Annotated in this window: 62 protein-coding genes, 1 tRNA gene and 2 pseudogenes (2 of these 65 running past the window's edge); 34 read left to right on the top strand and 31 right to left on the bottom strand. The window is 63.9% G+C overall.

What is annotated here, in order from left to right; all coding sequences use genetic code 11:
* From BB934_RS20880 to cysE, 3 genes are all read right to left on the bottom strand, one after another.
* Window positions 1-241, bottom strand: the beginning of a protein-coding gene (locus tag BB934_RS20880; RefSeq protein WP_099511347.1) for a gamma carbonic anhydrase family protein. Its footprint begins 290 nt before the window's first position; the window shows 241 of its 531 coding nt (coding positions 1-241); it begins with the start codon at window positions 239-241; its stop codon lies off the left edge, out of view.
* Between the two features lie 59 nt (window positions 242-300).
* Window positions 301-498: a DUF3126 family protein gene (locus BB934_RS20875; protein ID WP_418294711.1), complete on the bottom strand. Its 198-nt coding sequence runs from the start codon at window positions 496-498 to the stop codon at window positions 301-303.
* Between the two features lie 106 nt (window positions 499-604).
* Window positions 605-1441, bottom strand: coding sequence for a serine O-acetyltransferase (cysE, locus tag BB934_RS20870; protein WP_099511345.1), 837 nt, complete (start codon window positions 1439-1441; stop codon window positions 605-607).
* Between the two features lie 78 nt (window positions 1442-1519).
* On the opposite strand from cysE, the gene BB934_RS50600 reads away from it, so the two are divergent.
* Together BB934_RS50600 and BB934_RS50595 are read left to right on the top strand one after the other, a co-directional pair.
* A complete protein-coding gene (locus BB934_RS50600; protein ID WP_335645580.1) occupies window positions 1520-1843 on the top strand; it encodes an enoyl-CoA hydratase-related protein in 324 nt (107 codons plus the stop codon).
* Complete coding sequence (locus BB934_RS50595; protein WP_335645579.1) at window positions 1840-2319, top strand: enoyl-CoA hydratase-related protein; 480 nt, start codon at window positions 1840-1842, stop codon at window positions 2317-2319. Before BB934_RS50600 ends, BB934_RS50595 begins: the two co-directional genes overlap by 4 nt.
* Before the next feature lie 3 nt (window positions 2320-2322).
* Here the strand turns inward: BB934_RS50595 and BB934_RS20860 are convergent, their stop codons facing one another.
* On the bottom strand, window positions 2323-2814 hold the full coding sequence (locus tag BB934_RS20860) for a class I SAM-dependent methyltransferase (RefSeq protein ID WP_099511344.1): 492 nt from the start codon (window positions 2812-2814) through the stop codon (window positions 2323-2325).
* A gap of 55 nt (window positions 2815-2869) precedes the next feature.
* On the bottom strand, window positions 2870-3634 hold the full coding sequence (locus BB934_RS20855) for an alpha/beta fold hydrolase (RefSeq protein ID WP_099513097.1): 765 nt from the start codon (window positions 3632-3634) through the stop codon (window positions 2870-2872).
* A 149-nt stretch (window positions 3635-3783) separates the two neighbouring features.
* Between BB934_RS20855 and BB934_RS20850 the strand changes: the two genes are divergently transcribed.
* The 6 genes and pseudogenes from BB934_RS20850 (at window position 3784) to BB934_RS47185 (ending at window position 8447) form a co-directional block, all read left to right on the top strand.
* Window positions 3784-4044 carry a zinc-finger domain-containing protein gene (locus BB934_RS20850; protein WP_099511343.1) on the top strand — a complete coding sequence of 87 codons (261 nt, stop codon included), beginning with the start codon at window positions 3784-3786 and terminating at the stop codon, window positions 4042-4044.
* Entirely contained in the window at window positions 4045-5232 is a 1188-nt protein-coding gene (locus tag BB934_RS20845; RefSeq protein WP_099511342.1) for an FAD-dependent oxidoreductase, read from the top strand. It abuts the gene before it with no gap.
* An 81-nt stretch (window positions 5233-5313) separates the two neighbouring features.
* A tRNA-Leu gene (locus BB934_RS20840) sits at window positions 5314-5399 on the top strand.
* Between the two features lie 106 nt (window positions 5400-5505).
* Window positions 5506-5697: pseudogene (locus BB934_RS50960) on the top strand (helix-turn-helix domain-containing protein); the annotation flags it as partial.
* A gap of 134 nt (window positions 5698-5831) precedes the next feature.
* Complete coding sequence (locus tag BB934_RS20830) at window positions 5832-6575, top strand: IS630 family transposase (RefSeq protein ID WP_237050034.1); 744 nt, start codon at window positions 5832-5834, stop codon at window positions 6573-6575.
* Window positions 6576-8309: 1734 nt separating this feature from the next.
* Window positions 8310-8447: a hypothetical protein gene (locus tag BB934_RS47185; protein ID WP_157934245.1), complete on the top strand. Its 138-nt coding sequence runs from the start codon at window positions 8310-8312 to the stop codon at window positions 8445-8447.
* Window positions 8448-8466: 19 nt separating this feature from the next.
* Here the strand turns inward: BB934_RS47185 and BB934_RS20820 are convergent, their stop codons facing one another.
* Both BB934_RS20820 and BB934_RS20815 read right to left on the bottom strand, forming a co-directional pair.
* Window positions 8467-8721 carry a DUF6894 family protein gene (locus tag BB934_RS20820; protein ID WP_099511340.1) on the bottom strand — a complete coding sequence of 85 codons (255 nt, stop codon included), beginning with the start codon at window positions 8719-8721 and terminating at the stop codon, window positions 8467-8469.
* An 89-nt stretch (window positions 8722-8810) separates the two neighbouring features.
* On the bottom strand, window positions 8811-9041 hold the full coding sequence (locus BB934_RS20815) for a hypothetical protein (protein WP_099511339.1): 231 nt from the start codon (window positions 9039-9041) through the stop codon (window positions 8811-8813).
* A 794-nt stretch (window positions 9042-9835) separates the two neighbouring features.
* Here BB934_RS20815 and BB934_RS50955 point away from each other — a divergent pair.
* From BB934_RS50955 to BB934_RS20805, 3 genes and pseudogenes are all read left to right on the top strand, one after another.
* Window positions 9836-9982 (top strand): annotated as a pseudogene (locus tag BB934_RS50955) (calcium-binding protein); the annotation flags it as partial.
* Window positions 9983-10036: 54 nt separating this feature from the next.
* The gene (locus tag BB934_RS49190; RefSeq protein ID WP_237050392.1) at window positions 10037-10336 is read left to right on the top strand and encodes a hypothetical protein; all 300 of its coding nucleotides are present in this window, start codon (window positions 10037-10039) and stop codon (window positions 10334-10336) included.
* 108 nt (window positions 10337-10444) lie between these two features.
* Window positions 10445-10762, top strand: coding sequence for a hypothetical protein (locus BB934_RS20805; protein WP_237050033.1), 318 nt, complete (start codon window positions 10445-10447; stop codon window positions 10760-10762).
* A 21-nt stretch (window positions 10763-10783) separates the two neighbouring features.
* Here the strand turns inward: BB934_RS20805 and BB934_RS20800 are convergent, their stop codons facing one another.
* Together BB934_RS20800 and BB934_RS47180 are read right to left on the bottom strand one after the other, a co-directional pair.
* Complete coding sequence (locus BB934_RS20800) at window positions 10784-11161, bottom strand: hypothetical protein (RefSeq protein WP_099511337.1); 378 nt, start codon at window positions 11159-11161, stop codon at window positions 10784-10786.
* 76 nt (window positions 11162-11237) lie between these two features.
* Window positions 11238-11405, bottom strand: coding sequence for a hypothetical protein (locus tag BB934_RS47180; protein WP_157934244.1), 168 nt, complete (start codon window positions 11403-11405; stop codon window positions 11238-11240).
* Between the two features lie 242 nt (window positions 11406-11647).
* On the opposite strand from BB934_RS47180, the gene BB934_RS20795 reads away from it, so the two are divergent.
* Window positions 11648-11875, top strand: coding sequence for a NepR family anti-sigma factor (locus BB934_RS20795; protein WP_099511336.1), 228 nt, complete (start codon window positions 11648-11650; stop codon window positions 11873-11875).
* Between the two features lie 22 nt (window positions 11876-11897).
* Here the strand turns inward: BB934_RS20795 and BB934_RS20790 are convergent, their stop codons facing one another.
* Both BB934_RS20790 and BB934_RS20785 read right to left on the bottom strand, forming a co-directional pair.
* Window positions 11898-12266, bottom strand: coding sequence for a hypothetical protein (locus tag BB934_RS20790; RefSeq protein WP_099511335.1), 369 nt, complete (start codon window positions 12264-12266; stop codon window positions 11898-11900).
* A 101-nt stretch (window positions 12267-12367) separates the two neighbouring features.
* Window positions 12368-12763 carry a response regulator gene (locus BB934_RS20785; RefSeq protein ID WP_099511334.1) on the bottom strand — a complete coding sequence of 132 codons (396 nt, stop codon included), beginning with the start codon at window positions 12761-12763 and terminating at the stop codon, window positions 12368-12370.
* A 347-nt stretch (window positions 12764-13110) separates the two neighbouring features.
* Here BB934_RS20785 and BB934_RS20780 point away from each other — a divergent pair, with 347 nt between their 5' ends.
* Window positions 13111-13350, top strand: coding sequence for a hypothetical protein (locus tag BB934_RS20780; protein ID WP_099511333.1), 240 nt, complete (start codon window positions 13111-13113; stop codon window positions 13348-13350).
* 125 nt (window positions 13351-13475) lie between these two features.
* Window positions 13476-13622, top strand: coding sequence for a hypothetical protein (locus tag BB934_RS47175; protein WP_157934243.1), 147 nt, complete (start codon window positions 13476-13478; stop codon window positions 13620-13622).
* A 242-nt stretch (window positions 13623-13864) separates the two neighbouring features.
* On the opposite strand, the gene BB934_RS20775 is transcribed toward BB934_RS47175, so the two are convergent.
* The 6 genes from BB934_RS20775 to BB934_RS20750 all read right to left on the bottom strand — a co-directional run bounded on the left by BB934_RS20775 (window position 13865) and on the right by BB934_RS20750 (window position 19060).
* Window positions 13865-14125, bottom strand: coding sequence for a hypothetical protein (locus BB934_RS20775; protein WP_099511332.1), 261 nt, complete (start codon window positions 14123-14125; stop codon window positions 13865-13867).
* Between the two features lie 126 nt (window positions 14126-14251).
* Window positions 14252-15472 carry a porin gene (locus BB934_RS20770; protein WP_099511331.1) on the bottom strand — a complete coding sequence of 407 codons (1221 nt, stop codon included), beginning with the start codon at window positions 15470-15472 and terminating at the stop codon, window positions 14252-14254.
* Between the two features lie 288 nt (window positions 15473-15760).
* Window positions 15761-16054, bottom strand: a complete 294-nt coding sequence (locus BB934_RS20765) for a hypothetical protein (protein WP_099511330.1) — start codon at window positions 16052-16054, stop codon at window positions 15761-15763.
* 137 nt (window positions 16055-16191) lie between these two features.
* Complete coding sequence (locus BB934_RS20760) at window positions 16192-17748, bottom strand: AMP-binding protein (RefSeq protein ID WP_099511329.1); 1557 nt, start codon at window positions 17746-17748, stop codon at window positions 16192-16194.
* Between the two features lie 18 nt (window positions 17749-17766).
* A complete protein-coding gene (gene gpt, locus BB934_RS20755; RefSeq protein WP_099511328.1) occupies window positions 17767-18273 on the bottom strand; it encodes a xanthine phosphoribosyltransferase in 507 nt (168 codons plus the stop codon).
* 40 nt (window positions 18274-18313) lie between these two features.
* Window positions 18314-19060: a competence/damage-inducible protein A gene (locus BB934_RS20750; protein ID WP_099511327.1), complete on the bottom strand. Its 747-nt coding sequence runs from the start codon at window positions 19058-19060 to the stop codon at window positions 18314-18316.
* A 246-nt stretch (window positions 19061-19306) separates the two neighbouring features.
* On the opposite strand from BB934_RS20750, the gene sfsA reads away from it, so the two are divergent.
* Window positions 19307-20026 (top strand): DNA/RNA nuclease SfsA, encoded by a 720-nt coding sequence (gene sfsA, locus BB934_RS20745; protein WP_099511326.1) that lies wholly within the window; start codon window positions 19307-19309, stop codon window positions 20024-20026.
* Window positions 20027-20033: 7 nt separating this feature from the next.
* Here sfsA and BB934_RS20740 read toward each other — a convergent pair whose 3' ends face one another.
* The gene (locus BB934_RS20740) at window positions 20034-20864 is read right to left on the bottom strand and encodes an FkbM family methyltransferase (protein WP_099511325.1); all 831 of its coding nucleotides are present in this window, start codon (window positions 20862-20864) and stop codon (window positions 20034-20036) included.
* Window positions 20865-21007: 143 nt separating this feature from the next.
* On the opposite strand from BB934_RS20740, the gene map reads away from it, so the two are divergent.
* The 3 genes from map to BB934_RS20725 all read left to right on the top strand — a co-directional run bounded on the left by map (window position 21008) and on the right by BB934_RS20725 (window position 23146).
* Complete coding sequence (gene map / locus BB934_RS20735) at window positions 21008-21829, top strand: type I methionyl aminopeptidase (RefSeq protein ID WP_099511324.1); 822 nt, start codon at window positions 21008-21010, stop codon at window positions 21827-21829.
* A gap of 95 nt (window positions 21830-21924) precedes the next feature.
* Entirely contained in the window at window positions 21925-22608 is a 684-nt protein-coding gene (radC, locus tag BB934_RS20730; RefSeq protein WP_099511323.1) for a RadC family protein, read from the top strand.
* Between the two features lie 67 nt (window positions 22609-22675).
* A complete protein-coding gene (locus BB934_RS20725) occupies window positions 22676-23146 on the top strand; it encodes a PRC-barrel domain-containing protein (RefSeq protein WP_099511322.1) in 471 nt (156 codons plus the stop codon).
* A gap of 74 nt (window positions 23147-23220) precedes the next feature.
* Here BB934_RS20725 and BB934_RS20720 read toward each other — a convergent pair whose 3' ends face one another.
* Together BB934_RS20720 and BB934_RS20715 are read right to left on the bottom strand one after the other, a co-directional pair.
* On the bottom strand, window positions 23221-23817 hold the full coding sequence (locus BB934_RS20720) for an exopolysaccharide biosynthesis protein (protein ID WP_099511321.1): 597 nt from the start codon (window positions 23815-23817) through the stop codon (window positions 23221-23223).
* An 84-nt stretch (window positions 23818-23901) separates the two neighbouring features.
* On the bottom strand, window positions 23902-24171 hold the full coding sequence (locus BB934_RS20715) for an usg protein (protein ID WP_099511320.1): 270 nt from the start codon (window positions 24169-24171) through the stop codon (window positions 23902-23904).
* A 365-nt stretch (window positions 24172-24536) separates the two neighbouring features.
* Here BB934_RS20715 and BB934_RS20710 point away from each other — a divergent pair, with 365 nt between their 5' ends.
* Window positions 24537-25385 carry a methionyl-tRNA formyltransferase gene (locus BB934_RS20710; protein WP_099511319.1) on the top strand — a complete coding sequence of 283 codons (849 nt, stop codon included), beginning with the start codon at window positions 24537-24539 and terminating at the stop codon, window positions 25383-25385.
* Between the two features lie 20 nt (window positions 25386-25405).
* Here the strand turns inward: BB934_RS20710 and BB934_RS20705 are convergent, their stop codons facing one another.
* Together BB934_RS20705 and BB934_RS20700 are read right to left on the bottom strand one after the other, a co-directional pair.
* Window positions 25406-27292, bottom strand: a complete 1887-nt coding sequence (locus BB934_RS20705) for a sensor histidine kinase (protein ID WP_157934242.1) — start codon at window positions 27290-27292, stop codon at window positions 25406-25408.
* Window positions 27293-27705: 413 nt separating this feature from the next.
* A complete protein-coding gene (locus BB934_RS20700) occupies window positions 27706-28233 on the bottom strand; it encodes a flavin reductase family protein (protein ID WP_099511317.1) in 528 nt (175 codons plus the stop codon).
* A gap of 302 nt (window positions 28234-28535) precedes the next feature.
* Between BB934_RS20700 and BB934_RS20695 the strand changes: the two genes are divergently transcribed.
* The 7 genes from BB934_RS20695 to BB934_RS20665 all read left to right on the top strand — a co-directional run bounded on the left by BB934_RS20695 (window position 28536) and on the right by BB934_RS20665 (window position 34583).
* Window positions 28536-29456, top strand: coding sequence for a branched-chain amino acid ABC transporter permease (locus tag BB934_RS20695; RefSeq protein ID WP_099511316.1), 921 nt, complete (start codon window positions 28536-28538; stop codon window positions 29454-29456).
* Between the two features lie 12 nt (window positions 29457-29468).
* Entirely contained in the window at window positions 29469-30881 is a 1413-nt protein-coding gene (gene livM, locus BB934_RS20690) for a high-affinity branched-chain amino acid ABC transporter permease LivM (protein WP_099511315.1), read from the top strand.
* Window positions 30881-31723 carry an ABC transporter ATP-binding protein gene (locus BB934_RS20685; RefSeq protein WP_099511314.1) on the top strand — a complete coding sequence of 281 codons (843 nt, stop codon included), beginning with the start codon at window positions 30881-30883 and terminating at the stop codon, window positions 31721-31723. Before livM ends, BB934_RS20685 begins: the two co-directional genes overlap by 1 nt.
* Window positions 31720-32496: an ABC transporter ATP-binding protein gene (locus BB934_RS20680; RefSeq protein ID WP_099511313.1), complete on the top strand. Its 777-nt coding sequence runs from the start codon at window positions 31720-31722 to the stop codon at window positions 32494-32496. Before BB934_RS20685 ends, BB934_RS20680 begins: the two co-directional genes overlap by 4 nt.
* Window positions 32496-32858, top strand: a complete 363-nt coding sequence (locus tag BB934_RS20675; RefSeq protein ID WP_099511312.1) for a DUF6867 family protein — start codon at window positions 32496-32498, stop codon at window positions 32856-32858. Before BB934_RS20680 ends, BB934_RS20675 begins: the two co-directional genes overlap by 1 nt.
* Window positions 32859-32986: 128 nt before the next feature.
* Window positions 32987-34114 (top strand): branched-chain amino acid ABC transporter substrate-binding protein, encoded by a 1128-nt coding sequence (locus BB934_RS20670; protein WP_173909481.1) that lies wholly within the window; start codon window positions 32987-32989, stop codon window positions 34112-34114.
* Window positions 34115-34202: 88 nt separating this feature from the next.
* Window positions 34203-34583: an ACT domain-containing protein gene (locus BB934_RS20665; RefSeq protein WP_157934241.1), complete on the top strand. Its 381-nt coding sequence runs from the start codon at window positions 34203-34205 to the stop codon at window positions 34581-34583.
* A gap of 33 nt (window positions 34584-34616) precedes the next feature.
* On the opposite strand, the gene BB934_RS20660 is transcribed toward BB934_RS20665, so the two are convergent.
* Entirely contained in the window at window positions 34617-35345 is a 729-nt protein-coding gene (locus BB934_RS20660; RefSeq protein ID WP_099511309.1) for a cytochrome c biogenesis CcdA family protein, read from the bottom strand.
* A gap of 96 nt (window positions 35346-35441) precedes the next feature.
* Here BB934_RS20660 and BB934_RS20655 point away from each other — a divergent pair, with 96 nt between their 5' ends.
* Window positions 35442-36443, top strand: a complete 1002-nt coding sequence (locus BB934_RS20655; RefSeq protein WP_099513093.1) for a P1 family peptidase — start codon at window positions 35442-35444, stop codon at window positions 36441-36443.
* Window positions 36444-36449: 6 nt separating this feature from the next.
* On the opposite strand, the gene BB934_RS20650 is transcribed toward BB934_RS20655, so the two are convergent.
* Both BB934_RS20650 and BB934_RS20645 read right to left on the bottom strand, forming a co-directional pair.
* A complete protein-coding gene (locus BB934_RS20650) occupies window positions 36450-37574 on the bottom strand; it encodes a hypothetical protein (protein WP_099511308.1) in 1125 nt (374 codons plus the stop codon).
* A 124-nt stretch (window positions 37575-37698) separates the two neighbouring features.
* Complete coding sequence (locus BB934_RS20645; RefSeq protein ID WP_099513092.1) at window positions 37699-38940, bottom strand: NAD(P)/FAD-dependent oxidoreductase; 1242 nt, start codon at window positions 38938-38940, stop codon at window positions 37699-37701.
* A 209-nt stretch (window positions 38941-39149) separates the two neighbouring features.
* Between BB934_RS20645 and rpe the strand changes: the two genes are divergently transcribed.
* From rpe to BB934_RS20625, 4 genes are all read left to right on the top strand, one after another.
* On the top strand, window positions 39150-39821 hold the full coding sequence (gene rpe / locus BB934_RS20640) for a ribulose-phosphate 3-epimerase (RefSeq protein WP_099511307.1): 672 nt from the start codon (window positions 39150-39152) through the stop codon (window positions 39819-39821).
* Between the two features lie 58 nt (window positions 39822-39879).
* Complete coding sequence (purB, locus tag BB934_RS20635; protein ID WP_099511306.1) at window positions 39880-41193, top strand: adenylosuccinate lyase; 1314 nt, start codon at window positions 39880-39882, stop codon at window positions 41191-41193.
* Between the two features lie 205 nt (window positions 41194-41398).
* Window positions 41399-42652 carry an SAM-dependent methyltransferase gene (locus tag BB934_RS20630; protein ID WP_099511305.1) on the top strand — a complete coding sequence of 418 codons (1254 nt, stop codon included), beginning with the start codon at window positions 41399-41401 and terminating at the stop codon, window positions 42650-42652.
* Between the two features lie 31 nt (window positions 42653-42683).
* Window positions 42684-43235: an RBBP9/YdeN family alpha/beta hydrolase gene (locus BB934_RS20625; RefSeq protein WP_099511304.1), complete on the top strand. Its 552-nt coding sequence runs from the start codon at window positions 42684-42686 to the stop codon at window positions 43233-43235.
* Window positions 43236-43247: 12 nt separating this feature from the next.
* Here BB934_RS20625 and BB934_RS20620 read toward each other — a convergent pair whose 3' ends face one another.
* Window positions 43248-45542, bottom strand: a complete 2295-nt coding sequence (locus tag BB934_RS20620; protein ID WP_099511303.1) for a DUF2235 domain-containing protein — start codon at window positions 45540-45542, stop codon at window positions 43248-43250.
* Window positions 45543-45756: 214 nt separating this feature from the next.
* Between BB934_RS20620 and BB934_RS20615 the strand changes: the two genes are divergently transcribed.
* Entirely contained in the window at window positions 45757-46338 is a 582-nt protein-coding gene (locus tag BB934_RS20615; protein WP_099511302.1) for a Spy/CpxP family protein refolding chaperone, read from the top strand.
* 66 nt (window positions 46339-46404) lie between these two features.
* On the opposite strand, the gene rpsD is transcribed toward BB934_RS20615, so the two are convergent.
* The 4 genes from rpsD to BB934_RS20595 form a co-directional block, all read right to left on the bottom strand.
* Window positions 46405-47022 (bottom strand): 30S ribosomal protein S4, encoded by a 618-nt coding sequence (rpsD, locus tag BB934_RS20610; protein WP_099511301.1) that lies wholly within the window; start codon window positions 47020-47022, stop codon window positions 46405-46407.
* A gap of 177 nt (window positions 47023-47199) precedes the next feature.
* Window positions 47200-48072 carry a glutamate racemase gene (gene murI / locus BB934_RS20605; protein WP_099511300.1) on the bottom strand — a complete coding sequence of 291 codons (873 nt, stop codon included), beginning with the start codon at window positions 48070-48072 and terminating at the stop codon, window positions 47200-47202.
* A 9-nt stretch (window positions 48073-48081) separates the two neighbouring features.
* Window positions 48082-49284: a dienelactone hydrolase family protein gene (locus BB934_RS20600; protein WP_099511299.1), complete on the bottom strand. Its 1203-nt coding sequence runs from the start codon at window positions 49282-49284 to the stop codon at window positions 48082-48084.
* Window positions 49285-49349: 65 nt separating this feature from the next.
* Window positions 49350-50084 (bottom strand): RNA methyltransferase, encoded by a 735-nt coding sequence (locus tag BB934_RS20595; RefSeq protein WP_099511298.1) that lies wholly within the window; start codon window positions 50082-50084, stop codon window positions 49350-49352.
* Between the two features lie 305 nt (window positions 50085-50389).
* Here BB934_RS20595 and BB934_RS20590 point away from each other — a divergent pair, with 305 nt between their 5' ends.
* Together BB934_RS20590 and BB934_RS20585 are read left to right on the top strand one after the other, a co-directional pair.
* Window positions 50390-51379 (top strand): ABC transporter substrate-binding protein, encoded by a 990-nt coding sequence (locus BB934_RS20590; RefSeq protein ID WP_157934240.1) that lies wholly within the window; start codon window positions 50390-50392, stop codon window positions 51377-51379.
* A gap of 370 nt (window positions 51380-51749) precedes the next feature.
* On the top strand, window positions 51750-52964 hold the full coding sequence (locus BB934_RS20585; RefSeq protein WP_099511296.1) for an NADP-dependent isocitrate dehydrogenase: 1215 nt from the start codon (window positions 51750-51752) through the stop codon (window positions 52962-52964).
* 67 nt (window positions 52965-53031) lie between these two features.
* Here BB934_RS20585 and BB934_RS20580 read toward each other — a convergent pair whose 3' ends face one another.
* A protein-coding gene (locus BB934_RS20580) for a diacylglycerol/lipid kinase family protein (protein WP_157934239.1) crosses the window boundary here: on the bottom strand, window positions 53032-53133 show its 3' portion. 921 nt of this gene lie beyond the right edge of the window; 102 of the gene's 1023 nt are visible here — the last part of the coding sequence; its start codon lies off the right edge, out of view; its stop codon occupies window positions 53032-53034.

Genomic DNA, 53133 nt, shown 5'->3' with positions numbered 1-53133 from the left:
TGCAGCCGGCCCCGATGCTCAAGGGCGCTCCCATATCCGTGTGGAGCAGAGCCTCCTCCTGGATATTGGTCGCCTCGCCGATATCGATCAGTTCGTTGTCGCCGCGCAGCACCGCGCCGAACCAGATCCCCACATCCCGGCCGAGCCGCACCCGGCCGATGACATGGGCATCCGGAGCGATCCAGAAGCGGTCCGGCTCGGGCAGGATGGGGGAAATATCGTCGAGGCTATAGATCGGCATCGCGAGCCCGGAATGGAAAAGCAGCAGAGCCTGGGAAAGGCTCTGCTGCGGAAAGCCGCCTAATCCTCGAGATCCGTATCGAGGATGGCCATGGTGAAGTTGAAGGAGCGGTCTCCATCCTCATCGTCGAGGAACAGCACGCCGACGAATTCCTCACCGATGTAAACTTCGGCCGAGTCGGTCTTCTTGGGCCGACCGACCACGCGGATCGAGTGGTTCGCGAAGGTCTGGCGCAGGTAGCGCTCGACTTTAGCCATCTCGGGTTTGTCCACTACAGGTCCTTTCTTGAAATCACGGATGCTGCACTTGCCACGCCCGGCAAACGCGAGCAAGCGGCGTTGGGTCCCCGGAGGGGAACTCCCCCTAGATTCCGTCCATCTCCGAGAAGCAGTGATCCATGGACCGCGCCGGCTCCTCGCATCCTGCCGTTCCGACGACCTTGGCGGGAACGCCGGCCACCGTGGCGTTATGGGGCACGGGCTTGAGAACGACAGAGCCGGCGGCGATTCTCGCGCAATGGCCGACCTCGATATTGCCGAGGATCTTGGCGCCGGCGCCGATCAGCACGCCGTGGCGGATCTTGGGGTGACGGTCCCCACGCTCCTTGCCGGTGCCGCCGAGCGTCACGTCCTGGAGCATGGACACATTGTCCTCGATGACGGCGGTTGCGCCCACCACGAGGCCTGTGGCGTGATCGAGGAAGATTCCGCGCCCGATCCGGGCCGCCGGGTGGATGTCGGTCTGGAACGTGTCGGAGGAGCGGCTCTGGAGATAGAGCGCGACGTCCTGCCGTCCCCGCGTCCAGAGCCAATGCGCCAGACGGTGCGTCTGGATCGCATGGAAGCCCTTGAAATAGAGCACCGGCTCGAGGGCCCGGGTCACGACGGGATCGCGGTCCATGACGGCGCTGATATCGGCCCGGAAGGCCGCGCCGATGGATTTGTCGCTCTCGACCGCCTCGAGGAAGATCTGCTCGATGATGTCGGCCGGAACGGCGGCGTGGCCGAGGCGCGAGGCGACCCGGTGAATGACTGCGGCCTCGAGGCTCGGCTGATGCAGGATGGCGCTGAGCACGAAGCCTGCAATGGCCGGCTCCGCCTGAACGATGGCTTCGGCCTCAGAGCGCAGGCGGTCCCAGATCGGGTCGACCTTGCCGGCGACGGGGCTCAGGGCTCCCGGCTTCAGGCGCGTTTGTGTCATGGTAGTCTCCCTGCCCGCTCGGCTATCGCATAAGCATAGATAAGAAGCTCTCGCCCCTTACCATAGATCCAGCAGGCCATGACTTATTCTTTTTCACCCTCCACGTCCAAGCTTGTCGTTTCGGTTTCCGACGGTCTTGCGACGCTCGCCATCGACAATCCGTCCAAGCACAACGCCGTGGATCTGGAGATGTGGAAGGCGCTTCCCGAGATCGTAGCGGCCCTCGACCGGGACCCTGCGGTGCGCGTCGTAATCCTGCGGGGAGCGGGCCGGGAATCCTTCGCCTCGGGCGCCGATATCGGCGAATTCGCGACCGTCCGCGCCGATGCGGAAGGGGGCGGCTCTATGAGGCCTCCAACGAGGCGGCGTTCTGGGCCGTCGCCCATTGCTCGAAGCCGGTGATCGCCATGATCCGCCGCTTCTGCCTCGGCGGCGGCTTCGGCCTTGCCCTCTCCTGCGACCTGCGCGTGGCCTCGGAGAATGCAATCTTCGGCATCCCGGCCGCCCGGCTCGGAATCGGCTATCCGCCGGGCGCCATGAAGCTCGTGACCGCCGCGGTCGGAGCGCCGGCGGCCAAGGACCTGTTCTTCACCGCGAGGCGGATCGATGCCCATGAGGCGTCACGCCTGGGGGTCGTGCAGCGGGTGGTACCCGACGAGAGCCTGGAGACAACCGTCCTCGAGCTGGCTGGGGTGATCGCGGCAAATGCGCCGCTCACGATCCAGGCCGCCAAGTCCGCGATCGACGAATCCGTCGGCAACGCTCATCCCGCCGTCGATCCGGTCGCTCTTGCCGACCGGTGCTTCGACAGCGCCGATGCTGTCGAGGGGCGTACGGCCTTCCTGGAGAAGCGCCAGCCGGTCTTTACCGGCCGATAGCTCTCAGGCCTCCTTGCGATAGACGAAATAGCGCCCCTCCGGCACGTTCGTCTCGGCGGAGATGTCCCGGCACGACGGCATGTCGAAGGCGCGGTCTCCCAGCAGCAGCCCGCCCGGCTGGAGCAGGGCTTCGAGAAAGGGCGACAGGCGCCCGGCGAGGCTGCGGTTGGCGTCCTCGTCGCCGGAGCCGATATCGATATGGATGAGGGCAGCCGACCCCTGTCCGTGCCGTTCGATGAAGGGGCCCAGGGTATCGAAGAGGTCGCCGACGATCAGGTAGCCTTCCGGCGGATAGCAATCGGGATGGGCGGCGGGAGAGCGCTCGAAGACATAGATCTCGCGGCCGGGCAGCCGGTCCCGCAGATGATCGTAGGTGCGCCCGTTGCCGAGCCCGATCTCCAGCACCAGCCCCTCGGGGCCGGCCTCCCGAGAACCCCAATCGAGCAATTCGCGCTGTGCAGCCAAGCGTCGGATGGCGCTGTCGAGCCGGGTCATGTGCTCCTCCCCCTCAACAGTTGGGATCAGTAACGCCAAGTCAAGCTGCCAAGCTTCAGGGGCGGCGGGCGAGGAAGTCGAGAACCCCCTGCTTGTGAACCTTGTCGCCCACGGCAAGGTTGTGGTCGCGGCCGGGAATGTCGAGCGCCGTCGCGTTGGGCATCAGCCCGGCGAGTTCCGGACCCGAGCCCGAGACGTCGTCGTTGGTGCCGACGGAGACGAGCGTCGGCAGCGTGATGGAAGCGACCTCCTGCTTCGTCAGAACCTGCCGCGAACCGCGGATGCAGGCGGCGAGCGCCTTGAGGTCGCTCCCGTTCTGCTCGGCGAAAGCGCGGAACATGCGCTGCATAGGATCGGTCAGATCGTCGAGGGAGCGCGCCTCCATCGCGTCGGCGATGCCGAGGGGCAGCCCGACGCCTTCGACAAGGTGAATGCCGAGGCCGCCGAGAAGAACCGAACGCATCCGCTCGGGCGAGGCGAGCGCCATATGGGCGGTGATGCGCGCGCCCATGGAATAGCCCATCACATCGGCCTTCTCGATCCCGAGATGATCGAGCAGCCGGCGCCCGTCCTCCGCCATCTTGTAGGAATCGTAGGCCACGGGATCGTAGAGCTTCTCGCTCTGGCCGTGACCGCGATTGTCGAAGGCAATCGCCCGGTAACCCGCCCGCGTCAGGGTCTTCACCCAGAGCGTATTCACCCAGTTCACCGTATGGCTCGAGGCGAAGCCGTGGATCAGGAGGATGGGGTCGCCCTCACCCTCATGCGGCGGGACATCGATATAGGCAATGTTCACGCCGTCGGAATTGAAATAGCGCATGGCACCGGAGGTGATGGAAATCGGAAGAACGGGCGCAAACCTACGCACCCCTGCCGCCGGACGCAATTCATACCCGAAAAAATACGCTAGGCGCATGCGGCTTCGGCCATTATGGTGCGCGCAAATTTCATCGCTTCAGAGCAACGGTCATGGCTGACAAAGGCACTCCGCACTTTCACAACGATCCGGGCGTTCCCGTCATTCACGTGGGCGCGAAGGAGTTCATGTGCATCGGCGCGACGCCTCCCTTCGACCATCCCCATATCTTCATCGACATGGGCTCCGACACCGAGACCGTCTGCTCCTACTGCTCGACCCTGTTCAAGTACGATCCTTCCCTGAAGGCCTATGAGGCTCGCCCGGCCGAGTGCGTGTGGGAGCCCGATGACGCCGCGGTCGCCGCGCGCTAAGTGTCCCGCCTGTCGATTGCAATCGTCGGCGCCGGAATCGGCGGCCTGACGGCTGCCCTGGCCCTTGCCCGCCAGGGCCACGAGATCACCCTCGTCGAGCGCCGTACCGGCTTCAGCGAAGTCGGAGCCGGCCTCCAGCTTTCCCCCAATGCCAGCCGCATCCTGATCGGGCTCGGGCTCGGCCCTGCCCTGCGGCGGGTCGCAACGGAGCCGCAGCGCGTCCTCGTTCGCTCGCTCCGCTCCGGCAAATCCATCGGACAGGTCGCGCTGGGCGCTTTCATGCGCCAGCTTTTCGAAGCGCCCTATTGGGTCGTGCACCGGGCGGATCTCCAGACGATCCTGCTCGACGCCGTGCGTTCCGAGCCGTCGATCCGGCTCGTCATGGGCCGCACGGTGGAAGCGGTCGAGGATGGGCCGGAGGAAGCCGCCCTCACCTGGATATCGGCCGGCGGCGCGCGCGAGACCTTCAGGGCGGACCTGATACTCGGCGCCGACGGCATCCGGTCCCGGGTCAGGCAGGCCCTCGGCGACGGCACGCCTCCGACCTATCGCGGCTACATCGCCTGGCGCGCGACCTTCGACCGGAATTCCGCTCCGGCGGAACTGGCCGGCGACGAAACCGGCCTGTGGCTCGGTCCACACGGCCATGTGGTGCATTATCCCATCGCCGGCGGGCGGCTCATCAACCTGGTGGCCATCGAGAAAAGCCCGACGCCCGTCGAGGGCTGGGCCGCGCCGGGCCATCGCGACGAGCTGCTCGCCCGTTACGGCTCCGCCGCTCCTGCCCTGCGCCGGCTGCTCGCGCAGCCGCAGGAATGGCTGCGCTGGTCGCTGTTCGATCATCCCGCCGAGCGCTTCGCCAAGGGGCGCATCGCTCTCCTCGGAGACGCCGCCCATCCCGTCCTGCCCTTCCTGGCCCAGGGAGCGGCCCTCGCCATCGAGGACGCCGCCACCCTCGCCTGCCTGTTGCGTGAGAACAAGCCGGACGTCCCGCAAACCCTTCTGACCTATGAGAAGCAGCGCCTCGACCGGGCGCGCAGGGTCCAGGACGAGGCGCGGAAGAACGGGCGCATCTACCACGCGGGCTCGCTGATCGCCTTCGGACGCGACCGGGTGATGCGCCATCTCGGGCCCGAGGGCATGACGAAGCGCTACGAATGGCTCTACGGCTTCCGCATCCCCGAATGACGGCCGGTCGGTCCGGCCTCTTGGATACGGCCTCTTGGACTTGCGCTCCGGCTCGCAGCCCGATAACCCTTCAAACCTGACGCGGACGTGGCGAAACTGGTAGACGCAAGGGACTTAAAATCCCTCGGGCTTTGCCCGTGCGGGTTCGATCCCCGCCGTCCGCACCAAGACAAGCAGCCCATCCCCTGCCCAAACTGTGGTGAGCCCTAAGCAGGTTTCAGCGGGGTGGCCAACGGATGCTGTCTGTGATTCCATCTCATAGTTTGGTTCGGGATGCGGATCATGGCGGGCAAATCCCCTGTTGTCGCAAGCGCCGCGCAGCGGCGTGAGCTCATGGCTCTCAGCCACTCGCGCGATCGGGGCGAGGCGGATCGGGCGCGGGCGCTCCTGCTGACCCTGGCGGGCTGGACGAGCCCGCGGATCGCCGAGGCCTTCGGCGTGCGCGAGGATACCGTGCGGCTCTGGCGCAGCGCTTTCATGACGGGTGGGGTCGACGCGCTGCGGCGATCCGTTGCCCCGGGACCGGCACCGGTCAAGGCCGAGCGGGCGCTCGCTGTAGCCGAGGCGGTTCTGGCGGGATCGGTCGCAAATCGCCCCAATTGGACCTTGCCGCGGCTGGCCGACGAGATCGAGAAGCGCTCCGGCGTGCGCATCTCGCGCTCACGGCTCTCGGTCGTGTTGCGCCAAAAGGGGATTTCCGCTGGCGCCGGCCGCGCCATACCCTGAAGGGCCGCCAGGATGCAGACGCCGTGGACCGCGCCGGCCTGCGCCGCAAGCTCCTGAAGGCGCAGGCCGAGGCGGGCGATATCGTGCTCTTGTTCGGGGATGAATCCGAAGCGCTCACCCACCCCTATCTCGCCCATGCTTGGGCCAAGAAGGGCGCGGATCTGCGCATTCCAGCGCCCGGCCAAGCCGCCAAGGTGGCGATGCTCGGTCTGCTCGACTGGGCCCCGCGGGACCTGATCGTGCGCACCAGCCGGAGCAAGCGCAGTGCCGATTTCATCGCGCTGCTGGACCAGATCGACACGCAGTATGGCCCAACGTCCGCTCGTGCGACGAAGCCGATCGTGCTCGTCCTCGATAATGGCCCGATCCACACCAGCAAGGCGACGCGCGCCGCCCTCGCCGAGCGGGCGCCCTGGCTCACGGTCGAATGGCTGCCAAAGTACGCTCCCGAACTCAACGCCATCGAAGAGCTCTGGCGCGATCTGAAGCAGCATCATCTTGCTCACCAGACTTTCGCGGGTCCAGAGACCCTCGATGATGCCATCCACGAGGCGGTCGCGATGCTCAATTGCGAGCGAAGTCGCCATCCGTTGGCCAACCACCGAATCGCTGCTTAGGCGGCGATTGGATTTCCCGAGAGGTGATCTCTGCCGATAAAATGGCGGTTGTGACGCGTGTCACAGCATCCATTGTCAGATTGCGTCATCTTGTGCCCTGTCTGATCCGTGGAGATGTTTATGAAACACGTCAAACAGGTGTGTGCTGCTATCGGCTTCATCAGCATCAGTTCCGGCGCGTTGGCGCAAGGCCGTCCGCTGACCACTGCGATGTCGTGCAATCAGGCACAAAGCCTTGTCGCTACCCAAGGCTCTGTTGTTCTCAACACGAGTGCCACAGCCTACGACCGATATGTGGCATCCGGCGCCTATTGTGGGATGGGTGAGGTGCCTGCGCCTGGGTGGGCTCCAACCAAGGATGCTCCTCGGTGTCCGGTCGGCTCTCGCTGCGTGGGCGTCAGTCGCGGCCGATGAGCTGACCTAGAGCATTTTCGGCGAAGTTGATCCGGTTCGTCGTTAAAAAAATTCGGCAAATCAAGAAAAGAGCTGATTCCACTGACGTGGAATCAGCTCAAGCGATACCCTCACCATCGCCTATGTCCACCATACAGTTCCCCAAATAGGAATGACATCCAGAGGCTCCTGCACGGTCTCCTGGGAGCCTTTGTCGGTGCCGAAGATGATTTGTGGTGCTGTGACGCAATTCACAGAATTCTGGGCCAGCGTACGTCATCTTGGCGCCTTCTAAGACGCGAGGAGGATGTCATGAGGGCACTTGGCCACCACTTTCAGAAAGATCACAGACGTGAGGCGCCGCCCGTTCCTCTGGCTGTCGCCCTCCTTCTGGTCGTTGGATCCATCAATGTTGCAGCCACTGTTTTCTCGCTGCTTGCGGCTTGACGATGATGGATTGCTATACGACAGCGGCGAGTACGCTATCGGCTTCCTGTCCCGATCGATATTCAGGCTAACCCTGGGCTATCCCACCTTGTTCAAGTACCCCTTGAGTTGTTCCAAACGGTATCTCTCACGAGCTCATTAGCCAATTCCGACAGTGCGGCTTCCTCAGCCACCCTGAATGTCCTAGGGCCTCAATCGTCGAAGAACAGCCAAGGCGGATCGGTTTTACATGTATATCCAACAGGGCATTGCGGAGTGTCGGCAGACGGCACCCAGGCTGGCCAAACCCATTCGCCGACCAGACAGAATTCTTGGACGCTAACATATCGGTCGTAGGTGTAACGCCCAGTACCCAGAACGATGGCTCCTCGGGTGGCAACCAGATGCCGAGCTTGACCGCAACTCATTGTCGGCGTTTGGGGTCTTGGCTGCCCGAAGGCAGCAGTCCCAATCACGATTGAGGCGACGAAGGTTAGGATCAACCTATTCATATTGATCACCACGTCTTGCAGCGGCGGAAAATGAGGCTGCGCCTTGGTTGAGTTGGCTTCGGCAAGCGGACAGTCAATAACGCACGACAATGATCGGGTTCATAAGGAATCGTCACGGTATTCTAGACTCCCAGTCTTCTCGTTCCCGATGGCTTCATTGTGCCAGCATGGGCAATTGGATCACCGCATCCGCTCTTTGACATCAAGCTATCTGGTTCACTTTAAGATCGGGCCCAAACAGCCCTTCCCATGTCCAAATCGACATGGTGAGCCCAGACCGGCGATTGGATCTCCCGAGAGGTGATCCTGACGATAAAAAGGCGGTTGTGACGCATTTCACAGATATGGAAGTTCGATTGCGCCATCGTGTGACCCTGTTCAACCAGGCCGCCGAGAGGGTGCAATGAAGAAGATAGATTATCTCTACGATCGCGAACCGAAGTCACGTTCGTTCCCCGCGTCAGTTGCTCTGCTGTTAGTCATCGTGGGCATCAATATCGCAGCAACCGCTTTATCGCTGCTTGCCGCGGTCCAGGGATGACAACGCCCTGCAAAGGGCGCTAGGCGCGATCGTCTCCCTCATCGTCCAGCATCGCCTCGACGAAGGGGAATTCGAGGACGATCTCGCCGGCTTCATCCGCCACTTCGATGTGGGAAGCCGTCCAGTCGATGGGCTTGTCGAAACGCGTGGCCATCAGGCTTCGTGCCATAGCCCGGGCAACCTCCCAGGCGCGGTCGGGATCGCGCAGATCCTGACCGTCCGGATCGCGGATGGCGTCGTCTCCAATATGCACGTTGAAGAAGTATCGCGGCATGAAAGCTCCTCGAATCCCGGTTCGGTCGATCGGACCTGCTCGGATTCTCGCGATAGGTCAAATGCCGTTTCACGGTTTCGTGGTGGCCTTCAATGAATCTCCGGGACTGCTTTCTCCCGGCGGTCCGCTTGGGACGAAATCATCGGCGCCGGAGTGGCCGACGATCGGCACTGGGCCATCTGCTGTCCGAGCAGCCTAATCGCCATGCGGGCGAGATTCCTGAAATAGGCCCGGAGCGGCTCCGAAGCGCTGTTCCAGCTGCCCGGATACTCAACGGCGTAAAAGGCCTGCGCGACAAGCTCAACCTGGTCTGGCGTCATGCAAGTCTCCCTGCATCCTTAAACCGGATACGTGCTGAAAAAGGCATTCGTTCCGTTCTCTTTGGGGCTAGCTCATCGGATAGATACTTAAATCACTGATATTGCATGTGCCACTACCCCTTTCGGGTAGAGGAATTCCTAGGATCATTTGCCAGGATCGAGCATCGCGGCGTTCCATCCCTATCTTTCGTCTACCGGTGGAACAGCAAAGCCAGCAGCACAGTTGACGGGACACCACTAAGACGCCGTCGGAGCGATCCGCGCGAGGAGATGTCCCATGCCGAGTGTCATTGCCATTGAAGCCAAGCCCCTGGAATTCGAGGATATCGACAGCGGCTTCTTTCATCTCTACCTCGTCAAGACACAGACGGATGCCAGCGGCCGCGTGATATCCGAGAAGGTGATCCGAGGATCTCTGGAAGGCTTTGACGACCTCGGCACGATTGCAGGCGCCAACCTGGCATCCTCGCCGGACAGACGAGGTTCGGACACGCCAGCGGAGCGGCACCGCACGGTCCTCGATCTCGGCACGAGAAATGCCGACGACGTCTGGAATGTGATGGTTCAGCATGCGGTCAATATCGACAGGGCCGACCTTCGCTACAGCCTCGACATCGTTCGGGAGATCCCCGGCGACGACCTCAACAGCAATTCGGTCATCGCGTCGGTGCTTCACACCGCAGGGCTGAGCGTGGCCGCGAGTCTCCCGGTCGACGTCAGCCGCTCGGAGGCCCCGCTCTACGGCCAGCTTCAATTCATGAAGGTGGACGATACGCTATCGGGAACGGCGAACCGTGACCGCATCGCGAGCGGCGTCGGCAACGACACGGTTCGAAGCGGGGGGGGGCGACGACTCGGTCTCGGGCGAAAATGGCGACGACCGTCTTTATGGCAGTTCGGGCAACGACAATCTTTCCGGTGGGAACGGCAACGACCGGCTGTATAGCGGCTGGGGCAACGACATCCTGCGCGGCGGATCCGGCAAGGATGCCTTCGTGTTCTATTCGACCCCGAGCGCTACAAACATCGACACCATCCGCGATTTCTCGGTCGCTAACGACACGATCTGGCTGGAGAACAAGGTCTTCACGGCGCTCGGTTCGGCGGGCCTGCTGAAGTCAACCGCCTTCTGGACCGGCGACGCTGCGCATGATGCGACGGACCGCATCGTCTACGATCGTGACGACGGCGTTCTCTATTACGATCAGGACGGCGCCGGCGCGGTAGAACAGGTTGCCTTCGCAAAGATCTCAGCTGGTCTGCGTTTGACCAACGCCGATTTCCAGATCGTTTAGCGCTTCTCGGGAGGCAAAACCTCAAGCCGGTGTGCAGGGAAGCACCGCCTGCGGCCGGATTTGCGGCTAGGCTGACAGATGCCCGTTGCCCAATCGAGGAGAGGAACGATGACGTCCGGTTCATTCGCCGAATGCTGGATCGGCCTGTTCACGGCAGCCGCTTTCATCGCCCTGGGTGCGGAAGCCTTCGCTCAGAACCGTCCTCTGACGACGAGGATGTCCTGTTCCCAGGCGCAAGGACTGGTGGCAGCGCAGGGAGCCATCGTTCTCGATACGGGTCCCCTCACCTATGACCGCTATGTGAGATCGAGCAGTGCGTGTGCCCTCGGCGAGGTGACCGAGCCGGCCTGGGTTCCGACAGCGGATTCGGGCCGGTGCCCGATCGGCTATCGCTGCGCCTCGCGCAATTTGACGTCGCGGAATTGAGGGTCCGCCACAGACACAAGCTCAGCGAGCCGGCGTCTCGGGCCGCTGGATCCTGCCTTCATGGAAACGGCGTACCGCCTCCGACCCGAGGCTGGTTTTCACCGCGTTCGGATTCTGGTCCCGGCTGACGACGTAGCAATCCTGCATGGCGAAGCTTTCGTTGGCCTTGGGATTGTAGAACACTTTCTCGGTCCGATTGAAGGTCCAGGGCTCGTCGCTGCAATTGCGCCCGAATGCACCGACCGTGTTCTCGAACGCCGTCCATTTGAGGCTGGAGTTCGGACACTGGCCTTCATATTGCCCGCTGAACGGGCCGATGCGCGGATAGCAACTGGTCTGGGCCTGGGTGGCTCCGAGCCCCGCCAGGAGAATCGCGGAAGATAGGATGAGTCTGGCCATAGGGTCGTCCAGCGAAATTGCGGCTCAGGTTAACAACGAAGATCGCTATAGGGAATGCCTGGAAGCTGCGGGCTGCTCAGCGGCCGTTCCAGGCTCGCAGCGCGAGGATCGGCGTCAGGATCGGCCAGCCGAAGCCGGCGATCAGGATGTGGTCGAGGCCGACCTCCTCCTCTTTCTCGATCATGGTCGAGACAGCAAGCAGCAGAATGACGCCGCACAGATAGACCATCAGAACTTCACGCATCGCCCGGCCCCACCTCCACCATTAGCGTCGAGCTTTGGACCAAGCCCCGGGTGAAGCCAATGCGACCGGCGGTCGCCTCACAGGGCGGTCGAGGGGCAGTATGCGGACCTTATGGCCAGGAAAACCGATAAAGGATCCTCTATGGGAGAGACCTTTGGTCCTTTTCCGTAAACTTAGCCGCAACCCATGACGAATTCGTCCGTTCTTCGGCTCAAGGGGGAAGCAATGGAAAGGACCTCGGGATGCCAAAGCGGCAACACCATCCTCATGCCGCGGGCAGCCACGGAAACTGGAGCATCGGCGCCAACAATCTGACGGCAGCGGGACGCTCGGAACTGCTCAAGGATCTCGGCCAGCAACTCCAGCACACCTATGGCGCCATCCTGACGGAGCCGGCACCCGACCGGATCAAACAGCTATTGGAGAAGTTGGAAAGGAGCCAACGTCCCGACGACGAAGGCTCCTTGTGACTCCCATTGTATCAGGCGACCGTCAGCCTCTGCGGCGGCTCCGGTGCTGTGAAGAGCGAGCCATATCTTCCTTCGGGATCAGATTGTAGATCAGAAACCCTGCCAGGATGCCGGCTCCGAGCAGAACGAGCGGATAGGACTTCGCCGTCTCCAGCGCACCGGAAGCGGTCTGCCTTACCACGTAGAGCGGCTCGGCCGCATGAATCAGGCGCTCCGCACGTCGAAGATTTTCCCGGCGGGTGTGGATTTCGACCTCGTACCCGTCGCCGTCCTCATGTCTATGCAACTCGATGCTGTTGCGGGCGAAGCCGTTGGCGAGCAGGCGCTGAACGGCAAGGTTGGCCTCCTTGCGGGACGAGAACGATCCTGTGGCGATAGACGCATTCGGCATCAAACAATCCTCTTGAAACTGCTGACGCCAATTCCTGGCAAGCGCCAAGGTTCCAATGAACCCGTGCGCAGCACCGCTGAATCGGGCGAGAAAACGCCAGCTCAGTTGCGCCGGTATGCCTGAGCCGCCTTCTCGGCTTCCATCAGCACGTCGAGAGCCCGCCACGGCTTCGGCATGAAGCGGACATCGCGAGGCATATCGACATCCTGCTGCTCGAGCGGCCGACCGGAGGTGAGCACGGTCCGAACCCAGGGCCATTTCAGGCGCACGGTCCGGACGAGATCAAGTCCATCCATCAGGCAGGGCAGACGGATATCGGCGAACAGGAAGGCGACCTCCTCGGAATGCTTCCGCAGGTAGTCCAAGGCTTCTTCCGCACTGGAGGTCTCAACCACCTTGAGATCGGTCTCCTCGAGAAGAGCGGCCGCCAAGCCTCTGACTTCGAAATCATCTTCGACGATCAGGGCTACACGATAAGGCTCCATCTTCTGTCCCATTCGGCGTCTCCCTTTATCCGTTACGGTTTTTGAGCCGCTGCAGACATGCGACGGCGATCAAGGCCCGGCTGACTTGAAAAACCGGCCCAAGGACGCAAAGCGAGCCAGCGCAATGAAACAGAAAAGCCACCGCCGTCTTTCGGGATCTTCGCTCGGCGGCGGCAGCAGACTCAGGATCCACCGAGACAAAATGCTCGGCGGCCCTCTTCACAGAACGGTGAAGATGGATCTGCGTTTCAGCTTGGCCGTTGAGAAATTTGCCGGCACGCCATTTTTTTGCCTTGGTGGAACCCCGCCGGAGGCTGTAGCTTAGGCAAGAACCGTCTGTCTCACGTGAGATCTCTGCCGTGTTCAAGGAGACCCAGCTTCACCAGGAGTTCTCGGATCTGGAGCAGCATATGAGGCTCCTGGACAGGCGATTGTCCGATGCCCTTCACCGGATCCGCCACGGCTCCTCCGAAGACCTCGTCGAGAAAGCCCGACAGGACGAACGCCAGCTTCTGACCGAGCTGGACAGGCTGATGACGCGCATGCGCGCCATCGAAGGGCAATTGCTACAGATCCAGAAAACCGCGACGCGGCATTAAAATCCAGCTGCATTCACAGGGATTTACAGCGCTTGCCGATCTGTGTGCGACGGCGCACCTCATGAAACGCATATCAGGTTCATGGTGCGTGCATGACGTAAGGTCACAGACGAGGAGGAAGCGCCATGGCGACGAAAGGGTCTCAGTCGAGAACATGCGCCGAAGCCGAGATCGGGGTGGCGCGCCGATTTTACATTCCGTTCTTTCCGACGTTGCTCGGCGCACTGGCCGTGCTGAACGTCGCGTCGGTCGTACTCGCATTGGTAGAATGATATGACGCGTGTCCCGTTATCGGGACAAAGGAACTGCAGGGCAACGCGCCTGACGCGCTGAGCTGCCCTGCAGGTTCTTCGACGGCCCTTACCGCAGGCCGAGGAAGGACAGGATCGCGAGGACGACCACGATCGCGCCGATCAGCCAGATGATGTTGTTCATGATGCTCTCCTGACACTGGAATTGACCCCATGCCAACGGTCAAGGTGAGCCTTCGTTCCTCCGGTCAAGCTCGAACCGATCAATCCCCTTCGCAGGATGTCGTCTCCTCACTTGAGACGCCGCCGAACGCTCCTATCTGTCGCCGCGCCACGCTCGTGCATGCCTCGCGGCTGATCCCCTGGCCGGTGTCGGCCCGGATACTGCTCCCGGAGACGCGCTCGGTTTCGTAACCCGGGCCGGATTGGTACTGCCAGGTAGAAACGCCGGCCGTGCCGACGCATCCGCCGAGCCCCGATGCCAGCAGCGCAACGGCCACCGCATTCCTGCATACCCTCGGCATCGGCTCCCCTCGATTGATCTCGTGTGAACGCGCTTCACGGCTCGCAAGCCAATCAGGCCAAGGTATGGCGCAAAAGAAAAACCCCGGTGGCGACACCGGGGTTTTCCGTTCCGATCGGTTGATCGATTAGAAGTCGCGCTGAACGCGCAGGCGGCCCTCGATGGTATCGTTGTCGAGGCCGAGGTCTGGACCGCGCGGATCGAGGTTCGAGTAGAGAACCTCGACGCCGATGTCGAGACCCGAAACCGGCGACCAGATCACGTTCGAACCGGCGCGCCATTCGGTAAAGTCGAAGGCCGGAGCCACGTTGGCACCGTAGTCGACGCGGGCATACGAACCGAACACGCTCTGGCGGATGGTCGGGGTCCAGTAGTGGTTCAGACCACCGGCGACCGACCAGCCGCGTCCCGTCTTGATGTCGTCTCCGACGATGAAGGCATCGGCGACGACACGCTCGGTCTCGCCGCCCGTGACGGTCGGATCGAAGCCGAGATAGCCGAGAGCACCGTCGGCGTAGGTGGCCGCGAGCCACAGAGCATCGCCCTCGCCGAGCATCGGCAGGTTGACGTTACCCGTAGCCGAGATGGCCCAGCCGAGTTTGGTGTCCGGATAGTCGACGATGCCCGGAGCAACAGCGACGAGGTTGTTGCTGCGCAGCTGGTGCAGCGCACCGGAGAGCTGAGCCGAACCCCAGGTGCCGGCATACTTCAGGTTGCCGACGAGGTCAGGCATGGTCTGACCGGCGTAGACGAAGGACGAAGGACCATCGAACGCGCCGGCGAAATAGCCCTCTTCGGCCGACAATGTGGCCGAGAAGCCGTTGCCGAACGAGAAGGTGTAGGCGAACAGGTTCACGTCAGGAGCGTCGAAGAAGCGAAGCGTACCCCAGTTCTCGTTCGGCAGATCGCTGTTGGAGAAGAACGACGTCACGCGACCGGCGGTCAGGCCGCCGAACTGGATGAAGGCCTGAGCAACGTCAGGGCTCGTCGCGCTGAAGCCGTAGGAACCGGTGTTGCGGGTCATCTCGAAACGCACGAAGGTGCGCAGGAGGCCGTAAGCGGTGGCCGTACGAGCGTCGAGCTGGATGCGGCCGCGAGCGCGGAAGCCGATCGAGTCGTCTTCGCGACTGTTAGGCTCGAGGTACATAAACTCGCCGCGGACACGACCGCCGACGCGGAGGCAGGTTTCGGTGCCGGGGATGTAGAAGAAGGCTGCGCCGTAGGTGGAGCAGACGCGGACGTATTCGACAGGAGCGGCCTTCGCTACGGGAAGGTCGGCGGCCTGTGCCCCTGCGATAGCCGCGAGACCCGCGACCGATCCGAGGAAGAGGCTCTTAGCGAGCTTCATGGTTGTCTCCAAACAATGGCTGAGTCCGATCCGGACCCGTGTACAAACGTGACCATAATCAGGCCGATGTCGGACGCAACAGCGGCGCGCGTCTTGTACGCCCAACCGGCGCGCAATCTGCTGAAAAGATAAGCATTTTAACCGCCGCTTGCGGATTATTTGCAGCGGTGTGACATAATTTCAACAACGCCCTTGACCTCCCGGCGGCACATGCCGCAGCGGCAGCGTCAAATCTTCCGCAACGCACTGCCCTGAACCTTCCAGGTGCACCGCCCGGCCGGTTCGGCCTCAATCGTCGAAGAGGAAGAAATCGTAATCGCGGCACAGATACCCGACGGGGCATTGCGGCGTATCCCGCGTCGGCACGAGGCCGATTTCGATCGTCTCGTTGATCTCGCAAAATCTGCGGTCCACAACATAGCGGTCATAGGTATAGGTGCCGGTTCCGAGCACGACCGCGCCTCTCGACAAGACGATCTGCCGGGCCTGATTGCAGGTCATGCTGGGTGTGGAGGGTCGGGACTGCGCGTGCACGCCAGTTGCGAAAGCGCATGCGATCAGAACAACGGCCGCTTTCCTCATCTTCCGTTCCCTTCCGAATGGCACGCCCCTACAACGCGACCAACCAGCAAGACAACGCAGAAAGCCGAGCTTGGTTACCGGAACAGGCAGCAGCCGCTTTTCAAAGAATTGAGAGGATCGAGGTCCGTCTCGGTATGCTAAAGCATCGGCTGCAGGCGGCGGGCCATTTCGACGGCGGCCGCGTAATCGGTCTTGCCGGAGCCCAGCACCGGGATGCCCGAGACGAGAATGGAGCGCGGCACCCAGAGTTCGGGAAAACCCTGATTCTGGGCATGGGCCAGCAGCACCTCCCGGTCCGCTTCCGCCCTGTCGGTGATGAGCACGATCTGCTCGCCCTTGCGCGAATCCGGAATGGCGACGACCACATGACTGTTGTCCGGCCAGAGGCCCTGGACGGTCGCCTCGATGGCGGCGAGCGAAACCATCTCTCCCGCGATCTTGGCAAAGCGCTTGGCGCGCCCGCGGATCGTGACGATCCCGTCGTCGACGGTCACGATGTCGCCCGTGTCGTGCCAGCCCTCGACCGGCGGGTTGACCTGGCCCGGCACCGAGGGATCGAGATAGCCCTTCATGACGTTCGGGCCGCGCACATGAAGGCGCCCACCCTCGTGGATGCCCTCGACCGGTTCGAGACGCCATTCGATTCCCGGCAGGAGCGGCCCGACGGAACCGGGCCTGTTGCGGTCCGGCAGGCTGACGGCGATGACCGGCGAGCATTCCGTGGCACCATAGCCTTCCAGGATGACGGTGCCGTGCTTCGCCCAGAGCTTGCGGGTCTCGTCCTTCACCCGCTCCGCCCCGGCAATGACATAGCGCACGCTCGCCAGATCGTTCTCTCCGGCCGCGCGCGCATAGCCCTGAAGGAAGGTGTCCGTCGCGAGCATGATCGTGGCGCGCGTGCCGGCCACGAGCTTCGGGATCTGCCGGTAATGGAGCGGGCTCGGATAGAGCACCGATTTCATGCCGTTGAGAACCGCCGTCAGAAGCCCTGCGGTCAGGCCGAAGGAGTGGAAGATCGGCAGCGGATCGAAGAAGACGTCGTCGTCTCTCAGCACGTCGCCGGCGAGGGCTTTGACCTGATAGGCGTTGGCGACGAGATTGGCGTTCGACAGCACCACACCCTTCGGCACGCCCTCGGATCCCGACGTGAAGAGCAGCACGGCCGGATCGTCGGGCTGGAGCCTCGCCCGGGCGTGGACACGCCGCGCGAACCAGGAATCGAACAGCCCGCGCAGCTTGTCGAAGCTCGTCAGGTCGCCGCGAACATCCTCGAGCCACAGAATCCGCCGCCCCTCGCCCAGCGCTTCGACGACATCGTCGAGCTTGCCCTGCTCGACGAAGCGTCGGGAGGTGATGATCGTCCTCATCCCGGCCAGGTCGCAGGCCGCCTTGAGGTTCTTGAGCCCGGCGGTGAAGTTCAGGAAGGCCGGCACGCGTCCGAAGGCATTGAGCCCGAACAGGGTGACCGCAATGGCCTGCACGTTCGGCAGCAGCACGCCGACATATTCGCGCTCCCGCGTCAGGCCCGCGAGCTTGCGTCCGAGCACCAGCGAGCCGAGGACGAGGCGTCCGAAGGTGATCGGCTGGCGCTCCAGATCCTCGAGCGCCTCCTTGTTGCGGCCGAACTTGTCCCTTGCGTCGAGAAGAGCCCCGAACAGGGTCTTGCGCGTCCGCGCGATATCGAATTCCACCACGGGCGCCCCCCTGTTTCGTTAACCCGCCGATCCCTCGCGGATCGGGGCCTGGTAGGCCAGGCCCATATCCCAGGGGAAGTAGATCCAGGTGTCCTGGCTCACCTCCGTCACGAAGGTGTCGATCAGGGGGCGCCCGGCGGGCTTGGCATAGACGGCGGCGAAATGCGCGTTCGGCAGCATGTCGCGCACGATCTTCGCGGTCTTGCCGGTATCGGTGAGGTCGTCGATCACGAGCACGCCCTTGCCCGTTCCGTCGCCTAGAGCCTTGATCGCGGGGGCGATGTCCTTCAGCACCTGAAGTTCGCCCTGGTTCTTGTAGTCGTGATAGCTCGCGATGCAGACGCTCTCGATGAGGCGGACATCGAGTTCGCGCGCCACGATGGCGGCCGGCACGAGGCCGCCGCGGGTGATGCAGACGATCGCCTCGAAGGGGCCGGCCGAGGCCAGGCGCCAGGCGAGCGCGCGGCAATCGCGGTGGAACTGATCCCAGGAGACGGGAAAGGCTTTGGGAGAGGTCGGAGACATGGGCTTGCTCTTCTTAAGGCTTGAGGTGCGAAGTTAACTCTTAGAGAGGCGCCCGGTCGCCCTTGAGGCGACCGAGAAGATCACGGACGGCGGCGGCAGCATTCGCGACCGCCTCCGGGTCCTTGCCCCGAGCGACGATCTGGTTGCGAAAGCCGCTCGTCGAGAAGGACGGATAGGAGCCGATGGAAACGTTTGGGAAAGACGAGGCGATCTGGCTCAGGCCCTCGGCATAGATGCCCTCGGCCAGCCCCTCCGCCTCGATGGTCTCGATGATCATGCGCGCGCCGGTCTGCAGCCCCGACGCGATGTTGTCGAGCATTGCCTGCATGATCGAAGGCACGCCCGCCATGACGAAGACATTGCCGATACGGAAGCCGGGCGCCTTGGAGATCGGGTTCTCGATCAGGTCTGCCCCATCGGGGATGCGCGCCATGCGCAACCTGGCCTCGTTCAGCTCGTGCGGCTGGTAGCGTTCCTGCAGCAGGGCGACGGCCCTGGGATCGACCCCGATGCCGACCCCAAGCGCCTTGGCGACGGAATCCGCGGTGATGTCGTCGTGCGTCGGGCCGATGCCGCCGGTGGTGAAGAGATAGGTGTAGCGGCTGCGCAGGGCGTTGACCGCGGCCACGATCTCCTCCTCCACGTCCGGCACGACGCGGACCTCGCGCAGATCGATGCCGATCCCGGTCAGGTACTCGGCGATGTAGCCGATATTCTTGTCCTTGGTGCGGCCCGTGAGGATCTCATCGCCGATGATGAGAAGAGCGGCTGTGACGGAAATGGCCATGCGCAGGGATCCTTTTCAGGGCCTTTAGCCCCAGAGACGGTAATTCTCAAGCGCAAGCAGTGTTCATCCCACGCGTCGTCCGTGTCATTCCCGGCCGGAGCGCAGCGGAGGGGAAGGGAATCCATAACGCAGCGCCTGATCGTGGATCCCCTTCCCGGCCTTCGGCCGCCGGGGATGACATCCTAGGTTGGACCCCGGCCTTCGCCCCTGCTACCAGGGATTTTTGCAATCTTCCGTTGGATGTGAATGCGTTTTCAAGAAACCCTGCTCGAGGGCCGTCTCATCGAGCGCTACAAGCGATTTCTGGCCGATATCGAGCTCGATACGGGAGAGATGGTCACCGCCCATTGCGCCAATCCCGGCGCCATGATGGGGCTGAAGGACCCCGGCAGCCGGGTCTTCCTCTCGCGGGCTACGAACCCCAACCGCAAGCTCCTGTATAATTGGGAGTTCGTGGAGGTGCCCGCAGGCGGCGGCCCGCTCCAGCTCATCGGGATCAACACCTCCCGCCCGAACCTCCTGGTCGCCGAGGCCTTGCGCGAGGGACGGCTCGCGCCCTTTGCGGGCTACGACCGGGTGCGGCCAGAGGTGAAATACGGCAAAAACAGCCGGGTCGACTTCCTGCTCGAAAAGGACGGCGACAGGCCGTGCTACCTGGAGGTGAAGAACTGCCACCTCATGCGCGAGGCGGGCTTCGCCGAGTTCCCGGACTGCGTCGCGGCGCGCAGCGCCAAGCACCTCTATGAGCTCGCCGACATGGTGGCGGCGGGTGCGAGAGCCGCCCTCGTCTACGTCATCCAGATGGATGCGGAGCGCTTCGACGTCGCCCGCGACATCGATCCGGCCTACGACAAGGCCTTCCGGCATGCCCTCGCCGTGGGGGTCGAATCCTACGCTTATGCATGCCGCATCACGCCCCAGGAGGTCGTCATCGACCGGCCGGTGGAGATCGTGACGCCGCGATGACCGCTGGTCAGGGCCGCTCGAAGACCAAGTTCATCTTGGTCTCGAGCGCCTGCCGGTAGCCCTTGCTCGTGAGCAGGCCGATGACATCGATCTGCCAGCGCTCGGGCACGTTGGCGACGATGAAGAGCGCTGGATAGAGGGCGGCAGGCGCATCCCGGAAGAAGGGATCGAGGACGAGATCCTCCGCCCCTTCCACGTCGAGCTTGATCGCATCCACGTGGGCAAGGCCCTCCCGGTTCAGGAGCTCGATCAGGGTCACGGCCGGCACGCGGATCGCGTCGGTCTGGCTCGAATTGACAATCTTCAGGCTCGCCTCGCCGCGGTTGCGCGGGTCGAGGAACAGGGTGAGCTCGCCCGTCTTGTCGGCCACGGCGCAGTCGACCGCCTTGATCGTGCTCGAGGGATTCTGGCGGATGTTGTAGATCAGGCGGTCGAAGATCTCGGGCTGGGGCTCCACCGCCAGAATCCGGGTCGCGACGGCGGTTCCGGCCTCCTGCGCCAGAAAGAGCGCGTACCAGCCCACATTCGAGCCCACGTCGATGAAGGTGAAGCCCGGGCGGATCCGATCGGTCAGGATCTTGAGCTCGTCGGCGTCGAAATATTGCGGCGTGAACAGGATGCGCCGCTCGCAGACGTTCTTGTACGGGTACAACCGCATGCGGACGCCGAAGGTTTCGAGGTCGAGCGGCAGGCCGTTGAGCATCTTCATCGCCAGATGGCGCAGCATCAGGGCCACCCGGCGGCCCGCCCACCCCTCGGGCAATCCGCGCGTGCGGTCGATCACCCACCGGGTGATGCCTGACGGCGCAAAGTCGCCGAAGGGGCGAGAATCATTCATTACCGAGGAATCCGAACCCGCGAATTGGATGAACAGGGTTGCTCATGACACCCTCGGGCGCCAATCGCAAGCGGGGCATGAGGTCTTTGCTTGCGTCTCGCGCGGCGATCCTTACATTCCGGGCATCAGATCAAGGACCGACTATGACCGAAACCGACATCGTCGAGCGCAAGCGCGCCGCGGAGATCCCGCGTCACGGGCCGGAGGCCTTCGAGGCCATGCGCCGCGTGTGCCGCATGACGGCCGAATGCCTCGACATGCTGATCGACTACGTGAAGCCCGGCGTCACGACGGAATTTTTAGACAAGCTGGCCTTCGACTTCATCCGCGACCATGGCGCCTATCCGGCCTGCCTGCATTACCGCGGCTACACGAAGACGATCTGCACCTCGATCAACCACGTGGTCTGCCACGGCATTCCCAACGACAAGCCCCTGCGCGATGGGGACATCATGAACATCGACGTCACCCTCATCCTCGACGGGTGGCACGGGGATTCGAGCCGGATGTACTATGTCGGCGAGGTGCCGCGCCGGGCCCAGCGCCTGTGCGAGATCACCTATGAATGCCTGATGCGTGGCATCGCCGCGGTGAAGCCGGGTGCGACCACCAACGACATCGGCGAGGCGATCCAGTCCTATGCCGAGGCGGAGCGCTGCTCGGTGGTGCGGGACTTCTGCGGCCACGGCCTCGGGCGCGTGTTCCACGATTCGCCGACGATCCTTCACTACGTTGAGCCGGCCTATAACGTGGAGCTTAAGCCCGGCATGCTCTTCACCATCGAGCCCATGATCAATCTGGGTCGCCCCCAGGTGAAAGTGCTCTCCGACGGCTGGACCGCCGTGACCCGCGACCGCTCGCTCTCGGCCCAGTTCGAGCACACGGTCGGCGTGACGGAGACCGGCGTCGAGGTCTTCACCTTCTCGCCGAAGGGCCTGGACAAGCCACCTTACGCGGCAGCTTGACACTAGCCTGCGGCACCGCTTCAAGCCTACAACGTAACAATGATGCTCCGAGATCTGCTCGGAGCTTTGCTACGGATGACGGGCCGCAGGCGGGCATGAGCGACGATAATCCCCATTATCACGGCCATCGCGACAGGCTGCGCGCCCGCTTCATGGAGGTGGGCGGCGACGCCGTTCCCGATTACGAGCTTCTGGAACTCGTTCTCTTCCGCTCGATCCCACGCCGGGACGTGAAGCCCATCGCCAAGGAATTGCTCAAGCGCTTCGGCACCTTCGCCGAGGTGCTGGCGGCTTCTCCCGCACGGCTGGTGGAGGTGGAGGGCATCGGCGAGAGCGTGATCACCGACCTCAAGATCCTGGAGGCTTCGGCCCGGCGGCTCGCCAGGGGCGAGGTGGCCAAGCGGCCCGTCCTGTCCTCCTGGACCTCGGTGATCGATTATTGCCGCACCGCCTTGGCCTTCATGGACAAGGAGCAGTTCCGGCTGCTCTTCCTCGACAAGCGCAACGCCCTGATCGCCGACGAGGTGCAGCAATCGGGCACGATCGACCACACGCCGGTCTACCCGCGCGAGGTGGTCAAACGCGCCCTCGAACTCTCGGCCTCCGCCTTGATCCTGGTCCACAACCACCCTTCCGGCGACCCGACGCCCTCCTCTGCCGATATCAAGATGACCCGCGAGATCATCGAGGTGGCCAAGCCCTTGGGCATCACCGTCCATGACCACATCATCGTCGGCCGCGAGGGCCATGCGAGCCTCAAAGGATTGCGGCTGATCTAAGCTCGGCCGAAGAACCAAGTCGCTCCCGCGGCGTTAGCCCGTACCAAAACGTCATGGGAGAAAATTCATGAAAAAGACGACACTGACGGCCGGATTGCTCTGCTCCGCCCTGATGGCCTCCACAGCCATGGCCCAGACCTCGCCTGCGCCAGCGAACCCGCCCTCCTCCACGACGAATTCGTCGGCAGCTCCCGGCTTCCTGACCCGTCTCGAACCGGGCCAGATGCTGGCCTCCAGGATCATGGACGCGGACGTGCTCGGCGCCGACAACAAGGATATCGGCGACGTCGAGGATGTGGTGCTAGACCGCAGCGGCAAGATCGTCGCCCTCGTGATCGAGGTCGAAGAGGGTCTCGGCGACCGTACCGTAGCTCTGCCCCTGAGCGCGTTCCAGATGAATGCCGCCGACGCAACCACGACAGGCTCCGTCCAGACCGGAGGCGCCTCTGCTGCTCGGAACGACGACATGCGGATCGTCGTGAATGTTCCGGTGGATCAGCTCAAGGCGGCGCCGGAATTCGACGACGACAACGATTAGTCGAAGATTCGCGTGCCATTGTCACTCCGGGGCGCCGCGGCCGCGGAGTGACGACGTGCATTACCGGATGCAGCTCAGATCAGCGACTCGAGCCCGGCGAAGATCGCGTAGACGAAGCCGAGGCTGAGCGTCATGCCCATAGCACCGATGACCATGCCGCCGATGATCACCAGGCCGTCGCGTTCGACGAGCCCCAGGCCGACCAGGCACACGGCGAGCCCGAGGGGGATCTGACCCACGAAGGGCGGCGCAAAGAGCAGCCCCAGGGCCAGAACCAGGAGCACCGCACCCATGAGCCGCATGACCAGCGGCGTATCGAGAAAGGTCATGCGCGGGCGGGAAATGCGCTCCAGCCGGCGAAAGGCCGGCATCGCCCGCCCCACCGCCCGTTCCACATCCGTGCGCGCGACCGAGCGGTTCAGGAGCTGGCGCGGCAGCCAGGGCGCTTCCCGGCCGAAGACGATCTGGATCGCGACCAGGGCCAGGAGCAGCCCGCAGACGAGCGGGATCGGCGGCGGCATGGGCAGGCAGTTGGGCAACCCGAGCAGGACGATGAGGAGCGCGAAGGCCCGGTCCTGGAGCACCGACATGATTTGGCGCACGGTCAGGCGCTCGCCCGGCTGCGAGGCAAGGGCGAGCAGGATTTGAGAAGTGCGCGCGTTGGAAAACAAGAAGCCCTAGTGGGTTCGGGGATGCTCAGGGCGCCCTCTCTACCCGAGTTAAGGGCCGGGGCCAAGGCTTCGCGGCCCCGCCCGTCAATGAATGTTGATCTCGCCCTGAACGGCGCGGAACTCCGCGGGCTTGATCAGCTGCGCATGGGTCACCGTGACCGAATGCAGGGGCCCGGCGAGCTCGCGCTTCCAGAACTCGAGAAAATCGATCAGCACGGGAAAGCGTGGGGCGAGATCGTATTCCTGCCAGATATAGGTCTGCAGGAAGGCTGGATAATCCGGCATCCGGTAGAGGATCTTGGCGGTCGTCAGACCGTAGCCTTCCATCTGGCGGATGAAATCCCTCGATGCCATGCGAACTCCTTCTCTCAAGCTCCGGCGAGGCTTGATGGCAGGTGTCCGCCCCAATGGCACAGGCGGTTTCCTGCCCTATGCTCGAAGCTAGATCTTGCGGGCGTTCGCCGGTTCCAGCAAGGGCGCGGCCGGCAGGCATAGTCACTTTTCCGGATGAAGGACCAAAGCATCGGACCCAAAAGTGGATTCCACTTTTGGGATCCATCCGATGCTCCATTCTTGACTGGCGCATCGCTGGAGGCGGAAAACCGGAACCACTTTTCCGCACGATGCGCTAAAGGGTGGGGTTGCGTATCCTGACGATCTTGCGTTGATTGCTCGAAAGAGAGCCTTCAGCGGAACATCGAGCAAGGAGATTGCCGGGAATGCGCTTTGCCTTCGCCGGAATCGACTTTCTCGGAGATGTCCTCGAGACGCTTCTCGCCAAGGGCTGGGAGCCGGTCAAACTCTTCAGCCGTCCGTGCGACGGCATCTACGATTTCAACGATGCGACCGTTGCACGCGCCCGATCCCTGCGGCTGCCGGTGCAGATGGCGCGGATCCTCCCCGCCGATCTTGCGGGCCTGAAGGCGCTCGGTTGCGAGGCGTTGATCGTGGCCGGCTATCCCTGGCTGATCACGGGCTGGGAGCGCCACCTGTCCTACGCCATCAACTTCCACCCCTCCCCCCTGCCCCTCGGGCGCGGCCCCTACCCGCTCTTCCAGGCAGTCCTGGACGATGTTCCGCAATGGGGCATGACGGCCCACATTCTCGAACCGTCCTTCGACACCGGCGCCATCGTGGCGCAGGAACTCTTTCCGCTCAGCGGCGCGGAAACGCACGACACCCTTCTCGCCAAGTGCCAGATGGCGGCGAAGGCCGTCGCAGTGAACCTGGCGCACGACCTGCCCCGCCTCCATGCCGATGCGAGGCCCCAGGGAGCGGGCACCTATTGGCCACGGGTAACGCAGGCGCAGCGAACCATCGACTGGACGGGAAGCGTCCGCGATGCGCTGCGCACCGTTCGGGCCTTCGGCTCCATCGAGGCCTTCGCGCAGGTCGATTCCCGCTATCTCTATGTCTGGGAGGCCAGCGGCTGGGAGCAGCCCCACGACTTCCAGCCCGGCGCCCTCATCCACCGGCACCGCAAGCACATGGTCGTGGCTGCCCGCGACGGGTTCGTCCAGATCACCGGATGGAGCCCCTATGCACCGGGGCCGGCGCGGGGACGGTAGCCGCGGACCTTTGAGATCGCTTAGGCGAGCGGCGCTTCCAGGGTGCACACGACACCGGACGGCTGGAATTCGATGTGCGCCGCGCCGTTGAGCTCCCGGGCGAGGCTGCGCTCGATCAGCCGCGAGCCGAATCCGCGGCGCGTGGGTGCCTGGACGGCCGGGCCGTCGCGCTCCTCCCATCGCAGAAGAAGCGCATCCGAGGGCTGTGCCGCTTTGACATCCCAGACGATGTTTACCGTCCCCGTGGCATTCGACAGGGCGCCATATTTCACCGCATTGGTCGCAAGCTCCTGAAGCGCCATCGACAGGGCCAACGCCATGCGCGGCGACAGCCGAACCTCAGGCCCGCGCATCCGCAGGCGATCCTCTCCGCGTACCGAATAAGGTGCGAGAGTTTCGACGACGATCTCCCTCAGCTCGGCCCCTTCCCAGCTTTCCCTTGTCAGCACGTCGTGGGCGCGTGCCAGAGCGATCAGGCGGCCCTCCAATGCGTCCTTCGCTTCGCGCGTGGTCGGCGCGGTGCGCAGGGTCTGTGTCGCGAGGGACTGGACCGTAGCCAGGGTGTTCTTCACCCGATGATTCAGCTCGTGAATGAGAAGCGTACGCTGTTCTTCGGCCTGCTTGCGTTCCGTAATGTCGCGCTGGATTCCCCAAAGCCGGCGCAGCACGCCGTCCTCGACGACCCCGGTCATGCTGTTGTCGAAATACTTGCGGTTTCCGGCTAAGTCCTGTTCGGCCGATTCCACGCCAGTCTGATTGTACCCGCTGCGGACCACCGCGGCGAGATAGGCTCTCGCCTCGGGATCCGAGGAGGGCAGCGGAAACCCGAGGGTCTTGCCGATCAGGTCTTCCGCATGGGCGAGGCCATACATTCCCGCCATGGCGTCGTTGCAATCGACGAAGCGACCGTTGCGGTATGCGAGTTCGACCTGCTCGTCCGCAGGCAAGGACGTATCGAGAGGGGGATCGAATTCCAGCAGCCAGATGCCCTCGGTGCTATGCGCGATGAAGGACCGATAGCGTTCCTCGCTTTTCCGCAGCGCGACTTCCGCATCCTTTTCCGCGGTCACGTCCCACTGCGCCCCGAGCGAGCGGAGAAAGCGGCCCTTGTCGTTGCGGATAAGCTTGGTGCGCGCGGTCACCCAGCGCACCTCGCCGTTATCCGCCCGGACGATCCGGAATTCGTAATCGAGCTGGGTGCGGTCGGGATCTGCGACCGCGGCCCTCGTCTCAGCCTCGATCCTTGCCCGATCCTCCGGATGGACCAGAGCGACCCATTTATCGTAAGAGAAGAAACCGGACATGTCTCCCGGTAAGCCGTACAGTTCGAGATATTCCGGGGACGCGATCGCGGTATTGCTGGCGCGGTCGAATTCGAAGCTGCCGATCCTCGCCGCTTCCTGCACCTGCCTGAGACGCTCCTCGCTTTCCCGGCTGGCCGTCTCGGCGCGCTTGCTTGCGGTGATGTCGCTGAAGAGGATCGCCACCCGGCGGCTGTCCGGCCCCCCGATACGGCAGGCGAAGACGTTGTACCAGCGCCCGAGGGCGGAGGCCTCGTGCTCGAACCGCACTGACTCGCCGGTCAACGCAACACGGCCATAGGTCTCGAACCAGTGATCCTCGTGTTCGGGATGAAGCGAGCGCATGCTCCTGCCGACCGCATCATGCAATCCCGTCTGCGCCTCGAAGGCGGGATTGACCTCCACGAAAACGTAGTCGACCGGTCGGCCGTCTTCGTCGAAGATCAGATCGACGACGCTGAAGCCCTGGTCGATGGCGTCGAAGAGCGCACGATAGGGAATGTCCGACTGGCTCTGTGCCGCCTCACCCCCACGCGAGGCTTCGGACGTTCCTCTTGGAAACCCCGAACGCCGGTCCGGCGCGTCCTTCAAGACGATCTCGTTCATCGCGCGAGCATCCGCAGGCGAGTTCCTGCCGCGCCGGCAGCGTTCAGCGGTGTAGCCAAGATAGCCATGGATCTGTTCGGTGGTGCAGACATCCCGTGCCTCTTGGATCGACGGATCGCGTTGCAATGTCACACAAGAGCATAAGGCGCCAGGGAGCGCGATCAAGGGACATAGCCAAGGCTCACGCGTGCAAATGCCCTTGCGCTGGGGCAGCCGGAACGATTTCGCAAAGAGGTCGGGAACCAAGTTTTCGCAACGGCATTAGCTCATCACGAAGGCCAATGCCCCCAGGTCTTCGAGACCCTCAAAGCCCTTCACCCCAGTGAAGGGCTTTTTCTTGCCCAATGGCATTCCGGCCGAGCTCAAGCCGCTCCCGGACCGACATTGCCGGTCCTGAATCCTGTCCACAACTTTCAGAGCTCTTGGTAGTGCCGCCCCCGATAGATCAGGGCCGGCTTCGGTTCGCCGAGGCGGATGCAGACGATCTCGCCGATGATGACGTGGTGCGTGGCGACGACCCTGGCATCGCTGATCCGGCAATCGAAGGAGACGAGGCTCGTCGCCAGGGCCGGAGAGCCGGTTTCGAGTGTCTCCCACGCTCCGGCGAGGAACCGCTCCTGCCCCTGGATGCCGGTGCGCCCGGAAAAGATGTCCGCCAATGCGAGATCGGCAGCGCTCAAGGTGTTCACGCAAAAGACGCGGTTCGCCAAGAGCGCCTGCGCCGACCGGGACGCCGTGTTGACGCAGACGAGAAGGGAGGCCGGGCTGTCCGTTACCGGGGTCACCGCCGTCGCCGTGAAGCCGGCCCGCCCGGCTGCGCCGTCCGTCGTGACCACGTGAACGGCCTCCGCGACCCGGCTCATGCCCTCCCGGAAGAGAAGGGCATCGGGACCGGTGGCGCCAGTGACGGCTGAATCGGGGGAGGCCTGAGACTTCAACATGGTATTCCGGATTAGCCTCTTCCACGCTTTTGCCGCCAAGGACAAGGATCTTGACGGTCATATGGTTTCTCCGGACACCTCATGGAAGGCGCGCACGAGCCACACCACTGCTTCCTATTCGGTCAAAAGCTGCCGATTCTTCCATCAATCGCGCAAATAGGAATCTTAACGGTAAGTTGTCGAACGAAAATTCGTTTGCTAGAGAGCCCGCACGTTACGTCAGGCTTGGCGATGTTCCCGCATCGTGCTTTCCTGCATCGTTTCCCAAGAATGACCCCATTCCAGAGGGGCAAGGGTAGGACATGGAAATCTTCGTGCAGCAGCTCATCAATGGGCTGACTCTAGGGTCGATCTACGGCCTCATCGCCATTGGCTATACAATGGTCTTCGGCATCATCGGCATGGTGAACTTCGCCCACGGCGACGTCTTCATGCTCTCGGCCTTCATCTCGCTGATCTTCTTCCTGATCCTGACCACGTGGCTCGGGATCTCGTCCATCGCGCTGGCGCTGCTCATCGTGCTGGTCATCGCGATGGTGCTCACCTCCCTCTGGGGCTGGGCCATCGAGCGGATCGCCTACCGGCCCCTGCGCGGCTCGTTCCGACTGGCGCCGCTGATCTCGGCCATCGGCGTCTCGATCTTCCTGTCCAACTTCGTCCAGGTGGCTCAGGGCGCGCGCAACAAGCCGACTCCCCCCATGGTCCAGGACGTGATCGTGCTGTTTCAGGGCGAAAGCGGCTACAACGTCGCCCTCTCCTACAAGCAGGTCATCATCATGGTCGTGACCGCCGTGCTGCTGACGATCTTCTGGTATCTCGTCCAGAAGACCTCCCTCGGCCGCGCCCAGCGCGCCTGCGAGCAGGACCGCAAGATGGCTGCCCTCCTCGGCATCAACGTGGACCGGACGATCTCGCTGACCTTCGTCATCGGCGCCGCCCTCGCCTCGGTCGCGGGCACGATGTACTTGCTGTATTATGGCGTGGTGAGCTTCAACGACGGCTTCGTCCCCGGTGTGAAGGCCTTCACGGCCGCGGTTCTGGGCGGCATCGGCTCCCTGCCGGGCGCCGTGCTGGGCGGGCTGATCATCGGCCTCATCGAGGTCTTCTGGTCCGCCTATTTCTCCATCGAGTACAAGGATGTGGCCGCGTTCTCGATCCTCGCCATCGTCCTGATCTTCATGCCTTCCGGTATTCTCGGTCGGCCTGAGGTCGAGAAGGTTTAAGGAGCCACGAGCATGAACGCTCCTTCCATCACCACCACGGACCAGACGCAAGCCGTCACGCGGAACTTCGACTTGAGCGCGGCCCTCAAGGACGCCTTCAAGACCGCGCTGATCATGCTGGGCCTCTCGATCCCGATCCTGTCCTATAAGACGGATCAGTCCGGCGCCGATCTCTTCCTCACCCCGCGCTGGGGCCTGGTGGCGATCATCTGCGCCATCGTCTTCGGCATGCGCCTCCTGCTGCACGCCTTCACGGCCTCACGGGCCTATACCAAGGCAACGCCCAGCGCGCACCAGGCCACCGAGCCGGTCGGCGCGACGCCGAGCGCCTTCCAGCACGTGTCGCGGTTCGCCATTCCCTTCTTCCTCGGGATCGCGCTGGCCTTTCCGCTCCTGATCTACCTGATCCAGGGCGGACTGAACGAGTCGCGCTACTGGGTCGATCTCGGCATCCTGATCCTCACTTATGTGATGCTGGGATGGGGCCTGAACATCGTGGTGGGCCTGGCCGGCCTGCTCGACCTGGGCTACGTCGCCTTCTACGCGGTCGGTGCCTATTCCTACGCCCTACTCTCGACCACGTTCGGCCTGTCGTTCTGGATCTGCCTGCCGCTCGCCGGCATCCTCGCCGCCTTCTGGGGCATGATCCTCGGCTTCCCGGTGCTGCGCCTGCGCGGTGATTATCTCGCCATCGTCACCCTCGCCTTCGGCGAGATCGTCCGCCTCGTTCTCATCAACTGGGTGGACCTGACGAACGGCGGCGCCGGCATCTCCTCGATCCCGCGCGCGAGCTTCTTCGGCCTGCCCTTCACGGCGGGCGAAGGCGGGTTCGCGGCGACCTTCGGGCTCGAGTTCAATGGCATGCACAGGATGATCTTCCTGTATTATCTCATCCTGTTCCTGGCGCTCCTGACCAACTTCGTGACCATGCGCCTGCGCCGGCTGCCCATCGGCCGTGCCTGGGAAGCTCTTCGTGAAGACGAGATCGCCTGCCGCTCGCTCGGCATCAACACCACCAACACCAAGCTCACTGCGTTTGCCATCGGCGCCATGTTCGGCGGCTTCGCCGGCTCGTTCTTCGCGGTCCGCCAGGGCTTCGTCTCCCCGGAAAGCTTCAACTTCCTGGAATCGGCGATCATCCTGGCCATCGTGGTGCTCGGCGGCATGGGATCGCAGATCGGCGTTGCCATCGCGGCCATCGTGCTTGTCGGCGGCCCCGAGGTTCTGCGTAACCTGACCTTCCTGCAATCCATCTTCGGCTCGGGCTTCGATCCGAACGAATACCGCCTGCTGCTCTTCGGCGCCGGCATGGTGGCGATGATGGTGTGGCGTCCGCGCGGCCTGATCTCGGAACGTGAACCCTCGGTGATCTTGAAAGAGCGCAAGGCCATTTCCGGCTCGCTCGTGAAGGAAGGACACGGCTAATGCGCTGGCTGCAGGATCCCATCCTCGACGTACAGCATCTCACGATGCGCTTCGGCGGCCTCGTCGCCATCAACGACCTCTCCTTCCAGGCCGGGCGCGGCGACATCACCGCGCTCATCGGCCCCAACGGAGCGGGCAAGACCACGGTCTTCAACTGCATCACCGGCTTCTACAAGCCGACGGAAGGCATGGTGGCGCTGCGCAAGCCCGACGGCTCGCACCTGCTGCTGGAGCGCCTCCCGGGTTTCGACATCAACTGGAAGGGCAAGGTCGCCCGGACATTCCAGAACATCCGCCTGTTCTCGGGCATGACCCTTCTCGAGAACCTGCTGGTGGCCCAGCACAACCCGCTGATGATCGCCTCGGGCTTCACCTTCCTCGGCGTTCTTGGGCTGGGCGGCTACCGCAAGGCGGAGAAGGAAGCCATCGAGAAGGCCAAGTTCTGGCTCGAGAAGACCCGGCTCCTCCACCGCGCCGACGAGCCGGCGGGCGATCTGCCCTACGGCGATCAGCGCCGCCTGGAAATCGCCCGCGCCATGTGCACCGACCCGCTGCTGCTCTGCCTCGACGAGCCGGCGGCCGGCCTCAATCCGCGCGAGTCGCACGAGCTCAACGAGCTGCTGCTGTCCGTCCGCAGGGACCACGGCACTTCGATCCTGCTGATCGAGCACGACATGTCGGTGGTGATGGAGATCTCGGACCACGTGGTGGTGCTGGATTACGGCGTCAAGATCTCGGACGGCTCGCCCTCCGAGGTGAGAAACGATCCCAAGGTCATCGCCGCCTATCTCGGCGTGGCCGACGACGAGGTCGAGAAGGTCGAAGCGGAGATCGGCGTATGAGCACCGCTGGAGCAAACATCGGGATGCAGCCCCCCCAAGTCGCAACGGCCCGCCAGCCGCTTCTCAGCGTGCGCGGCGTAAAGACCTATTACGGCAACATCATCGCCCTGAAAGGGGTGGATATGGATGTCAACGAAGGCGAAATCGTCACGTTGATCGGAGCCAACGGCGCCGGCAAGTCGACGCTGATGATGACGATCTTCGGCAACCCGCGCGCTCGCGAAGGCACGATCACCTATGCGGGGAAGGACATCACCAAGATGCCCACCCACGAGATCGCGCGCCTGTCGATCGCCCAGTCCCCGGAAGGCCGCCGCATCTTCCCGCGCATGACCGTGTTCGAGAACCTGCAGATGGGCGCGTCCATGAACGGACTGGCCTATTTCGACCAGGATCTCGAGCGGGTCTGCACCCTGTTCCCGCGCCTGAAGGAGCGCCTGCAGCAGCGCGGCGGCACCCTCTCGGGCGGCGAGCAGCAGATGCTGGCCATCGCCCGCGCGCTCATGAGCCGCCCGAAGCTCCTGCTTCTGGACGAGCCGTCCCTGGGCCTCGCGCCCCTGATCGTGAAGCAGATCTTCCACATCATCAAAGAGCTCAACGAGAAGGATGGCATGACGGTCTTCCTCGTGGAGCAGAACGCCTACCACGCCCTCAGGCTGGCCCATCGCGGCTATGTGATGGTGACGGGCAACATCACCATGAGCGGCACCGGCAGGCAATTGCTCGAGGATCCTCAGGTCCGGGCAGCCTATCTCGAAGGGGGGCATCACTGATGCAGGGCATCCTCTACGAAGAGCCGTCTTTCGGGCTCTTTCTTCTCATCACCGTGATCATGGGCGGCTGGGCCGCCTGGATGACGGGCCGGGCCATCGCCCTCACCTGGCGTCCGTTCTGGACCCTGCTCCTCTATCTGTTCATCCTCGGGGCCGCGGTGCGCTTCATCCACTTCGCGCTGTTCGATGGGACGCTGCTGTCGATCCATTATTATGCGGTCGATACCATCGTGCTCCTGATCATCGGCGCGCTCGGGTTCCAGTACCGTCGGGCCCGGATGATGACCAGCCAATACCGCTGGCTCTACGAGCGGACCGGACCGTTTTCCTGGCGGGAAAAGGCGTCTGCGACCAAGGGCTAAGGCCAAAAGATTCCAGCGTGACATTCGCTTAAAAACAAGCATGATGTCACGCGGAAGGCGGGGTCCCCCCGCCAAACCGGCCCCACGAGGAAGAGGGGCCTAAAAAAACCACCCAGAGGAGTGACCTCATGAAAAAAATGCTGTTGACCGGCGTGGCGCTTGGTCTTGGCCTCGCCTTCTCCAGCGCTGCCAGCGCGCAGATCAAGATCGGCGTCGCAGGCCCCATCACCGGCCCTAACGCGGCTTTCGGCGCTCAGCTGAAGAACGGCGTCGAGCAGGCTGTGGAAGACATCAACGCAGCCGGCGGCATCAATGGCCAGAAGCTGCAGATCGTCGTCGGCGACGACGTCTCCGATCCCAAGCAGGGCGTGTCGGTGGCGAACAAGTTCGCCGCTGAAGGCGTGAAGTTCGTCGTCGGCCACTTCAACTCCGGCGTGTCCATCCCGGCCTCGCAGGTCTATGAAGAAGCCGGTATCGTTCAGGTCACCCCGGCCTCGACGAACCCGCAATTCACCGAGCGCGGCATGTGGAACACCTTCCGCACCTGCGGTCGCGACGACCAGCAGGGCCTCGTTGCCGGCAGCTACCTTGCCGACAAGTTCAAGGGCAAGAAGGTTGCCGTCGTTCATGACAAGACCCCCTACGGAAAGGGCCTTGCCGACGAGACCCAGAAGGCCATGAACGCAAAGGGCCTGAAGGAAGTCGTCTATGAAGGCGTGAACCCGGGCGAGAAGGACTATTCCGCTCTCGTCTCGAAGCTGAAGCAGGCCGGCGTGGACGTCGTCTACTTCGGCGGCCTCCACACGGAAGCCGGCCTCATCATCCGCCAGATGCGCGACCAGGGCCTCCAGGCCCCGATGATGTCGGGTGACGGTATCGTGTCGGCCGAGTTCACCTCGATCGCCGGCCCGGGCGCCGAAGGCACCCTGATGACCTTCTCGCCGGATCCGCGCAAGAACCCGAACGCGAAGGATGTCGTGGCCAAGTTCAAGGCCAAGAACTTCGAGCCGGAAGCCTACACCCTGTACTCCTATGCTGCGGCCCAGATCCTGGCCGAGGCTGCGAAGCAGGCTGGCGGCACCGACGGCAAGAAGGTGTCCGACGCCATGAAGTCGGGCAAGCCCTTCAAGACAGTCATCGGCGACATCTCCTTCGACAAGAAGGGCGACATCACCCGTCCGGACTACATCATGTACGTCTGGAAGAAGGGCGCCGACGGCAAGATCGACTACTCCGGCAACGAACTTGCCATGTAATCGATTGGCCTGAGCCAACACGATCGGAACCCGCCCTGGCGACAGGGCGGGTTTTCTCATGCCTATTTTCATCGAGGCGAGACCGCTCATGCCCGCTCTGACCCTGGCGCTGCTCGAGGAAACATACGCGATCTGCCGCTTCCCGGCGGGCACGCGGGCCGCGATGCCCTCCCCCGGCCCGTTTTCCCTGCTGGTTCAGGCAGTGGAAGAGACGACCCTCGTCTGCCCGCTCGGCCATGCCCCTGCTGAAGCCGAGATCGATGCGGGCTGGCGCTGCTTCCGGATCGCGCAAAGCTTCGATTTCGGCGTGCCGGGCATCCTGGCCGCCGTGCTTGATCCCTTGGCTAAAGCCGGCATCGGCATCTTCGCCACCTCCACCTTCAGCACCGATTACGTGCTGGTGAAGGTGGAGGATGCGGAGCGAGCGGCAGAGGCCCTGCGGGCCGCGGGGCACCGCGTCATGGGTTGAGAACAGGCCTGCCCGACCGGGCGCGCCACCTCGTCAACCCAGCCGTCCCAGCGCCGGAAACGTCTCGAGCAGCCAGAACGACATGTTGGTGATCCAGCCGGTCAGAAACGCGATGCCGGTCATAACGAGGAGGACGCCCATGATCTTCTCGACCATGGCGAAACGCGAGCGCATGCGCTTCAAAAGCGCCGCGAACGGCTTCATGGCAAACGCCGCGAGCAGGAAGGGAATGCCCAGACCTGCCGAATAGGCGGCGAGCAGCAGGGCGCCATGGGAGACGCTGCTCTCGGAGCCCGCCACGGTCAGGATTGCTGCCAGGACCGGGCCGATGCAGGGCGTCCAGCCGAAGGCGAAGGCGAGGCCCATCACATAGGCGCCCCAGAGGCCGACCGGCTTCGTCACGTTGAACCGGGCCTCGCGGTAGAACAGCCCGATCCGGAAAACTCCGAGGAAATGCAGGCCCATGACGATGATGGCGATCCCCGCCACCGTGCTCAGGACATCGAGATATTGCCGGATCGCCTGGCCGAGCGCCGAGGCAGTCGCTCCCAGAAGCACGAAGACGGTGGAGAAGCCCGCCACGAACAGGAGGGCGGCCAGGACCGCCCGCTTGCGGACGGCTCGGTCGTCGCCTGCGCTGAGACGGTCGAAGGTCGTGCCGGCGAGAAAGGACAGATAGGGCGGCACCAGCGGCAGAACGCAGGGGCTTAAGAAGCTGATGAGGCCGCCGAGCGCCGCGGCGGGAAAGGAAACACTGAGCATGGCAAGCCTTCTAGCTCTTTGCCCCTCCGGACGAAAGGCGGCGAAAGGCCGGTTCTCCAGATTGTGAAGGGCGCCGATTTTCTGTTTGCTGGCCGCATGAACCAGCTCCGCAATCTCATCACCGACATCCCTGGCCTCCGCGTCGGCAATGCCGAGGATGCCGCCCTCGGCTCCGGCGTGACCGTCGCGCTCTTCGACGAGCCTGCGGTGGTTTCGTTCTTCGCCATGGGCGGAGCGCCGGCTACCCGCGAGACCGATCTGCTCGATCCCGACAAGATGGTCCCGGGCATCCACGGCGTGGTGCTGTCCGGCGGCTCCGCCTTCGGCCTCGATGCGGCGAGCGGCGTGCAGGCGTTCCTGCGCGAGCGGGGCATCGGCTTTGCCGTCCGGGATGCGCTCGTCCCTCTGGTCTCACAGGCCTCCAGCTTCGATCTCGTCAATGGCGGCAACAAGAACTGGGGACGCTACCCGCCCTACCGCGAGCTCGGCTATGAGGCAGCCCTGAATGCCGGCCTGGACTTCACGCTCGGTACCGCTGGCGGCGGATACGGCGCCACCACGGCGAACCTGAAGGGCGGGCTCGGCTCGACGAGCGCCGTGACATCGGCCGGTCATGCCGTCGGCGCCCTCGTCGTGGTGAACAGCGTCTCCTCGGCGGTGATCGGCAACGGCCCGCATTTCTGGGCCGGCGCGCTGGAGGAGAATGAGGAGTTCGGCGGACACGGACATCCAGACCGCGTCGGTCCCGAGAAGCGCAAGCTGATCTGGAAAGGAGGACCGCAGCCGGCCACCACCATCGCGCTGGTCGCAACCGATGCCGTGCTTACCAAAGGCCAGGCCAAGCGCCTCGCCATCGCCAGCCACGCCGGTCTCGCTCGCGCCCTGCGCTTCTCTCACGCCCTGTTCGACGGCGACGCGATCTTCGCGGCCGCCACGGGCCGCCGGCCGCTGCGGGACGAGGCGTCGGAGTTCACGGAGCTCACGGCGCTTGCAGCCGATTGCCTGACCCGCGCCATCGCGCGCGGCGTCTATGAGGCGACGGCCCTGCCCTATCCCGGCGCGCAGCCGGCCTGGCGTGATCTGTTTGAGACCACCTGAGGCGCCTCAACGATCGTTTGCCCGCTTCCCGAAACGACAAGCAGCCGGGTCTTCCCCAAGGCGCCAAAGAAAGCTCGCCAGTCGCGCCTCGAGCCCCGATTGCGTCCGGCCAAGAACCCGGTCCAGGGTCGTCTGCATAGTTTCCGTCGAGGCGAGCAAAGCTGCAGCGAGGCGCGGGTACACCGTGGAGATCTGGTGTGCCATCCTCTGGGAATCGCCCGCATCGATGGCGAAACGAGTGCGCACCAGATCCATCAGGCGGTTATCCGAATCCGCCGGCCTGATCATCAGAAGCGTCGTCTCGCATCCAAAGACATCCTGGGCTGCGCCGCGTATCGGGACGAGATAGGCAACCGCCGCCCCATGCTCCTCCGTTGAAGGCAGGGGGATCGGTCCGCACACCTGGTCGAACAAGCCCGCCGTGATGCGCGCAAGGCTGTCGCTCAACGCGGTCTGGGCGTCCACGTCGCGGAACGCGATCCGATCGCCGGCCCGCACGGTCACCTGGGACAACCGGGTCTCCATGGCCTGATTGCAGGCGAGCAGCTGGCCGCTTCGGGTCAGGATCGCTGCGGGAACATCCAGGAATTGCAAGGCCGAGACCGTCGATTGAGCCTGCCGCAAACCGAGTTTCGTGAACAGGAAAGCGCCGCGCGCGAGATGGGGCCGCAGCCGATTGAGCCTTTCCCTCACCTCCTGTCCCATCGGACCATGATCGTAGGGACGTTCGAAGCGCATGCAGACGAGGCCGCCGCCAGGAATCTGCATGATGGCGCCGGCAGACCAGCCGCCACCGCGCCGGCGATGGAAATCCCGATACATGGGAATTGAATCGACTTCGCCGGGCGCGAAAATGTCGGTCTCGTCGAAGAACCGAAGGCGTTTGTGCTGCTTTCCGCGTTCGATCCAGGTATTTCGCAGGTGCCAGCCTCCGGCATACCAATCAGACAGAAGCGTTTGCTGGCTCTCCGTGGCGACCCAGGATCTTTCGCCTCTTCCGTTGACGGCAGCGATGAAGCCGCCATCGGCTCCTCCGACAGCGGAAATCTGGCCAAGGACCTGGAGCCAGCGCTCGGGAAGAACGGCAGTTTCATAGATATCGCTGATCAGCGACTGGTCGCCTCCCTGCATCCGCTCCCCCATGCAACATTGGATCGGATGATAAACGTTATGACCTAACAATCAAGGAATTTTCCCCTCCAAACGGATAGGATATCATTCTTGCGAGGATCGGACGTATCGGAGGCAGGACCGCTTAGAAACGGTCCGCGCGATAGGGCTTCGGATCGACCACCGGCGTTTCGCCCGTGATCATTTCCGCCAAAAGCCGTCCGGTCACCGGTCCGAGGGTCAGGCCGTGATGGGCGTGGCCGAAGCCGAACCAGAGGTTCTTGTGCCGGGGCGCCGGGCCGATGATCGGCATCATGTCCGGCGTGCAGGGGCGCATGCCCATCCATGGGTGCGGATCGAGCCGCTCACCGAGGGGGAAGAAGTCGCGAGCGATCGGCTCGGCCCGCCCGAGCTGGACCGGCGTCCTGGGCGCATCGCGGTTTGCGAACTCAGCCCCGGTCGTCAGCCGGATCCCCTTCGACATGGGCGCGAGGAAATAACCGCGGTCGAAATCGAGCGTCGGCCGGTTGAGCACCGCATTGCCCTCCGGCTTGTAGTGCATGTGGTAGCCGCGCTTGACCGCAAGCGGCAGGTTATATCCGAGCTTCGTCGTGACCAGGTCCGCCCAGGCGCCGAGCGCCACGACCACGGTGCCGGCTTCCACGGGCCCCTTCTCGGTCTGGACACGCCATCCCGTCGAAACCTGCTCCAGCGTTGTGGCATCGCCAGCGGCGAGTTCGCCCCCAAGGCGCTCGAACAGACCGACGTAACCCATTGTCAGCATGTGGGGATCGGAGACCGAGGCCGGGTCCGTCCAGTGGATGCCGCCCTTGGTCTCCACCTTCAGGTGCGGCTCGCGCTCCGCCACCGCCTTGGTGTCGAGGGCGACGAAGTTGACGCCGAAATCGCGCTTGACCTCGTCCGCATCGGCGAACTGCTCGTCGCGGCTCTTCTCGTCTCGGAACACCTTCATCCAGCCGGTCGGGCGGATCAGGTTCGTCGATCCGGATTCCTCGGCCAGCGCCATATGCTCGGTGACGCTGCGCTCGATGAGCGGCGCGTACATCCGCGCGATCGCCTTGTGCTGGGCAGGACGCGAATGCATCCAATACTGCCACAGGAAGGGGGCGAGCTTCGGGATGGCGGCCCAGTGGTAATGGGCGTCGATGGTGTTGTTGAGGGCATAGCGCAGCAGCGCGCCGAAATCGTGCGGGAAACCGTAAGGATAGACGCCTTCGCGCTGGATCAGGCCCGCATTGCCGAAGGAGGTTTCCTCGCCGGGCTTGCGCTTGTCGATCAACAGGACCGAGCGGCCGCGCTTCTGCAGATGCAGGGCAATCGACACGCCGACGATGCCGGCTCCAAGAACAATCACATCCTTACGCATGAAGGCCCTGCCCCATTTCCAGTCGCCTCCCCGAAGGAAAGCGGTCATATCCTTGCGAAGGGGCCATCTTTACTCCTCTAGGCTCGACGTCGTCCATGGCTTTCCCGACGCAAATTCGGCTCTCCCCAGGGGAGTGGTCTTGAATTGGTTCGGGCGGGCGACTCATTGCCCGTTGCGGTCGCAAATGGCTCGTGCTACCGGGCGCGGCCATGACACGCCCTCTTCTCATCGCCCCGTCCATCCTCGCCTCCGACTTCGCGAAGCTCGGCGAGGAAATCCGCGCCATCGATACGGCCGGCGCGGACTGGATCCACATCGACGTGATGGACGGACACTTCGTGCCGAACATCACCATCGGCCCCGATGTTGTGAAGGCGCTGCGGCCCCATACGTCCAAGCCCTTCGACGTGCACCTGATGATCGCGCCGGTCGATCCCTATCTCGAGGCCTTCGCCAAGGCGGGCGCTGATATCATCAGCATCCACGCGGAGGCGGGCCCGCATCTGCACCGCTCGCTCCAGACCATCCGGAAGCTCGGCAAGAAGGCCGGGATCGTGCTCAACCCCGGCACCCATGAAGGCTCCATCGAGCCGGTCATCGACGACGTCGACCTGATCCTCCTGATGACGGTCAATCCCGGCTTCGGCGGACAGGCCTTCATCCCCTCCGTCTGCAACAAGCTGCGCCGGATCAAGGAGATGGTCGGCGACCGGGACATCGATATCGAGATCGACGGCGGTGTGACGCCTGAGACCGCGCCCCTGGTGGCCGAAGCCGGCGCCAACGTGCTCGTGGCCGGCTCCGCCACCTTCAAGGGCGGCCCATCGGCCTATGCTGCCAACATGGCTGCCATCCGCGAGGCGGCGGCAAAGGCGCGTTGAGATCACGGGATGATCGTGCTACCGCGCGGGCATATCATCCGCGTGGAAGTGAAGAGCCATGATCCCCCGTTACAGCCGTCCCGAGATGGTGGCCATCTGGTCGCCGGAAACCAAGTTCCGCATCTGGTTCGAGATCGAGGCCCATGCCACCACGGCGCTTGCCAATCTCGGCGTCGTGCCGAAAGAGGCGGCCGAGAAGGTCTGGGAGATGGGCTCTAAAGCGACCTTCGACGTGGAGCGGATCGATTCGATCGAGCGCGAGGTCAAGCACGACGTCATCGCCTTCCTCACGCATCTCGCCGAGATCGTGGGGCCGGAGGCGCGCTTCGTCCACCAGGGCATGACCTCCTCGGATGTGCTCGACACCACCTTCAACGTGCAGCTCGCCCGTGCCTCGGACCTGCTGCTGCGCGATCTCGACGAGCTTCTGGCCGCCATCAAGCGTCGGGCCATCGAGCACAAGATGACGCCGACCATCGGCCGCTCGCACGGCATCCATGCGGAGCCCACCACCTTCGGCCTCAAGCTCGCCCAGGCCTATGCCGAGTTCGAGCGCTGCAAGCTGCGCCTGATCGAGGCCCGGCGGGAAATCTCCACCTGCGCCATCTCGGGCGCGGTCGGCACCTTCGCGAACATCGACCCGAGCGTCGAGGAATACGTGGCCGAGCAGATGGGCCTCCAGGTCGAGCCGGTCTCGACCCAGGTCATCCCCCGCGACCGCCACGCCATGTATTTCGCGACACTGGGCGTCATCGCCTCCTCCATCGAGCGCCTGGCGACGGAAGTCCGCCATCTGCAGAGGAGCGAGGTCCTGGAGGCGGAGGAGTTCTTCTCGGCGGGCCAGAAGGGCTCCTCGGCCATGCCGCACAAGCGCAACCCGGTGCTCACCGAGAACCTGACGGGCCTGGCCCGCATGGTCCGCGCCTATGCCATGCCCGCCATGGAGAACGTGGCGCTCTGGCACGAGCGGGACATCTCCCACTCCTCCGTCGAGCGCATGATCGGCCCCGACGCGACCGTGACCCTGGACTTCGCCCTCGCGCGGCTCACCAACGTCATCGACAAGCTCGTGGTGTACCCGGAGAACATGCAGAAGAACCTGGACCGCCTCGGCGGACTCGTCCACTCGCAGCGCGTCCTGCTGGCGCTGACCCAGAAGGGCGCCTCCCGCGAGGACGCCTACCGTCTCGTCCAGCGCAACGCGATGCCGGTCTGGCGCGGCGAAGGCGATTTCCTCACCCTCCTGAAGAACGATTCCGATGTGACCGGGTACCTGTCTCCCGAGGAGATCGAGGCCTGCTTCGACCTCGGCTATCACTTCAAGCATGTGGATACGATCTTCATGCGGGTCTTCGGCGCAAGCGGCGCATAGCTCGGGGGCTGGAAATTTTTCCACAATGAGCAACAATCCCGGTAGGCATCGGGCCCAGAAGCTGAATCCACTTTTGGGATCGTTTCCGAAGCCTCTCTCTTGAAGAGCGCATCGTCCGGTGCGGACCCAGAGGGCCGCGTCAGCGAAAACCGGGACCCTTTTCCGCCCGATGCGCTGAGAGATCAACGGCACGGGGATTGTTGCCATGCTGTCGGAGAAGCTTCTCTATCTTGCGTTCACGCGGGCCGTGAAACACGGCACTTTGGAGGTGGTCACGGCCGGAGGCCGGCGCCTCACCTTCGGTAACGAAACGGAACCACGGGTCTCGATTCGCTTCGCGGACGCCGCGGCCCAGATGGCGCTGTGCCTCCATCCGGAATTGAAGCTGGGCGAATTGTTCGTGGATGGCCGCCTCGTCATCGAGCGGGGCACGATGCTCGACCTGCTCCAGCTTCTCCTCCAGGACACCCATGGGCAACTCCACGAACTTCCCCTGCGCCGCCTGCGCAGGATCCGCCACTGGATGATGCGCCGGGCCGAGAACGATGCGAGCCGCTCCAAGCGCAACGTGGCGCACCATTACGACCTCGACGGGCGGCTCTACGCCCTCTTCCTCGACAGCGACCGGCAATATTCCTGCGCCTATTTCGACCATCCGGATGCCAGCCTCGAGGAGGCTCAGGCAGCCAAGAAACGGCATATTGCGGCCAAGCTGCTGGTCGACCGGGGCCACAGCGTCCTCGATATCGGCTCCGGCTGGGGCGGAATGGGGCTCTACCTCGCGCAGGTCGCCGGAGCGGGCTCGGTCAGGGGCATCACGCTCTCGGAAGAGCAGCTCGAGGCGTCGCGCAGGCGCTCCGCCACCGCCTGCCTCCAGGATCGGGTGCAGTTCGAGCTCGAGGATTATCGGGCAACGAAAGGCACCTTCGACCGCATCGTGTCGGTGGGCATGTTCGAGCACGTGGGCGTGCCCTCCTACGACGCCTATTTCCAGGCCTGCCGCGGCCTCCTTAAGGAGGACGGGGTGATGCTTCTGCACACCATCGGGCGCTCGGGCACGCCCTATCCGACCAATCCCTGGATCACCAAATACATCTTCCCCGGCGGGCATCTGCCCGTGCTCTCGGAGATGATGCCCGCCATCGAGCGGGCCGGGCTGATCGTGACCGACCTCGAGATCCTGCGCCTGCACTACGCCTATACCCTGAAGGCCTGGCGCGAGCGCTTCATGGCCCATCGCGAGGAGGTGCTGCGCCTTTACGACGAGCGCTTCTGCCGGATGTGGGAGTGCTATCTCGCCAAGTCCGAATCCGCCTTCCGGTGGCAGGACGCGGTGGTGTTCCAGCTCCAGCTCACCCGCCGCAACGACGTGGTGCCCGTGACCCGCGATTACATCGCGGAGCGAGAGGCCGTCCTGAAGGAGGCGGAGGAGAACATGGAGTTGAAGCGGAGCGCTTGAACCGGCCCATGCGGGACTTTATCTCGGGGGGATGAAAACCTCCGATTGCGACATCCTCATCGTTCCCGGCCATGAAAATTCAGGCATCGACCACTGGCAGAGCCGGTGGGAGCGTCAGCTCTCGACCGCGTGGCGGGTCGAGCAGGAGAACTGGGATGCCCCCAACAAGGAGGCCTGGGTCGGACGCATCGTCGACGACGTGAAGCGGGCCGAGAAGCCGGTCGTCCTGGTCGGCCACAGCCTCGGCGTGCTGGCCATCGCCCATGCGGCTCCCCTTCTGCCGAGCGGCAAGGTCCAGGGCGCATTCCTCGTCAGCGTGCCGGATGTGGAGAGGGCGGACTTCGTCCCCGCCATCGACCGCGCCTTCGCCCCGATACCGCGCGACCCATTCCCCTTCCCATCCGTCCTGGTCGCCAGCCGCACCGATCCCCATTGCGATTACGAGAAGGCGGAGGATCTCGCCTATTCCTGGGGCTCGGCAATCGTCGATGCCGGCGATGCCGGCCATCTCAACACGGAAAGCGGCCACGGTCCCTGGCCGGAGGGACTGATGCGGTTCGCCGGCTTCCTGAAACGGCTGTGACGCCCCGAACCGTCATTTCCGCGAAAGCTCCATCGGCTCGACGGTCACGTCCGCAAGGCCGCTGTTGTCGCCGTAATAGGCGTCCGTCAGTCTATCCCACCTGACGATGGCGTCGTTGGCGAACAGATGGAGCAGCCCGTCGGCCTTGGCCACGAGTTCGGCCGAGCACCACGTGCCCTGCGGATCGCAGACCACATCCAGCGCTTCGATGGGACCGCCGTCGCCATCCGCCGGGATGATCTTGGCCATGGTCTGGAGCCAGTCCGATGCCGGGAAGCGGCGCATGGGAATGGCGGTAAAATGAATGTACCAGGGCATCCGCCCTGCCTCGAAGCCTGCCGGGCTCGTGGCGATGTCCCGGTCGAACCAGGGCTCGATCACACGAAAGAGGATCTTGTATCGCGTGCCGGCCTCGACCTGCCGGCCGGTGGACCAGCATAGCAGGCGGGGCGAGAACTGCTCCGCCTGAACCGTCGGACCGATGCAGAGGCGGTTGTCCTGCTCGGCGACGTGGAGTTGCGTGCGATAGACGACGCTCTGTACCAGCAGAACCGTCAAGGCGAGCCCGCCGAGCAATCCGATTGCGAGAATGGCGATCCCGAAGACATTCGGCACGGCCCGCCATTTCAGGATCTGCAGAATGGCCTGATAGGCCGCGTTCGTCCGCAGCCGATAGATCCAGCCGGCGGAAATTTCCTCTACCCGCGGCTTCGGGCTGTGGCTCGGCCCGACCATGCCGAGGGATCCGGCCCAGAGGTCGCGCATGCCGTCATGGATCGCCACCTGCAGGGACGTGCTCTTGCGCAGCAGCAGGGCGATCGCGATCACCCCGATTAGAAACCATCCCGGCCGGTTGGCGAAGGCATCGATCCACGGCGAGAGGAAGCCGGGGAGGAATTGTCCGATCTTGGACAAGACGGGAGAGACGAGACATTGCGGCCCGACGCAGGCGGACGGCGGCCATAATCCTTCGAACAGCGGCATCGCCGCCAAAAGGAGCGAGACGACGACCGTGCTGAAATAGGTGACGCGCCGCTTCCAGACGATGTTCCAGACCCCTTCCTGCTGCTGCGCGCGAAGGTCAGAGCGCGCCTCGCCGGGTGGCTCGACGGCTTCGTCCGAACGCACGATCTCGTAGGAAGCCGGCAGGACGATCGGCGCGTAGTCGTCGTCCCCCTGCCGGATGCGTTCGAGGACGCTCTCGTGGATCCGGACTCCGGTGAGGAGGCCAGCGCCTTTGAGATCCGTGTCCTGCATGACCCTGGTGGTCGGGTCCGGCGGGTCGAGACGAGCGGAGATCTTGCGCGGCTGATACCGGTAATAGGCAGCGAAGCCCCGCCGCGAATTGTAGATCGGGCCATAGGGACTGGCTGTGCGCCGGATCTCCGCGACCGCCTTGTCGTCGAAGCGCAGACCGGCTTTTGCTGCCTCGTCGAGCATCCATTCGAGGGACACGTAGGACAAGCTGTCATCGGGATAGCCGCCGCCGACATTGGAGTGCATCCCCGCGAACCAGACCTGCCGCAGGCGATCGCGCCGCACGCGCCCCAGGGCGATCATCTCGGCTTCGGCCACTTCGTCCCAGAGCAGCGGATGGAAGGTGTCGCGCTCGTCGTCGAGGGCGAGAGCATGGCGTGCATGCAGAACCTTTTCCGACAGCTTGTAGTTCGGCATCGAGAGCGGCCAGACCCAGTCGTCGACGGCCCGCGTCAGTTCCGCGAGCGGCAGCCCGTAGGCTGCCACCGTGTCCCACACGCCGACGAAGGCGATCTCGTCGATCTCGAGGCGGGGCACGTCTTCATACTGGATCTGCCCACGCCATCTCCGCCACGTGCGCATGGCGAAATCTCTCAGCCACCGAAGCGGCCCCACCAGCCCGCCCGTCTGGTTGTAGCGCTTGCGGTACTCGCGATAGGCATCCGCGGCGTGCTTGTTGAAGGAGGCGTCCTGCTCGCATTGGATCAGCCCTTCCTTGACGACGAGACCGACCAGGACGCGAATCGTGAAGGCGCCGCGGCTGAAGCCGAAGGCATAGATCCGGTCGCCAGGTTCGTAGTTGCGGCAGAGGAAGGTGTAGATGTCGAGAACGTTGCGCTTGAGTCCGAGCCCGAAAATGCCGCCGAACACCGCGAAGAGCTTGAAAGCCGATGTCCCGACGCCGTCGTCGTAATAGGCGATCTGCCGGCTCTCGCCGGGCTCGGGCGGCGACAGATCGAGCGCTTGATAGAGGCGCCAGACATTGGTCTTGAACAGCGCCGCAGCGCTGTTGCCGGTACCGTCAGAGAACAGGACAATCGCTTTCGGCATGCCACTCTCCCCGCATTCACGATAGTTTCGGCCCCGCCACGACTCAACCTGAGATAGATTTTTTCAACAGAAAACCGCCTCTGCGTGAGGTCTGTGCAGCTTCACCGCCGGACGACGATGAACCCGCACATGACAAAAAGTTCATGCGGCAGTCACCTCGGAGAGAGCAGGATCGGAGCAATCTAATCCTATCGCCACAACCGAGGATATCCGCATGAAGACCATCGCCACCATCGCTCTTGCGACCCTACTGGCCGGAACGGGCACCCTCGCGCTGGCGCAGCAGAATCCGGCACCGAATGCGCCGGCGGCCTCCCAGGATCAGGGCCGGCAGGATCGCCGTCCCCGCATGAGCCAGGACGACTTCAACCGCCTCGTCGATGCCCGCATCGCCTCGATCAAGGCCGGTCTGAAGCTCGCCCCCGATCAGGAACGGCTCTGGACCCCGGTCGAGACCGCGATCCGCACCTCGGCCGAGCAGCGCTTCTCCCGCTTCGAGCAGCGTCCGTCCCGCGAGCAGCGCCAGTCCACGGACTTCATGCAGCGCCTCGAGCGGCGCAGCACGATGATGAACGAAGGTGCCCAGCGCTCGGCCGCCGTCACGACCGCCCTGCGTCCCCTCTGGGATACGTTCAGCGAAGACCAGAAGCGGATCGCGCCGCGCCTGATGCGCGAAGCCGTCAATCTCGACGGCCCGCGCTGGAACGACCGCGGCGGGCGCCGCGGCCATGGTCCGGACCGGCACCGCATCGGCATGCATCGGGACAGCTCCCGCGGCCCCGTGCAGCAGCAGTAACGCCAAACAGCAAAAAGGCCGCCCACCGGGCGGCCTTTCCGTTTTCCGAAATCGGCTCTTCGCGAATTAGCGCGAGTAGAACTCGATCACGAGGTTCGGTTCCATCTGGACCGGGTACGGCACTTCCGACAGGGTCGGGATGCGCGTGACGCGGGCCGTCATCTTGGAGTGATCGACCTCGATGTAGTCGGGCACGTCGCGCTCGGCGAGCTGGCTCGCCACGACGACGACCTCGAGCTGCTTCGACTTGTCCTTCACCTCGATCACATCGCCGGCCTTCACCTGATAGCTCGGGATGTTCACGCGGCGGCCGTTGACCTTCACGTGACCGTGGTTGACGAACTGACGGGCAGCGAACGGGGTCGCGACGAACTTCGAGCGGTACACGACCGCGTCGAGACGGCGCTCGAGCAGGCCGACCAGGTTCTCGCCCGAGTCGCCCTTCAGGCGGATCGCCTCCGCATAGTAACGGCGGAACTGCTTCTCGGTGATGTTGGCGTAGTAGCCCTTGAGCTTCTGCTTGGCGCGCAGCTGCGTGCCGAAGTCAGACATCTTGCCCTTGCGGCGCTGGCCATGCTGGCCGGGGCCGTATTCGCGGCGGTTCACAGGGCTCTTCGGGCGGCCCCAGATATTCTGACCCATACGGCGGTCAAGCTTATGCTTGGCCTGAATGCGCTTCGACATCGCTGTTCCTCTTTGTTGTCGAATTTGCGAGGAACGCGCCCTCCTCTTCCCTTTCGGGACGACAGGCCGACAAGAAGCCGGGCCACGGGAGCGTAAAAAGTTACGCGGCCCGTGAGGACCGCGCGAACGGGAGGCATTTAGGCGGAAAAGGCGGGAAAGTCAATCGGCCGCTTATCGTCACCCGACCAGCAGAGGCATATCCTCAATGGCGATCGCCGGAAGACCCTTCTCCCGCAGGGCCTCGCGCAGATCCAGGCCGATCCCCGCCCCGCTCGTGAAAACGGCTACGGTCTCGTTCTCGTCGGCCTCGTGGCCCGGGACAGGCTGGCCGATCAGCTGCGTCACCCGGCGGGCGATGGCAGGCGCCGGGTCGATCCAGGTGACCGGCCAGGGCGCGAGCGTTTGGAAGCGCGGCAACAGAAGCGGGTAATGGGTGCAGCTCAGCGCCACCACATCGGTCCTGCCCCCGGCATCCTCGATGAAGCAGGGACCGAGTTCCTCCAGAAGCTCCTCATCCGAGACGGGACTGCCAGCAAGCTCCGCCTCGGCGAAGCCGGCCAGACGGCGCGAGCCGACGAGGTTGACCTTGCAGCCGGCCGCATAGGTCTCGATCAGGTCGCGGGTGTAGTCGCGGGCGACCGTCGCCGGGGTCGCGAGCACCGTGAGGTAGCCGGTCTGCGTGGTCTGAGCCGCCGGCTTGATAGCCGGGACCGTGCCGACGAAGGGGATTGAGAACCTCGCCCTGAGATACGGCAGCACGAGGGTGGATGCGGTGTTGCAGGCCACCACCGCGATGTCGGGATCGTGGAGCTCGATCAGCCGCTCCATGACGGCGACGACCCGCTCCGCCAGGACCGACTCGGCGAGACGGCCGTAGGGGAAGCCCGCATCGTCCGCCGCGTAGACATAGCGCGCGTCGGGGCGGATCTTCAGGACCTCCGAGAAGACCGTGAGGCCGCCGAGGCCGGAATCGAAGACGAGGATGGTGGGGACGGGAGACGGCATGACGGCGGGATTATAGGTAGCCCCCGCCAGAAGATCGACACGCATGACCAACCCTTACGAACGCAACTTGGTGAGAAAGTCGGACGATCCCTGCTTGGTTTCCGGCGGCGCCATGTTGAGCCTGCGGCGCGGACCCGGCTCGGGCTTGTTCTCCTGCCCCTCGACCTTCGGCATCTGCGCCGAGAGCCGCCGCACGGGCCAGCCGTCGCTCCAGGTGCCCATATCGACGAATTTCGGATCGCGCAGGAGTGCGGCCGCATCCTTGCCGGCGAAGGCTGCCTCGGAGGCGATGTCGAAGGTCTTCCAAAAGGCGAGGTAATCGAGAGTATCGGTGCCGTTGTTGCCGAGCGCCTGGGTCAGGAGGATCTGCGGCCCGGTGAGCGCCATGTCGGCGCTCCAGCGCCAGGTGTTGCGCTGCTTGGGATCGCGCGGCGGATCCGGCGGCAGCTTGATGGCGGTGGCATCGTATTCGGCCTTCGGCGAACCGGGGGACGCCAGCGCCGCGGTCATGGCGGGAAAGCCGTGATCGTCCGAAGACGCCCGCATGAGGAGCTTGCGGTTGCTCGGAACGGCGCTCGCCTGCTGCATGAGGAGGCGGGCGGCGCGATCGCTCGGCAGATGGTCGCGATCGCCGCTCATGGTGATGAGCATGGTCGAGGGCGCAATGGTCGAAAGATCGCGCAGGTGGATGCCGCGCTCCTTCTCGTTGGAGGCGATGCCGCCCGGCATCAGGCCGAAGACGAGCTTCGGGGCCGGGACCTTGCCGGACTCCGTCCCGGCCGCGAGGTTGAATGCAATCGGCGCGCCGGCCGAATGGCCGATGAAGGCGACGCGCTCCCGGTCGGGCTTGGCGTTCTCATCCTCCGCCAGGGCTGCGAGAGCGCTTTGGATCAGATCTTCGGCGAGGTTCGAGGCATCCGCTGGACGGGAGCGGTTCACGTCCTGGAAGCGCGGGAAGAGCACGAGATGGCCCTTGCGGGCGAGATGGTCGATCCAGCCGCCGTAGAGGCCGGGATCCACCGCACCCCAGGAATGCAGGAAGATCACCACCGGACGCGGCTTTGCGGGAGCGTCGTTGCCATGAAAGACGAAGGTTCCGGAACTCGCCGTGCCGACCGCGCGCTTAACCACCTCCGTCGACGTGTAGTCGCGCCCGCCGGGCCCCTGTGCGGGCTGCTGCGGCGGCGTGGCCGCACGGGCCGCTGGGGCGGCGAGGGAGACGCCAAGGAGCAGAAAGGGCAGCAGGCAGCGGCGCATCGTCGTCTCAAACTCTATGGTCAGCCGGGCAGATAGAGCCCGAACTCTATAAAGCCACGATTAGCTTAAGGTTTTCTCAACCTGCGCCCTTCCGCAAGGGCGCGAATCGCCCCGCGCAGGGTGCGGACCTCCTGCTCGGTCATCTCGAGACGGTGGAAGATGTCCCGCATGTTGCGGGTCATGGTCGGCTTCTTGTCCTCGGGATAGAAGTTCACCGCGTCGAGCTCGCTCTCGATATAATCGAAGAACGACGTCACCATCTCGCGCGGGGCCGGCGGGGATTGCGGGCCGCCGTCGAAGGGCAGCGCACCGCCGGTGGCGAGCTTGTACCACTCGTACGAGACGAGAAGGACCGCCTGCGCCAGGTTCAGCGAGGAGAATTTCGGGTCGACCGGAAAGGTGATGATCGCATCGGCGAGCGAGACCTCGTCGTTCTCGAGCCCCGTGCGCTCGCGCCCGAACAGGATGCCGATCCCCTGCCCCGCTCCGAGGCGCGCCTGCGCTTCCGCCATGGCTGCATCGGGTGCGAAGACCCGCTTCATCTGCCCGCGCTCGCGGGCGGTGGTGGCGAAGACGAAGTTCAGGTCGGCGATGGCCTCGCGGACATTGTCGTAGAGCGTCGCGCTTTCCAGCACATGGGTCGCGCCCGATGCCGCCGAATGCGCCCCCTTCTTGGGCCAGCCGTTGCGCGGCGAAACGAGGCGCAGCTCCGACAGCCCGAAATTGGCCATGGCGCGGGCGACCATGCCGATGTTCTCGGCGAGCTGGGGTTCCACGAGGATGATGATCGGGCGGGTCATGAGGGTTTAGCCGGATTGGATGGACCCTCTCCCATAGCGTCAAACACGATCTCAAGACTAGCTATGCCGAAGACTACGGAGGTCCCGGACGTCCGGCTCATCATTCGATGTAAGGCTTTGACTGATCCTTCCTGCCCCTCGTGGGGAGGAGAGTTCCCATCTCCGACTGCTTCGGCATTCGGTAGCAAAGGCACCGGATTTCCGTGACGTAATCCGGTAATGTCATCCATTGACGAGATAACTTCCGCCGCTCGGACCCGGGACCTTTTTGGGCAGGACACCGATGGGACCAAATGGAGGAGCCGATGAAGCCACGATGGGGTCTCATGATCGCTTCCATCCTGCTGGCTACGCTTGTTCTGCGGGACAGTTCCGCTCATGCGCAACCGGCACCGCGCATACCTGCGAGAATTGCCTGGGTGTCCGTGTTCCCGCTTTCTCAGGTGGCGAGTTACCTCGATGCGTTCCGCAGCGGCCTCGCCGCCGAAGGCTATGTCGAAGGCCGTGATGTTGAAGTCCTCGCCCGCTCCGCTAACGGGAATCCGGAACGGCTGCCGGCCGTCGTCGAAGAGGTGCTCGCCCTCAGGCCGGACGTGATTGTCTCCCAGGGCGCAGCCATCTTCGGTCTCCGAACGGTAACCCGGATTCCGATCGTCTACGGCTTCAGCGGCGATCCCATCGCCGCTGATCTCACCGACAGCATGGCCCGGCCGGGCGGCAACCTGACGGGCGTCAGCTTTATGACCATCGAGTTGAATGCGAAGCGGTTGGATATTCTGCGGACGGTTGCGCCGCAAACCAGGAGGGTGATCCTCATGGGGGACCCAGTCCACCCGGGTGTCGACCTTGAGGTTGCGGCCAATCAGGAAACGGCCCGGCAACTTGGGATGGAGATGCGGTGGGTCCCAACCCGCAATGTCCGGGAAGTCAGCGCCTTTCTGGCAAGCCTCGACCAGGACGCGCCGGATGCCTTGGTCATCCTGCCTGACAGCGTCATGCTGGAGAGCCGGGAGCAGGTTTCCGAGTATGCGTTACGACACAAGATCCCGGCCATATCCGGCTGGAGCATGTTTGCCCACAGCGGCGGCCTACTGACCTATGGTCCGCGCCTCTCCGAGAGCTTCAAGCGGCTGGCGTATTATGCTGTTCGCATCCTCAAGGGAGCCAAGCCTTCCGATCTGCCAATCGAACGACCGACCCAGTTCGAATTGGTGATCAGTCTCAAAACCGCAAGGCAGATCGGCCTTGCCGTGCCCGATTCCCTGATCGCTCTTGCCGATGAGGTCGTCGAATGACATCGCGCTCTCGATGCTGCTGCTGAATGCAAGGTCAAGCTGGAGCATCAGGCGCCGATTGGCATGGGTCCGCCCCAGCCGCAGTAATAGCCCGGACGGGCTGCAGCGCCGACCGCCGCCGTTACTGCAATGGGCGTTCCGGCAGAGCTCTCAGGTCTTCGTGCCGGGCTTAGGCCCGATTCCATGGCAATCTTCCCTCTCCGGCGCGGCGCTGTGCACCGAAAACGCGAAAATGGCAGGCCATGCCGGAAAGCGCTGAATTCCTGTGCCGCTACCACCTTCCCCCCCGCGCTTAACCGCGCTATAGGCCCCGGTAACCAGCCTGCCGGCAAGGCAGGTCTGTTCCAGCCCTTAAGCGCAAGGTGAGATCATGGCGAAGATCAAGGTTGCCAATCCGGTCGTCGAGCTCGACGGCGACGAGATGACCCGCATTATCTGGCACTTCATCAAAGAGAAGCTGATCCACCCCTATCTCGACATCGACCTGAAGTACTACGACCTCGGCGTCGAGCACCGCGACGCGACCAACGACAAGGTCACGGTCGAGGCGGCGGAAGCGATCAAGAAGTACGGCGTCGGCGTCAAATGCGCCACGATCACGCCGGACGAAGGCCGCGTCGAGGAGTTCAAGCTCAAGGACATGTGGAAGTCGCCCAACGGCACGATCCGCAACATCCTCGGCGGCGTGATCTTCCGCGAGCCGATCATCTGCAAGAACGTGCCGCGCCTGGTGCCGGGCTGGACCCAGCCGATCATCGTCGGCCGCCATGCCTTCGGCGACCAGTACAAGGCGACCGACTTCAAGGTGCCCGGCAAGGGTCGCATGACGATCAAGTTCGAGGGCGAGGACGGCACGGTCATCGAGAAGGAGGTGTTCAAGTTCCCGGACGCCGGCGTCGCCATGGCGATGTACAACCTCGACGACTCGATCCGCGACTTTGCCCGCGCCTCGCTGAACTACGGCCTGAACCGCAAGTATCCGGTCTATCTCTCGACCAAGAACACGATCCTGAAGGTCTATGACGGCCGCTTCAAGGACATCTTCGAGGAGATCTACCAGAACGAGTTCAAGGCGAAGTTCGACGCCGCCGGCATCCATTACGAGCACCGCCTGATCGACGACATGGTGGCCTCGGCGCTGAAATGGTCGGGCGGCTATGTCTGGGCGTGCAAGAACTACGACGGCGACGTGCAGTCCGACACGGTGGCGCAGGGCTTCGGCAGCTTGGGCCTGATGACCTCGGTGCTGATGACGCCGGACGGGCAGACGGTGGAGGCGGAAGCAGCCCACGGCACGGTGACGCGCCATTACCGCGAGCATCAGAAAGGCAAGGAGACGTCGACGAACTCGATCGCCTCGATCTTCGCCTGGACCCGCGGCCTGGCGCACCGGGCCAAGCTCGACGACAACCCCGAGCTCGCCAAGTTCGCCGCGACGCTGGAGAAGGTCTGCGTCGACACGGTCGAGGCCGGCTACATGACCAAGGACCTGGCGCTGCTCGTCGGCGCCGAGCAGAAGTGGCTCTCCACCACCGGCTTCCTCGACAAAATCGACGAAAACCTCAAGAAGGCGATGGCTGCTTAAAGCTTGTTTCGCCAGATCTGACGACGTTAACGGCCGGGTTTGCCTGGCCGTTTTCTTTTATGGCTTGTCAGGGAGCGATCACGGATAGCGGGCGCTCGCCCAAACCGATCTCGAGCGGGAGGCAGCCTCGACAGTCTCCGTCGAGCTGTGCCGGGTCGCCGTCATGGCC

The sequence above is a fragment of the Microvirga ossetica genome (genome assembly GCF_002741015.1).
GTDB classification, from domain to species: Bacteria; Pseudomonadota; Alphaproteobacteria; order Rhizobiales; family Beijerinckiaceae; genus Microvirga; species Microvirga ossetica.
This window is presented reverse-complemented; position numbering and strand designations above follow the sequence as displayed.

Bases quoted from the DNA above. Each gene is read 5' to 3' on its own strand.
- BB934_RS20875 (WP_418294711.1), bottom strand. From the start codon at position 498: ATGGCTAAAGTCGAGCGCTACCTGCGCCAGACCTTCGCGAACCACTCG.
- cysE (WP_099511345.1), bottom strand. From the start codon at position 1,441: ATGACACAAACGCGCCTGAAGCCGGGAGCCCTGAGCCCCGTCGCCGGC.
- BB934_RS50600 (WP_335645580.1), top strand. From the start codon at position 1,520: ATGACTTATTCTTTTTCACCCTCCACGTCCAAGCTTGTCGTTTCGGTT.
- BB934_RS20860 (WP_099511344.1), bottom strand. From the start codon at position 2,814: ATGACCCGGCTCGACAGCGCCATCCGACGCTTGGCTGCACAGCGCGAA.
- BB934_RS20855 (WP_099513097.1), bottom strand. From the start codon at position 3,634: ATGCGCTATTTCAATTCCGACGGCGTGAACATTGCCTATATCGATGTC.
- BB934_RS20850 (WP_099511343.1), top strand. From the start codon at position 3,784: ATGGCTGACAAAGGCACTCCGCACTTTCACAACGATCCGGGCGTTCCC.
- BB934_RS47185 (WP_157934245.1), top strand. From the start codon at position 8,310: ATGAAGAAGATAGATTATCTCTACGATCGCGAACCGAAGTCACGTTCG.
- BB934_RS20820 (WP_099511340.1), bottom strand. From the start codon at position 8,721: ATGCCGCGATACTTCTTCAACGTGCATATTGGAGACGACGCCATCCGC.
- BB934_RS20815 (WP_099511339.1), bottom strand. From the start codon at position 9,041: ATGACGCCAGACCAGGTTGAGCTTGTCGCGCAGGCCTTTTACGCCGTT.
- BB934_RS20805 (WP_237050033.1), top strand. From the start codon at position 10,445: ATGACGTCCGGTTCATTCGCCGAATGCTGGATCGGCCTGTTCACGGCA.
- BB934_RS20800 (WP_099511337.1), bottom strand. From the start codon at position 11,161: ATGGCCAGACTCATCCTATCTTCCGCGATTCTCCTGGCGGGGCTCGGA.
- BB934_RS47180 (WP_157934244.1), bottom strand. From the start codon at position 11,405: ATGCGTGAAGTTCTGATGGTCTATCTGTGCGGCGTCATTCTGCTGCTT.
- BB934_RS20795 (WP_099511336.1), top strand. From the start codon at position 11,648: ATGCCAAAGCGGCAACACCATCCTCATGCCGCGGGCAGCCACGGAAAC.
- BB934_RS20790 (WP_099511335.1), bottom strand. From the start codon at position 12,266: ATGCCGAATGCGTCTATCGCCACAGGATCGTTCTCGTCCCGCAAGGAG.
- BB934_RS20785 (WP_099511334.1), bottom strand. From the start codon at position 12,763: ATGGGACAGAAGATGGAGCCTTATCGTGTAGCCCTGATCGTCGAAGAT.
- BB934_RS47175 (WP_157934243.1), top strand. From the start codon at position 13,476: ATGGCGACGAAAGGGTCTCAGTCGAGAACATGCGCCGAAGCCGAGATC.
- BB934_RS20775 (WP_099511332.1), bottom strand. From the start codon at position 14,125: ATGCCGAGGGTATGCAGGAATGCGGTGGCCGTTGCGCTGCTGGCATCG.
- BB934_RS20770 (WP_099511331.1), bottom strand. From the start codon at position 15,472: ATGAAGCTCGCTAAGAGCCTCTTCCTCGGATCGGTCGCGGGTCTCGCG.
- BB934_RS20765 (WP_099511330.1), bottom strand. From the start codon at position 16,054: ATGAGGAAAGCGGCCGTTGTTCTGATCGCATGCGCTTTCGCAACTGGC.
- gpt (WP_099511328.1), bottom strand. From the start codon at position 18,273: ATGTCTCCGACCTCTCCCAAAGCCTTTCCCGTCTCCTGGGATCAGTTC.
- BB934_RS20750 (WP_099511327.1), bottom strand. From the start codon at position 19,060: ATGGCCATTTCCGTCACAGCCGCTCTTCTCATCATCGGCGATGAGATC.
- sfsA (WP_099511326.1), top strand. From the start codon at position 19,307: ATGCGTTTTCAAGAAACCCTGCTCGAGGGCCGTCTCATCGAGCGCTAC.
- BB934_RS20740 (WP_099511325.1), bottom strand. From the start codon at position 20,864: ATGAATGATTCTCGCCCCTTCGGCGACTTTGCGCCGTCAGGCATCACC.
- map (WP_099511324.1), top strand. From the start codon at position 21,008: ATGACCGAAACCGACATCGTCGAGCGCAAGCGCGCCGCGGAGATCCCG.
- radC (WP_099511323.1), top strand. From the start codon at position 21,925: ATGAGCGACGATAATCCCCATTATCACGGCCATCGCGACAGGCTGCGC.
- BB934_RS20725 (WP_099511322.1), top strand. From the start codon at position 22,676: ATGAAAAAGACGACACTGACGGCCGGATTGCTCTGCTCCGCCCTGATG.
- BB934_RS20715 (WP_099511320.1), bottom strand. From the start codon at position 24,171: ATGGCATCGAGGGATTTCATCCGCCAGATGGAAGGCTACGGTCTGACG.
- BB934_RS20710 (WP_099511319.1), top strand. From the start codon at position 24,537: ATGCGCTTTGCCTTCGCCGGAATCGACTTTCTCGGAGATGTCCTCGAG.
- BB934_RS20705 (WP_157934242.1), bottom strand. From the start codon at position 27,292: ATGAACGAGATCGTCTTGAAGGACGCGCCGGACCGGCGTTCGGGGTTT.
- BB934_RS20700 (WP_099511317.1), bottom strand. From the start codon at position 28,233: ATGTTGAAGTCTCAGGCCTCCCCCGATTCAGCCGTCACTGGCGCCACC.
- BB934_RS20695 (WP_099511316.1), top strand. From the start codon at position 28,536: ATGGAAATCTTCGTGCAGCAGCTCATCAATGGGCTGACTCTAGGGTCG.
- livM (WP_099511315.1), top strand. From the start codon at position 29,469: ATGAACGCTCCTTCCATCACCACCACGGACCAGACGCAAGCCGTCACG.
- BB934_RS20685 (WP_099511314.1), top strand. From the start codon at position 30,881: ATGCGCTGGCTGCAGGATCCCATCCTCGACGTACAGCATCTCACGATG.
- BB934_RS20680 (WP_099511313.1), top strand. From the start codon at position 31,720: ATGAGCACCGCTGGAGCAAACATCGGGATGCAGCCCCCCCAAGTCGCA.
- BB934_RS20675 (WP_099511312.1), top strand. From the start codon at position 32,496: ATGCAGGGCATCCTCTACGAAGAGCCGTCTTTCGGGCTCTTTCTTCTC.
- BB934_RS20670 (WP_173909481.1), top strand. From the start codon at position 32,987: ATGAAAAAAATGCTGTTGACCGGCGTGGCGCTTGGTCTTGGCCTCGCC.
- BB934_RS20665 (WP_157934241.1), top strand. From the start codon at position 34,203: ATGCCCGCTCTGACCCTGGCGCTGCTCGAGGAAACATACGCGATCTGC.
- BB934_RS20660 (WP_099511309.1), bottom strand. From the start codon at position 35,345: ATGCTCAGTGTTTCCTTTCCCGCCGCGGCGCTCGGCGGCCTCATCAGC.
- BB934_RS20655 (WP_099513093.1), top strand. From the start codon at position 35,442: ATGAACCAGCTCCGCAATCTCATCACCGACATCCCTGGCCTCCGCGTC.
- BB934_RS20650 (WP_099511308.1), bottom strand. From the start codon at position 37,574: ATGCAGGGAGGCGACCAGTCGCTGATCAGCGATATCTATGAAACTGCC.
- BB934_RS20645 (WP_099513092.1), bottom strand. From the start codon at position 38,940: ATGCGTAAGGATGTGATTGTTCTTGGAGCCGGCATCGTCGGCGTGTCG.
- rpe (WP_099511307.1), top strand. From the start codon at position 39,150: ATGACACGCCCTCTTCTCATCGCCCCGTCCATCCTCGCCTCCGACTTC.
- purB (WP_099511306.1), top strand. From the start codon at position 39,880: ATGATCCCCCGTTACAGCCGTCCCGAGATGGTGGCCATCTGGTCGCCG.
- BB934_RS20630 (WP_099511305.1), top strand. From the start codon at position 41,399: ATGCTGTCGGAGAAGCTTCTCTATCTTGCGTTCACGCGGGCCGTGAAA.
- BB934_RS20625 (WP_099511304.1), top strand. From the start codon at position 42,684: ATGAAAACCTCCGATTGCGACATCCTCATCGTTCCCGGCCATGAAAAT.
- BB934_RS20620 (WP_099511303.1), bottom strand. From the start codon at position 45,542: ATGCCGAAAGCGATTGTCCTGTTCTCTGACGGTACCGGCAACAGCGCT.
- BB934_RS20615 (WP_099511302.1), top strand. From the start codon at position 45,757: ATGAAGACCATCGCCACCATCGCTCTTGCGACCCTACTGGCCGGAACG.
- rpsD (WP_099511301.1), bottom strand. From the start codon at position 47,022: ATGTCGAAGCGCATTCAGGCCAAGCATAAGCTTGACCGCCGTATGGGT.
- murI (WP_099511300.1), bottom strand. From the start codon at position 48,072: ATGCGTGTCGATCTTCTGGCGGGGGCTACCTATAATCCCGCCGTCATG.
- BB934_RS20600 (WP_099511299.1), bottom strand. From the start codon at position 49,284: ATGCGCCGCTGCCTGCTGCCCTTTCTGCTCCTTGGCGTCTCCCTCGCC.
- BB934_RS20595 (WP_099511298.1), bottom strand. From the start codon at position 50,084: ATGACCCGCCCGATCATCATCCTCGTGGAACCCCAGCTCGCCGAGAAC.
- BB934_RS20590 (WP_157934240.1), top strand. From the start codon at position 50,390: ATGAAGCCACGATGGGGTCTCATGATCGCTTCCATCCTGCTGGCTACG.
- BB934_RS20585 (WP_099511296.1), top strand. From the start codon at position 51,750: ATGGCGAAGATCAAGGTTGCCAATCCGGTCGTCGAGCTCGACGGCGAC.